The organism is Flavobacterium sp. (genome assembly GCF_044361015.1).
Classification (GTDB): domain Bacteria; phylum Bacteroidota; class Bacteroidia; order Flavobacteriales; family Flavobacteriaceae; genus Flavobacterium.
Window position 1 is genome coordinate 1 of record NZ_JBIKJL010000010.1, and the last position, 53,199, is coordinate 53,199.

47 protein-coding genes and 2 tRNA genes are annotated in these 53,199 nt (G+C 35.8%); 22 read left to right on the forward strand and 27 right to left on the reverse strand.

Features of this window, described 5'->3' with window-relative positions:
- The coding region (locus ACIQ2Z_RS04550) for a type I restriction-modification enzyme R subunit C-terminal domain-containing protein (RefSeq protein WP_396182977.1) at positions 1-1,592 on the forward strand (1,592 nt) is incomplete at its 5' end.
- Positions 1,593-1,832: 240 nt separating this feature from the next.
- On the opposite strand, the gene ACIQ2Z_RS04555 is transcribed toward ACIQ2Z_RS04550, so the two are convergent.
- Positions 1,833-1,905 (reverse strand) — tRNA-Phe (locus ACIQ2Z_RS04555).
- A 100-nt stretch (positions 1,906-2,005) separates the two neighbouring features.
- On the opposite strand from ACIQ2Z_RS04555, the gene ACIQ2Z_RS04560 reads away from it, so the two are divergent.
- The 7 genes from ACIQ2Z_RS04560 to ACIQ2Z_RS04590 all read left to right on the forward strand — a co-directional run bounded on the left by ACIQ2Z_RS04560 (position 2,006) and on the right by ACIQ2Z_RS04590 (position 9,720).
- A complete protein-coding gene (locus ACIQ2Z_RS04560) occupies positions 2,006-2,740 on the forward strand; it encodes a type III pantothenate kinase (protein ID WP_396182978.1) in 735 nt (244 codons plus the stop codon).
- Between the two features lie 22 nt (positions 2,741-2,762).
- Entirely contained in the window at positions 2,763-3,986 is a 1,224-nt protein-coding gene (locus tag ACIQ2Z_RS04565; protein WP_396182979.1) for a hypothetical protein, read from the forward strand.
- Between the two features lie 19 nt (positions 3,987-4,005).
- Positions 4,006-5,364, forward strand: a complete 1,359-nt coding sequence (locus tag ACIQ2Z_RS04570; RefSeq protein ID WP_396182980.1) for a tetratricopeptide repeat protein — start codon at positions 4,006-4,008, stop codon at positions 5,362-5,364.
- 4 nt (positions 5,365-5,368) lie between these two features.
- Positions 5,369-5,923: an LPS export ABC transporter periplasmic protein LptC gene (lptC, locus tag ACIQ2Z_RS04575; protein WP_396182981.1), complete on the forward strand. Its 555-nt coding sequence runs from the start codon at positions 5,369-5,371 to the stop codon at positions 5,921-5,923.
- A gap of 42 nt (positions 5,924-5,965) precedes the next feature.
- A complete protein-coding gene (locus tag ACIQ2Z_RS04580; RefSeq protein ID WP_396182982.1) occupies positions 5,966-6,157 on the forward strand; it encodes a hypothetical protein in 192 nt (63 codons plus the stop codon).
- A gap of 6 nt (positions 6,158-6,163) precedes the next feature.
- A complete protein-coding gene (locus tag ACIQ2Z_RS04585; RefSeq protein WP_396182983.1) occupies positions 6,164-7,429 on the forward strand; it encodes a hemolysin family protein in 1,266 nt (421 codons plus the stop codon).
- Positions 7,430-7,617: 188 nt separating this feature from the next.
- Entirely contained in the window at positions 7,618-9,720 is a 2,103-nt protein-coding gene (locus ACIQ2Z_RS04590) for a peptidylprolyl isomerase (RefSeq protein WP_396182984.1), read from the forward strand.
- A 70-nt stretch (positions 9,721-9,790) separates the two neighbouring features.
- On the opposite strand, the gene ACIQ2Z_RS04595 is transcribed toward ACIQ2Z_RS04590, so the two are convergent.
- From ACIQ2Z_RS04595 to ACIQ2Z_RS04620, 6 genes are all read right to left on the reverse strand, one after another.
- On the reverse strand, positions 9,791-10,033 hold the full coding sequence (locus ACIQ2Z_RS04595) for a transposase (protein WP_396182985.1): 243 nt from the start codon (positions 10,031-10,033) through the stop codon (positions 9,791-9,793).
- A gap of 6 nt (positions 10,034-10,039) precedes the next feature.
- Complete coding sequence (locus tag ACIQ2Z_RS04600; protein ID WP_396183021.1) at positions 10,040-10,678, reverse strand: IS3 family transposase; 639 nt, start codon at positions 10,676-10,678, stop codon at positions 10,040-10,042.
- Positions 10,624-10,884, reverse strand: coding sequence for a hypothetical protein (locus ACIQ2Z_RS04605; protein WP_396182986.1), 261 nt, complete (start codon positions 10,882-10,884; stop codon positions 10,624-10,626). Before ACIQ2Z_RS04605 ends, ACIQ2Z_RS04600 begins: the two co-directional genes overlap by 55 nt.
- A gap of 75 nt (positions 10,885-10,959) precedes the next feature.
- Positions 10,960-11,142 (reverse strand): helix-turn-helix domain-containing protein, encoded by a 183-nt coding sequence (locus ACIQ2Z_RS04610; protein WP_396182987.1) that lies wholly within the window; start codon positions 11,140-11,142, stop codon positions 10,960-10,962.
- Positions 11,143-11,193: 51 nt separating this feature from the next.
- Positions 11,194-13,104, reverse strand: coding sequence for a S9 family peptidase (locus ACIQ2Z_RS04615; protein ID WP_396182988.1), 1,911 nt, complete (start codon positions 13,102-13,104; stop codon positions 11,194-11,196).
- A gap of 91 nt (positions 13,105-13,195) precedes the next feature.
- Positions 13,196-16,399, reverse strand: a complete 3,204-nt coding sequence (locus ACIQ2Z_RS04620; RefSeq protein ID WP_396182989.1) for a reprolysin-like metallopeptidase — start codon at positions 16,397-16,399, stop codon at positions 13,196-13,198.
- Between the two features lie 241 nt (positions 16,400-16,640).
- On the opposite strand from ACIQ2Z_RS04620, the gene ACIQ2Z_RS04625 reads away from it, so the two are divergent.
- Complete coding sequence (locus ACIQ2Z_RS04625; protein ID WP_396182990.1) at positions 16,641-17,759, forward strand: NAD(P)/FAD-dependent oxidoreductase; 1,119 nt, start codon at positions 16,641-16,643, stop codon at positions 17,757-17,759.
- A 2-nt stretch (positions 17,760-17,761) separates the two neighbouring features.
- Entirely contained in the window at positions 17,762-18,442 is a 681-nt protein-coding gene (mtgA, locus tag ACIQ2Z_RS04630; RefSeq protein WP_396182991.1) for a monofunctional biosynthetic peptidoglycan transglycosylase, read from the forward strand.
- A 39-nt stretch (positions 18,443-18,481) separates the two neighbouring features.
- Here mtgA and ACIQ2Z_RS04635 read toward each other — a convergent pair whose 3' ends face one another.
- From ACIQ2Z_RS04635 to ACIQ2Z_RS04675, 9 genes are all read right to left on the reverse strand, one after another.
- Entirely contained in the window at positions 18,482-20,542 is a 2,061-nt protein-coding gene (locus ACIQ2Z_RS04635) for a prolyl oligopeptidase family protein (protein ID WP_396183022.1), read from the reverse strand.
- Between the two features lie 93 nt (positions 20,543-20,635).
- Positions 20,636-21,010 (reverse strand): DoxX family membrane protein, encoded by a 375-nt coding sequence (locus ACIQ2Z_RS04640; RefSeq protein WP_396182992.1) that lies wholly within the window; start codon positions 21,008-21,010, stop codon positions 20,636-20,638.
- Between the two features lie 143 nt (positions 21,011-21,153).
- Positions 21,154-21,708 carry a type 1 periplasmic binding fold superfamily protein gene (locus tag ACIQ2Z_RS04645; protein ID WP_396182993.1) on the reverse strand — a complete coding sequence of 185 codons (555 nt, stop codon included), beginning with the start codon at positions 21,706-21,708 and terminating at the stop codon, positions 21,154-21,156.
- Between the two features lie 10 nt (positions 21,709-21,718).
- Positions 21,719-24,100 carry a TonB-dependent receptor gene (locus ACIQ2Z_RS04650; protein ID WP_396182994.1) on the reverse strand — a complete coding sequence of 794 codons (2,382 nt, stop codon included), beginning with the start codon at positions 24,098-24,100 and terminating at the stop codon, positions 21,719-21,721.
- Between the two features lie 76 nt (positions 24,101-24,176).
- Positions 24,177-24,515, reverse strand: coding sequence for a hypothetical protein (locus ACIQ2Z_RS04655; RefSeq protein WP_396182995.1), 339 nt, complete (start codon positions 24,513-24,515; stop codon positions 24,177-24,179).
- A 60-nt stretch (positions 24,516-24,575) separates the two neighbouring features.
- Positions 24,576-25,565, reverse strand: coding sequence for an aspartate-semialdehyde dehydrogenase (locus ACIQ2Z_RS04660; protein ID WP_396182996.1), 990 nt, complete (start codon positions 25,563-25,565; stop codon positions 24,576-24,578).
- A 246-nt stretch (positions 25,566-25,811) separates the two neighbouring features.
- Entirely contained in the window at positions 25,812-26,180 is a 369-nt protein-coding gene (mscL, locus tag ACIQ2Z_RS04665) for a large conductance mechanosensitive channel protein MscL (protein WP_396182997.1), read from the reverse strand.
- Between the two features lie 68 nt (positions 26,181-26,248).
- Complete coding sequence (locus tag ACIQ2Z_RS04670) at positions 26,249-28,720, reverse strand: bifunctional UDP-N-acetylmuramoyl-tripeptide:D-alanyl-D-alanine ligase/alanine racemase (RefSeq protein ID WP_396182998.1); 2,472 nt, start codon at positions 28,718-28,720, stop codon at positions 26,249-26,251.
- A gap of 3 nt (positions 28,721-28,723) precedes the next feature.
- Positions 28,724-29,344 (reverse strand): thymidine kinase, encoded by a 621-nt coding sequence (locus tag ACIQ2Z_RS04675; RefSeq protein ID WP_396182999.1) that lies wholly within the window; start codon positions 29,342-29,344, stop codon positions 28,724-28,726.
- A gap of 102 nt (positions 29,345-29,446) precedes the next feature.
- Here ACIQ2Z_RS04675 and ACIQ2Z_RS04680 point away from each other — a divergent pair, with 102 nt between their 5' ends.
- Both ACIQ2Z_RS04680 and rsmI read left to right on the forward strand, forming a co-directional pair.
- On the forward strand, positions 29,447-30,391 hold the full coding sequence (locus ACIQ2Z_RS04680) for a hypothetical protein (RefSeq protein ID WP_396183000.1): 945 nt from the start codon (positions 29,447-29,449) through the stop codon (positions 30,389-30,391).
- Complete coding sequence (gene rsmI / locus ACIQ2Z_RS04685; RefSeq protein ID WP_396183001.1) at positions 30,392-31,069, forward strand: 16S rRNA (cytidine(1402)-2'-O)-methyltransferase; 678 nt, start codon at positions 30,392-30,394, stop codon at positions 31,067-31,069.
- A 57-nt stretch (positions 31,070-31,126) separates the two neighbouring features.
- Here rsmI and ACIQ2Z_RS04690 read toward each other — a convergent pair whose 3' ends face one another.
- Together ACIQ2Z_RS04690 and ACIQ2Z_RS04695 are read right to left on the reverse strand one after the other, a co-directional pair.
- The gene (locus ACIQ2Z_RS04690) at positions 31,127-32,416 is read right to left on the reverse strand and encodes a type II toxin-antitoxin system HipA family toxin (protein ID WP_396183002.1); all 1,290 of its coding nucleotides are present in this window, start codon (positions 32,414-32,416) and stop codon (positions 31,127-31,129) included.
- A gap of 2 nt (positions 32,417-32,418) precedes the next feature.
- Positions 32,419-32,742, reverse strand: coding sequence for a helix-turn-helix domain-containing protein (locus ACIQ2Z_RS04695; RefSeq protein WP_396183003.1), 324 nt, complete (start codon positions 32,740-32,742; stop codon positions 32,419-32,421).
- Between the two features lie 173 nt (positions 32,743-32,915).
- Here ACIQ2Z_RS04695 and recJ point away from each other — a divergent pair, with 173 nt between their 5' ends.
- Positions 32,916-34,604, forward strand: a complete 1,689-nt coding sequence (gene recJ / locus ACIQ2Z_RS04700) for a single-stranded-DNA-specific exonuclease RecJ (protein WP_396183004.1) — start codon at positions 32,916-32,918, stop codon at positions 34,602-34,604.
- Here the strand turns inward: recJ and ACIQ2Z_RS04705 are convergent, their stop codons facing one another.
- The 3 genes from ACIQ2Z_RS04705 to ACIQ2Z_RS04715 are packed head-to-tail and all read right to left on the reverse strand — an operon-like array spanning position 34,605 to position 36,068.
- A complete protein-coding gene (locus ACIQ2Z_RS04705; protein WP_396183005.1) occupies positions 34,605-35,360 on the reverse strand; it encodes a UDP-2,3-diacylglucosamine diphosphatase in 756 nt (251 codons plus the stop codon).
- Between the two features lie 48 nt (positions 35,361-35,408).
- Positions 35,409-35,861 carry a 6-pyruvoyl trahydropterin synthase family protein gene (locus tag ACIQ2Z_RS04710; protein WP_396183006.1) on the reverse strand — a complete coding sequence of 151 codons (453 nt, stop codon included), beginning with the start codon at positions 35,859-35,861 and terminating at the stop codon, positions 35,409-35,411.
- 33 nt (positions 35,862-35,894) lie between these two features.
- Positions 35,895-36,068 carry a hypothetical protein gene (locus ACIQ2Z_RS04715; RefSeq protein ID WP_396183007.1) on the reverse strand — a complete coding sequence of 58 codons (174 nt, stop codon included), beginning with the start codon at positions 36,066-36,068 and terminating at the stop codon, positions 35,895-35,897.
- Positions 36,069-36,312: 244 nt separating this feature from the next.
- Here ACIQ2Z_RS04715 and ACIQ2Z_RS04720 point away from each other — a divergent pair, with 244 nt between their 5' ends.
- From ACIQ2Z_RS04720 to ACIQ2Z_RS04740, 5 genes are all read left to right on the forward strand, one after another.
- On the forward strand, positions 36,313-39,135 hold the full coding sequence (locus ACIQ2Z_RS04720; protein WP_396183008.1) for a TonB-dependent receptor: 2,823 nt from the start codon (positions 36,313-36,315) through the stop codon (positions 39,133-39,135).
- Positions 39,136-39,208: 73 nt separating this feature from the next.
- Entirely contained in the window at positions 39,209-40,195 is a 987-nt protein-coding gene (locus ACIQ2Z_RS04725) for a purple acid phosphatase family protein (RefSeq protein ID WP_396183009.1), read from the forward strand.
- Between the two features lie 2 nt (positions 40,196-40,197).
- A complete protein-coding gene (locus tag ACIQ2Z_RS04730) occupies positions 40,198-41,250 on the forward strand; it encodes a phytase (RefSeq protein ID WP_396183010.1) in 1,053 nt (350 codons plus the stop codon).
- A 148-nt stretch (positions 41,251-41,398) separates the two neighbouring features.
- Positions 41,399-41,472 (forward strand) — tRNA-Ala (locus tag ACIQ2Z_RS04735).
- Positions 41,473-41,719: 247 nt separating this feature from the next.
- Positions 41,720-42,181, forward strand: coding sequence for a hypothetical protein (locus ACIQ2Z_RS04740; protein ID WP_396183011.1), 462 nt, complete (start codon positions 41,720-41,722; stop codon positions 42,179-42,181).
- Positions 42,182-42,279: 98 nt separating this feature from the next.
- Here the strand turns inward: ACIQ2Z_RS04740 and ACIQ2Z_RS04745 are convergent, their stop codons facing one another.
- The 5 genes from ACIQ2Z_RS04745 to ACIQ2Z_RS04765 all read right to left on the reverse strand — a co-directional run bounded on the left by ACIQ2Z_RS04745 (position 42,280) and on the right by ACIQ2Z_RS04765 (position 49,071).
- Positions 42,280-42,813 carry a hypothetical protein gene (locus ACIQ2Z_RS04745; protein ID WP_396183012.1) on the reverse strand — a complete coding sequence of 178 codons (534 nt, stop codon included), beginning with the start codon at positions 42,811-42,813 and terminating at the stop codon, positions 42,280-42,282.
- A gap of 71 nt (positions 42,814-42,884) precedes the next feature.
- The gene (locus tag ACIQ2Z_RS04750; RefSeq protein WP_396183013.1) at positions 42,885-46,292 is read right to left on the reverse strand and encodes a hypothetical protein; all 3,408 of its coding nucleotides are present in this window, start codon (positions 46,290-46,292) and stop codon (positions 42,885-42,887) included.
- 223 nt (positions 46,293-46,515) lie between these two features.
- A complete protein-coding gene (locus ACIQ2Z_RS04755; protein WP_396183014.1) occupies positions 46,516-47,103 on the reverse strand; it encodes a fasciclin domain-containing protein in 588 nt (195 codons plus the stop codon).
- A gap of 201 nt (positions 47,104-47,304) precedes the next feature.
- Complete coding sequence (locus ACIQ2Z_RS04760; protein ID WP_396183015.1) at positions 47,305-48,558, reverse strand: aspartate kinase; 1,254 nt, start codon at positions 48,556-48,558, stop codon at positions 47,305-47,307.
- A gap of 39 nt (positions 48,559-48,597) precedes the next feature.
- Entirely contained in the window at positions 48,598-49,071 is a 474-nt protein-coding gene (locus ACIQ2Z_RS04765) for a GNAT family N-acetyltransferase (protein WP_396183016.1), read from the reverse strand.
- A gap of 113 nt (positions 49,072-49,184) precedes the next feature.
- On the opposite strand from ACIQ2Z_RS04765, the gene fbp reads away from it, so the two are divergent.
- Positions 49,185-50,192 (forward strand): class 1 fructose-bisphosphatase, encoded by a 1,008-nt coding sequence (gene fbp / locus ACIQ2Z_RS04770; protein WP_396183017.1) that lies wholly within the window; start codon positions 49,185-49,187, stop codon positions 50,190-50,192.
- Between the two features lie 42 nt (positions 50,193-50,234).
- Here the strand turns inward: fbp and ACIQ2Z_RS04775 are convergent, their stop codons facing one another.
- Entirely contained in the window at positions 50,235-50,666 is a 432-nt protein-coding gene (locus tag ACIQ2Z_RS04775; protein ID WP_396183018.1) for a TerB family tellurite resistance protein, read from the reverse strand.
- Positions 50,667-50,840: 174 nt separating this feature from the next.
- On the opposite strand from ACIQ2Z_RS04775, the gene ACIQ2Z_RS04780 reads away from it, so the two are divergent.
- The 3 genes from ACIQ2Z_RS04780 to ACIQ2Z_RS04790 all read left to right on the forward strand — a co-directional run.
- Entirely contained in the window at positions 50,841-51,434 is a 594-nt protein-coding gene (locus tag ACIQ2Z_RS04780; protein WP_396183019.1) for a HupE/UreJ family protein, read from the forward strand.
- Positions 51,435-51,458: 24 nt separating this feature from the next.
- Complete coding sequence (locus ACIQ2Z_RS04785; protein ID WP_290857939.1) at positions 51,459-51,887, forward strand: dCMP deaminase family protein; 429 nt, start codon at positions 51,459-51,461, stop codon at positions 51,885-51,887.
- 30 nt (positions 51,888-51,917) lie between these two features.
- The coding region (locus tag ACIQ2Z_RS04790; RefSeq protein WP_396183020.1) for a S41 family peptidase at positions 51,918-53,199 on the forward strand (1,282 nt) is incomplete at its 3' end.

Below are 53,199 nucleotides of genomic sequence, written 5' to 3' on the forward strand. Positions count from 1 at the left end.
ACTTAGAGAAACTAAAGTACCTATCAAAAAATGAAATAGCCAAATCGCAGGGTTATCTTAAGGCGGTGGGTGAGCTTGTCGAACCCACCTACAATTTCGGACAATACCCAAAAGACTATTTTGATTTTATCATCATTGATGAGTGTCATCGTGGAGGAGCAAATGATGAAGGAAACTGGAGAGGAATTTTAGACTATTTTGCACCTGCGGTACAATTAGGTTTAACTGCTACACCTAAACGAAAAGATAATGTGGACACCTACAAATACTTTGGCGAACCAGTTTACATTTATTCTCTTAAAGAAGGTATTAATGATGGCTTTTTAACACCTTTTAAGGTAAAACGAATAAAGACAACATTAGATGATTACATCTTCACCAGTGACGATCAGATCATTGAAGGAGAAGTAGAAGAAGGCAAACTTTACAAGGAACCCGATTTCAATAAAATCATTGAGATTAAAGCAAGAGAAGCCAATCGGGTGCAAATTTTTATGAATGATGCCAATCAAAAAGAAAAGGCAATTATTTTTTGTGCGACGCAAGACCATGCAGCAGCAGTCCGTGATTTAGTGAACCAAAATAAAAAAAGTACCGACACCAATTATTGCGTTCGAGTAACAGCAAATGATGGGGAAATTGGTGAAAAGTTTTTACGGGATTTTCAAGATAATGAATTAACCATACCAACCATTCTAACCACATCCCAAAAACTATCAACGGGAGTTGATGCACGTAATATTAGAAACATCGTTTTAATGCGACCTGTTAACTCAATGATAGAGTTTAAGCAGATTGTGGGCAGAGGAACGCGAATGTTTGATGGTAAAGACTTTTTTACCATTTATGATTTTGTGGATGCCTATCATCATTTTGCAGACCCTGAATGGGATGGGGAACCGTTGGAACCTGAAACAACTACCGGAGTAAATGAACCAAAACCACCACAACTCGAAAGAGAGCCTAAAGCAGAAGAAGGTGGTGAAGCAAAAGAGAAACGCAAAAAAATAAAAATCAAATTGCGTGATGGTAAAGAGCGGGAAATCCAACACATGATGTCAACTTCATTTTGGAATGCTGATGGCAAACCTGTTTCCGCAGAAGAATTTTTAAATAGCCTTTTTGGGGAATTACCAAAACTATTTACCAGTGAGAATGAATTGCGAACCATCTGGAGTAATCCAACCACAAGAAAAGTATTATTAGAAAAATTGGATGAAGCAGGATTTGGAAAAGAAGAACTTTACACCCTCCAAAAACTTATTGATGCCGAGAAAAGCGATTTATTTGATGTACTGGAATATGTTTTTAATAGTGATATAAAGCCAATGACACGAGAGGAAAGAGTTAGAGCAGCAGAAGCCACTATTTTCGCCATTCTAAACGAACAACAAAAAGAGTTCATTGAATTTGTTTTAAGAAAATATGTTGAAACCGGAGTAGAAGAACTCGACCAAGACAAACTACCAATTTTGCTAACCAACAAATACCAATCACTAGAAGACGCAAAAGAAATCTTAGGAGATGTAAAAAATATCAGCTCATTATTCATTGACTTCCAAAAGCATTTGTACTTAGAAAAAGTTTCCTAGATTTCAATCCGGTTGAATAATAAAATTTGAGAGTAGAGTATTGTTGAGGTGTTTACGCTCTTTAGTAATAAAATTGGTTAGAAATCGAAAAAGGAATAACTAAACTTGTTAGCAAACAAAATGTAGTAGAATTAGATAGGATTTGAAGAAAATAATCCCATTAACGTACAACAATCGTACAAGTTACAAATAAAAAACCCGTAACTTCTTGTTTATCAAGCATGTTACGGATTTTTAAAGTGGTACCTCCAGGGATCGAACCAGGGACACATGGATTTTCAGTCCATTGCTCTACCATCTGAGCTAAGGTACCGTTGCTAATGCGGGTGCAAATATAGTGCGATTTTTATTTTATCCAAAACAATTATAAAAAAAAATCTATTCGTATCTTCGCCTTTTTAAAATCTATCGGAATGCTTTTAGCTATTGATGTTGGAAATACTAGGATTAAAGGTGCTGTTTATGAGAGAAATACACTTATTAATCAATTTGTATTTTCAAGTTTAGAAGTTAAAAATACTATTAAAAATATTTTAGAAAATAATCCAAAAATCACTGATTTAATTGTTTCTTCGGTTGGAAATGAAAATAGTATTGCTTTTAATTCGTTCTCAGAAATGATTTCTATTCATTTTGTTTCTCACCAGGATATTTTTCCGTTTCAAAATAAATATGCAACACCAACTACATTAGGAATTGATAGAATGATACTAGCAACAGGAGCTACTTTGCTTTTTCCCAAAAAAAATAAATTAGTTATTGATGCAGGAACTTGTGTTACGTATGATTTTATAGATGATGAAAACAGGTATTGGGGCGGAGCTATTTCTCCCGGACTTCGATTGAGATACAAATCATTGCATCAATTCACTTCAAAATTGCCATTATTAACCCTAGAAGAGCCTCTAAATTTTATTGGAAATTCCACAAATCAATCCATTCATTCAGGTGTTGTAAATGGATTAATTCATGAAATAGATGGGTTTATCCGGCAGTATAAAAACAAAAATGAAAACTTTACCATAATTTTAACGGGAGGAGATGCTGAATTTTTGGCAAAAAGATTAAAAAATACCATATTTGCCAATTCAAATTTTCTGTTAGAAAGTTTAAACCAATTTTTTCAATACAAAATCAACAATGATTAAAAAAATTCTTATAATTTTTTGCTTGATATTTTCATTTTTTTCTAATGCTCAAAATGCATCATCCTCACCCTATTCTTTTTACGGAATTGGAGATTTAGTGTTTAAAGGAAATGTTGAAATAAGGTCTATGGGTGGAATAAATATGATAAACGATTCTATTCATATTAATATCAATAATTCAGCGAGTTTGCCTGATATTATGTTCACAACATTTACAATTGGGAGTAATTTTAATTATACAAAATTTAAAACCGAGAGTCAATCAGAAACAGCTAATCGTACTTCAATAGATTATATCGCTTTGGCAGTTCCAATTTCAAAAAAATTTGGTGCCGCTTTTGCTGTTATGCCTTTTACTTCTGTTGGGTATAAAATTCAAAACATTTATACAGATGTTTCAATTCCAAGTATACGTTATACGGGTACTGGAGGAACGAATAAAGTTTATGGAGGTGTTGGTTATAAGATTAATAATAACTTCAGAATTGGAGCAGATATGAATTTTAATTTTGGAAATATTACTACCAACAATATTAGTTTTGTGTCGGATATTCAATACGGAACCAGAGAATTGAATACAAGTGAAATTACCGGATTCAATTTTAATACCAGTTTGATGTATAATAAATTGATAAATAAGAAAACTACTATTTTTGGAAGTTTGATTTATTCTCCTGAAAGCACTTTATCTTTGTCAAATGAAAGAAAGATAGCAGTAGTACAGTTTTCAGAATCCTTTGGAGAAGTAGTGATTAATGAAGAAGATGTTCCTGTTAATGATGCTAAAGTAAAATACCCTTCCAAAATTGCAATTGGATTTGGTATTGGAGAAGTCAGGAAATGGTCTGTTGGAGCTGAATTATCATTTATACAAGCCAGTAACTTCGGAAATAGGTTTGACGATATAGACGATGTTTCCTATGAAAATGTTACTAAATATAATTTTGGAGGTTACTATATGCCGGATTATAGTTCCTTTTCCAGTTATTTCAAGAGAATAACTTATAGAGGGGGTTTTAATTATCAAAACACAGGATTAATTATCAATAATGAGTCGATTAATAATTTTGGCATAACTTTTGGATTAGGCCTACCACTTGGAGGGTCGTTCTCCAATGTAAACGTTGGTTTTGAATTTGGTAAGCGTGGAACAACAAATTCAGGACTAATACAAGAAAATTATTCAAACTTAAGTGTAAGTTTTTCATTGAATGACAAATGGTTTATTAAAAGAAAATATGACTAAAAGAGAAATTTTTAATATTATGAAAACTAAAGTAATTATTTTATTTGCCTTTACACTTGTAACGTTTAATGGCTTTGCCCAAAGTGCTGCAAACTGTGCAGAAAAACTATCAATTTTTGCTGAAATGGCAAAAACAAAAAACTATGGTGAAGAAACCTATAAACAACTTCAAGAGTTAAGAAAAGATTGCCCTTCCTTTGATAAAGCTATATATATTTATGGTGAAAGAACTATCAATTTCAGAATTGACAACGCTAAAACACCGGCAGATAAAGAAAAGGAAGTACGTGATTTTATTAAATTACAAGAGGAATTTAAAACTAATTTTCCGGCTAAAGCATTAGGAATTGAAGTTAAAAAAGCAATGGTACTTTTTGAAAACAACAGTGGTACTTCCGATGAAGTTTACCAACTTTTAGACACAGCTTTCAAAAATGATAAAGATAATTTCAGTAATCCAAAAGCATTATATGTTTACTTTGAAATTTATGTAAATGATTTTGAAGCAAATAAAAACGGAATTAAATTACAAGATGTTTTCACTAAGTATGACCAAATTTCAGATAAGATTGATGAAGAAGAAAAAGTAGTTTCTGATGCACTGGATGTTTTACTGCAAAAAGAAGAAAGTGGAACAGAATTAACAGATAAAGAGAAAATAGCAAAAAAAAATCATCAAATTAATTTAGATGCTTTCGAAACTATTCATTCCAGTATGGATGCTAAGATTGCCCAATTAGCAACTTGTGAACGTTTAATACCATTCTTAGGAGCAAGTTTTGATGAGAATAAAGGAGATGCCGAATGGTTAAAAAGAGCAGCAGACCGTTTAGATAAAAAAGGATGTTCTTCTGACCCGTTGTTTTCAAAAATATCGGATGCATTACATTCTTTAAATCCAACGGCTGAATCTGCTTATAATTTAGGAGTGTCTTTCTATACAAAAAAGAACACAACAAAAGCATTAGAATATTTTAATCAGTCAGCTGAATTGCAAAAAGACAATACTAAAAAAGCAAATGTTTATTATACAATTGCCAGAAGTATTTATGGAACCGGAAATAAAGTTCAAGCCAGAGCTTATGCTGAAAAAGCGTTAGCGGCAAAACCATCCTTTGGAGAAGCTCATGTTTATATTGCTCTATTGTATGCGAATAGTGCGAATGACTGTGGAAATGATCCATTTGAAAAAAGAGCAATTTATTGGTTAGCAGCTCAAACGGCGAGAAAAGCAGGAACAACATCCGGAAATGAAGCGGCTTCCTCTTACGATAAATTAGCTCCTTCTAAACAAGAAATTTTTAACTCAGGAAGAGCAGGTCAAAGTATCTGTTTCAAATGTTGGGTTGGTAAATGTGTTACAGTTCCAAATTTGTAATTAAATGCTTTGCATAAAAAAAATAATAAATTTCAGTGTCACAGTATTTGCTGTGACATTGTTTTTTGCGTGTGAAAGTAATTTTAAAGAAATTCAGAAAATTAATATTTCTGAATTTATGGCTTCTGGAGAAGCGGATTCAGTGAATTTAAAATATACCGATTCCGGTAGAATCAAAGCCATTTTGATCAGTCCGAAAATGTTTGATTACGGTACTGTTCAATACCCGTTTACGGAGTTCCCAAAAGGAATTGAAGTAATACTTTTTGATGAAAGGGGCAAAAAAAACTTCATCAATGCTGATTACGCAATCACTTTTAAGGGCACCGATATTATAGATTTACAAGGAAATGTGAAAATGACTTCTGATGGCGGGCAATTTTTAGATACAGAACAGTTGTATTACGACCAAAAAAATGAATGGTTTTTTACGGAAAAAAAGTTTAAATTTACAGATCCTAATAAAGGACTTTCAACAGGTGAAGGTCTAGATTTTAGTAAAGATTTCAAACGAATTAATTTCCAAAAAGTGTATGGTTTGATAAATAATGCAGAGTAAATCAAATTCAAAAACCTTTAACCTAATACCTTTCATTAAATTATGACTTACCTTAAATACATACAATACTTTTATCTTTTTGCAGCAGGATTTTTTATTTACCAAGGATTTATAAATTTAAATTCTGAAGAAGAAAGTCCGTGGATGATGTTCTTTTTTGCGGCCATGGCTATTTTTATGTTTTTTTTCAGACGAAAGTTTATGAAGAAAATGAATAACCAAGATAAAAAGTAATTCTAGATGGAAGTCAGTATCATCATTATCTGTTTACTGCTTTCAGCATTCTTTTCCGGGATGGAAATTGCCTTTGTTTCCTCCAATAAAGTTTATTTGGGGATCGAAAAACTACAAGAGGGTTTTGTTGCTAAGATTTTGACTAAAATTACTGAGAAACCATCCATGTTTATTGCGTCCATGTTAGTGGGGAATAATATCGCACTGGTTGTTTATGGATTTATGATGGGTGATTTAATTATCAAATTATTGTTTACGGATTATTTACAAATTCATAATTTGCCTTTTCAGATATTGATGATTCAAACCTTGATTTCAACAGCTGTAATTCTTATCACAGCAGAGTTTTTACCGAAAGTATTTTTCCAAATTTACGCTAATAATTGCATGAAAATTTTTGTTGTTCCAGCCTATTTTTTCTATCAATTGTTATATTTTATTTCCGCATTCACTATCTGGATTTCAGATTTTGTTTTGAAAAAAGTATTTAAAACACAAGGAGATGAAACACAATTGTTTTTTAGTAAAGTAGAACTTGGAAATTTTATTTCAGAACAAATGAATTCTGTTGAAGACCACGAATCGGTCGATTCTGAAATTTTAATGTTTCAAAATGCATTAGAATTTTCCGCTGTAAAAGCTAGAGATATAATGATTCCTAGAACTGAAATTGCAGCAGTAGAAATTCATGATTCCGTTAGTGAAATAAAACAATTATTTATAGAAACAGGTTATTCTAAAATTTTAGTATTCCAATCTTCTTTAGATGATATCATTGGATATGTGCATTCTTTTGAACTTTTCAGAAAACCAAAAACAATAAAATCAGTAATGATTTCTGTTGAGTTTATACCTGAAACGATGTTTATCAAAGATGTACTTGATTTGCTTACCAAAAAAAGAAAAAGCGTTGCCATTGTACTCGACGAATATGGCGGAACATCCGGAATGATTACAGTTGAAGATATTGTCGAAGAACTTTTTGGAGAAATTGAAGATGAACATGACAAGGATGAAACACTGGTTGAGGAGCAAATAAACGAGAGGCAATTCCGTTTTTCAACACGTTTGGATGTAGAATATATCAATGAAACCTATAAATTAAATATTCCTGAAGAAGATTCCTATTCTACCTTAGGAGGTTTTATTATAAATCATACCAAAGAATTTCCTTCTAAAGGAGAAAAAATTTCGGTCCAAAATTTTCATTTTGTAATTGAAGATGCTTCGAATAGAAAAATTGAATTAGTGACTTTGACAATTACGAATTAAAGCATTACTGCTCATACTATCCCTATATTTAGGTATACATTTTCTTAGTATTAAAACCAATCAAATTTTATTTAAGTTGGAATAGAGCGTGACATGCAAAAATTAAACAAATTATCTCGATTTCTTTATAATTATTTCATAGATAATTGTATTTTCGCAAACTGAAATAAAAATAAAACATAAATAAAATGGCGATTTTAGGAAAAATTAGACAACGTTCATTTATTCTAATTGTGATTATTGCTTTGGCATTATTCTCTTTTGTATTGGCTGACGTAATTCAAAGTGGTGGCTTTGCTCAAACTTCAACAAATGTTGGTAGTATTAATGGAAAGGATATTGCTTTCGAAGAATTCCGTTTTAAGGTGGGTAACACTGAAAAAGGCGGTCAAGGAATGTCTACCATTCAAGCAGTAAACCGTGTTTGGGATCAAGAAGTAAATGTTGCTCTTTTAACAGAAGAATTAGAGAAATTAGGTATTAGAATAAGTGAAAAACACTTAATTGAAACCTTGAAAACCGATCCAAATTTTGGTCAAAATCCTAGTTTTCAAAATGAATTGAAACAGTTTGATATCAATAAATACAGAGAGTATATCAAAGCAAGTTCTAATCCACAAGAAGTGGAATATTTTGAATCTACTGAAAAGAATGCCAATATTAATTCAAAATATCAAATTTACAGCTCCTTAGTAAAAGGTGGATTTTTCACAACTCAAAACGATGCTAAATTTAAATATAACTTGCAAAATAATAAAGTTACGTTTGATTTTGTAGCGGTTCCCTTTTCTTCAATTAAAGACAGTGATGTAAAAGTTACTGATGAAGAAATAATCGAATATATGAAAAAGAACGAGAAAAAATATAAAGCAGAAGAAACAAGAGAGATTGAATATGTTGTAATTGAAGACAAACCTTCCGATGCTGATAAAACTGAAATTAAAAATAATGTAGCTACTTTATTGAATTCTAAAGTGATTTACAATAGCGAAACATCTACTAACGATACTATTGCTGGTTTTTCAAATACAAAAAATGTAATTGAATTTGTTAATGCAAATTCTGATTTCCCATATGATTCAACGTATGTAGGTAAATCAGATTTACCCGCTGAACATTCTGAGCAAATTTTTAATTTACCGGAAGGACAAATTTATGGTCCTTATGTATATGGTGAATATTATGCCTTAAGCCGTTCTATGGGTAGAAAAGCTGGAGCAAAAGCTAGAGCAAGTCATATTTTAATCAGTTTTACCGGATCAAGAGCCCAACCAAAAGAAGACAGAACAAAAGAACAAGCTAAAGTAAAAGCAGAAGAGTTATTAGGCCAAATTAATGCAAACCCGGATTCTTTTACCATGTTGGCATTTACAGCCTCTGAAGATCAAGGTTCTGCTCAAAAAGGTGGTGATTTAGATTTCTTTGGCCCTGGTCAAATGGTACCTGCATTTAACGATTTCGTGTTCAATAATCCAATTGGAAAAGTTGGTTTAGTAGAAACAGAGTTTGGTTATCATATAATTAAGGTGACGGATAAACAAGATGCAATCCGTTTAGCAACAATTGCTCAAAAAATTGAAGCTTCTGAAAAAACAGCTGAAGTTGCCTATACTAATGCCGTTAAATTTGAATTAGCAGCATCCGAAAAATCATTTGAAGTAGCAGTTAAAGAAGCAAAACTTACTGTTGTTCCCCCTGTACGCGTAAAAGCGTTAGATGAGACATTAGGTCAAATGGGAGCTCAAAGACAAGTAATTCGTTGGGCTTTTGAAAGTGATACTGAAGTGAACGACGTAAAAAGATTTGAAATTGCTAAAGTGGGGCATTTAATTGCAAAACTTAAAAAAGTAAATGAAGAGGGTTTATTGAATATTGAAGATGCTCGCCTTCAGGTGGAACCAATATTGAAAAATAAAAAGAAAGCTGAAAAAATAATGGCAAAAATGAAAGGAACTACCTTAGAAGTTATGGCAACAGCAAATGCTGTTCAGGTTCAAAACGCTGCTGATGTAACGTTAGAGAATCCTGTAGTGGCTACTTTAGGTTATGAACCAAAAGTTGTTGGTTTTGCCTTTTCAACTCCTGCAAACAAGCTTTCAGCTCCAATTGAAGGAAATTCAAGTGTTTTTGTTGTTAAAACAACTAAACTAACAAATGCATTGCCAACTCAAGATTATTCCGCTCAACTCAATGCGTTAAAATCTCAAAATGCATCGGGTGTGAATCGTGTATTCTCAGCCTTAAAAGATAAAGCAGAAATTAAAGACAATAGATTCCAGTTTAATTATTAATTCAAACTATATGTTTAAAAAAAATCCTAACCTTTATAGACTGCACCCAAAAGTTTAGACAAATTTATAATTAATTTTGATAGTATTGAGCTCGATATTTTATTGGGCTCATTTTGTTTAAATTTGATTTAATTCTTTCGTTGTTGCAATAATTAATGTACTTATCAATTTCTTGTTTTAATTGTTCTATTGATTTAAATTTTTGAATGTAGAACATCTCAGATTTTAATATCCCAAAGAAGTTTTCAATAATGGAGTTGTCTAAACAATTTCCTTTTCTTGACATGCTTTGTATGATTCCTTTTTCTTTCAATAAGTACTAGTATCTTTTCATTTGATATTGCCAACCTTGATTAGAATGAAGCATTAAACTTGTGTTGTTTGGTATTTTCCTAAATGCTTTTTTAAGCATCACAACTACTTGATTAAACACTGGTCGTTCTGTTAGTTCGTAACTCATTATTTCTTGGTTAAACAGGTCAATTATAGGTGATAAATACAATTTATTTCCGGACACATTAAACTCAGTTATATCGGTTGCCCATTTTTGATTTGGAGCTGTTGCTTTAAAATTTCTTTCCAATATATTTGGAGCTATTTTACCATTTTCGCCTCTATAAGATTTATATTTTTTCACTCTAATAATGCTTTTTAATCTCAGTAATTTCATTAATCTAAGTACTGTTTTATGATTGATAATTATTGCTCTATTTTGGAGTTCATCTGTTATTCTTCTGTAGCCATAGCGACCTTTGTGTCTTTGATAAATGGCTTTAATTAACTCTTTAATTTCTTTATATTTATCAGGTAATTTATTCTGCTTCTGATGATAATAAAAGCTACTGCGTGCCATATTTGTTAGATCTAGAAGTAATTCTAAATCAAATTTATGCCTTAATTCGGTTATGGCTTGGGATTTCTCCTGGCTTGAGTTAAGGCTTGTAACTTTTTTAGCAATTCATTCTCACAACGAAGTCTTTCATTCTCTTTTAATAGCTCTTCCTCTCTTGTTAAAGGTTTGTCTGATTTGCGTTTTTTACGTTTATAATCACTCATAGAAATTGGTCTGCCTTTAGGTTTTGGTCGTAATCCGTCAATAATAAAGTTAGTAAAATCTTTTTTCCATTTAACAACAATAGCTACATCAGAGATATTAAAACGCAAAAAACTTGCTCGTAAGGAAAGTGATTCTTTCTTGATGGTTTTGAGAACAAGTAATTTAAAATCGATAGAATAACTTTAGTTTATCCTTGGTAATAATTCAACTTGTCCATAAGTCTTGTAGAAGCCAACCCATTTACGAATATTCGATTCGTTTAGACCTCTTAATTTTGAAACATATCCAATTGAATGATGTTTCTTCAAAACTAGTTCTACACATTCTAACTTAAATGCATAGTCATACTTTACTTTTCTTTCCATAAAAAATGCCCCAAATAGTGTATAACTTTTTGGGGCATGTTTATTATTTTTCTACAACGTTTCTTTCAACCAGCCAAAAAATTCTCGTTGCCAAACCAGTGCATTTTGTGGTTTAAGTACCCAATGATTTTCTTCAGGGAACAACATAAATCGGCTTTTTATTCCAAGTAATTGAGCTACTTGAAAAGCCTCTTGTCCTTGCCCAATGGGTACACGATAATCTTTGCCTCCCTGAATGATTAAAATAGGTGTGTCCCATTTTGAAACTAAATTAATTGGATTGAATTGCGTATAGGTTTTTTGAGCAGCAGCATTATCTTTTTCCCAATAAGGGCCGCCATTATCCCAATCTGTAAAAAAAACTTCTTCGGTGGTGCCGTACATACTTTCTAAATTAAATACACCACAATGTGAAATAAACGTTTTAAATCGTTTGTTGTGTATGCCGGCTAAATAGAACACCGAATAACCACCATAACTTGCTCCAACGGCTCCTAAACGCGTTTTATCCACATAATTCTCTTTCGCAACGTCATCAATAGCTGCTAAATAATCATCCATCACTTGTCCGCCCCAATCTTTACTGATTTGTTCATTCCAAGAAACCCCATGACCCGGCATTCCTCTTCGGTTCGGAGCCACTATGACATATCCTTGCGAAGCCATCAATGAAAAATTCCATCGAAACGAATAACTTTGTGTCAACGCACTTTGCGGACCACCTTGGCAATACAATAAGGTGGGGTATTTTTTTGTTTTGTCAAAATTAGGTGGAAGAATCACCCAAACTAACATTTTTTTACCGTCGGTTGTGGTTACATATCGCTTTTCATAAGTAGGTAAAGACAATTTAGCATAGGCTTTGTCATTTACTTCGGTTAATTTTAACCATGTATTTTTCTTTAAATCATAGGAATAAATTTCTTTAGAATGATTCATGTCTGTTCGGGTTACAATGATTTTATCTCTGGTGAATCCAACCAAATCATTCACATCAAATGTACCGGTTGTAATTTGACGAACCATTACAGCTATTCGGGTTAAGCCGGGAAAGTTAACTTCAAATAATTGTTTTGTACCATCCACAGCAGCGGTAAAATAGATTTTTTTACTATCCGGACTCCATTTAAAACCATCAACTGTTCCATCCCAATTGGCAGTTAAGTTCATGTCCATTCCTTTAAATCGAACAATGATATCATTTTTATCAGCTTCATAACCATCACGTTTCATTTGCAACCAGGTCAAATCACCGTTAGGGGAAAAGATGGGATTTGTATCGTATCCTAAATTAGATTCAGTTAGATTTTTGGTTGTTTTGTTTTCTAAATTATACTCATATAAATCAGTATTTGTCGATGTGGCATAGGCAGTTCCAGATTTCTTTTTACAAACATAAATGATGCTTTTCCCATCGGGCGACCAAGTGAAATCTTCGTCACCACCAAATGGCTTTTGGGGAGAATCATAAGGCTCTCCTTTCATGATGTCAATGGTAACAGATTTGTCATTCCCATTTGCATCGGCATAAAAAACATGATTATGATTTCCATCATTCCAAGTATCCCAATGGCGATAATCTAATCCGTTATAGACTTGAACATTTGATTTTTCAAGTTCAGGATAGAGGTCTTTACCCAATATTTTTTCATGTTTAACTTCTTTGTTGGAAAGCAAATATTTTCCGTCGGGAGAAAGGTTTTTATCTATCAAAAGTTCTTTAGTTTCAGAAATTTCGGTTGAAAAGCCGCCATTCACAGAAATGCTGTAAAATTTAGAATCAGATTTATTTTCCTCTAACGAAGGTACAGAAACTTTGTAAATCACATTTTTCCCATCTTTAGAAATGCCTAAAGCAGAAACTCTTCCAAGTTTCCAAAGTAATTCAGGACTTAAAATTTGTTGTGCTGAAACTGCTGATGCTCCCATTAAAAAAGCGAGGATTAAAATTATTTTTTTCATTGTATTTGATTTTCAAAGTATAAAAGTAACTATTTTTTTTCCATAAAAAAAGCCACCTCAACGAGATGGCTTAGATTTATAAATGAATTACTTATTGTTTGATAAACCTTTTCACAGCAGAAGTTTCATTGTTTGACACTTCTAATAAATAGGTTCCAGAAGCAAGATTTGAAACTAAAACTGTTTTGTTTTCAATTTTTCCCTGAGCAATCACTTGACCCAATAAATTCAAGATTTTAAAAGTTGTAAATTGCGTTTCAGCATAAATATGAACTAAATCTCCTTTTATTGGATTTGGATATAATGTAAATGACTCTTTAGAAACAGGTTCTAAAACAATTTCCTGTTCTCCTCTCGCAGTAGTAACTATGTTTACCGTATAATCTTCAACTTCACCAAATGAGAACGTTTCACAGGCTGCTGGAGAAGCATTATATTTCATGGAAACTCTCATTCTTGTTTGACCTAAAAGAGCGGATGTTGGAACAGTTAAACTTCTTGCGATTGGAGTTGCTGTTGTTCTGGTTACATTAACCACTTGCTCTCCACTATCAAGAAAATCCCCATCTCTATTCCAATCAATCCAAACGCGATATCCTTCTCGAAATGCAGTACTAGTCCATGCGGGTGTAATAGTAATGGTATTACTAGTTCCTCTCACTAAATTAGTTGATAAATTAGTAAAGTTACCGTATCCGCCGTTGTTTCCGGATAAATTATTAATAGTACCCAATTGTACTCTATTGATAAACTCATCCGCTGTACTATTTCCTCTTGAAGTACAATACGTAACAGTATTGGCTAGTGCAGTTACGCTTACAGTATTGCTATTAACAGAACTATTTCCTGAAGCATCTTTTGCTCTAACATTAAAAGTGTAAGTTGTAGAAGCTGTTAAACCCGTTACAGAAAATGTAGTAGCTGTGGTTGTAGAACCAATTAATACAGCGTTTCTATATACATCATAACCTGCTACACCCACATTGTCAGTAGCACCAGACCAAGATAAATTAGTAGAAGTTTGTGTAGTCCCAGAAGCTGATAAAGTTGGCGCTGTTGGCGCTGTTGTATCAGGAGCAGGAGCATCAGATGTTGTTACTGAAACGGTATTGCTATTGGCAGAGACATTTCCGGCAGCATCTTTAGCACGAACAAAGAAAGAATAACTAGTTGATGCAGTTAAACCTGTTGCAGTGTAAGTTGTTCCTGTTACAGAAGCTAAAAGAGCACCATCTCTGTACACATCATATCCTGTAACACCAATATTATCTGTTGAAGCAGTCCATGATAAATTTGTGGATGTTTGTGTTGTTCCAGAAACGGTTAAATTCGTTGGTAATGTTGGTGCAGTAGTATCAGCTATAGCTGTTGTCAACGTAAAATTAGCGTTAGAAACATCAAAGAAAATGTGATTATTTCCTTTTACCATGATGCGACAAGTTGAGCTAGTAACGTTTGGCATTGTTACCGCTTGTGACCCATCATTTGGTGTAGCAGTTAATAAGGTTGACCAAGTATTTCCAGCGTCTGTTGAAATTAAAACATCAACATTGGCACAATTTACATTGTTAGCAGTTGTTCCGGCTACATTCCATGTTATAGCTTGAGAACTTCCACCCGCATAGGAAACCGCTGTGTTTGGTGAAGTTACCGTAAATGGACCTGCAGTAGCATTAACAGAAACGATCATATCATCACTATTGTTAGCAGAACCACCCGCTCTGTTGTCACGAACAGTTAATCTGAAATTCATTGTTCTTGCAACAGAAGGAAGAGCTTCTACAGTTATTTCTGAACCTGCTGTAGTAATAGCACCAGCTAATATAGATTGCATTCTTGGGAAATAACGTACCTGCGAAGTGCTTGAATTGTATGATCTGAAAGTAGGTCCTGTAGTTCTGGTTGCACTTGCAGCAGAACTTGACCCCGTTGCAGTTGAAGCAGCATTGTCAAATTGTTCCCAATTAAAAGTTAACACATCTCCATTTGCATCAGTTCCTGCCCCGGTTAGCATAAATGGAGTACTTTTAGGGATAGTATAATCTAAACCGGCATTAGCTGTTGGTACTGTATTTCCGGTCGCAGTATTGGTTTGACAGGTTTTGTTTTTTACATTATTCGTTACTTGTTGAATACTGAAAGCATGAAAATAAACATCAGAATTTGGTTGAACATCCTGATTGGTAATTCCGGCATAGCCCATAATGGTTGAACCTGAACCCGGCTCCATATTGGCACCCGTTCCTTCATTATTAAATGAAAAAGTATGATTGGCTCCAAATTGATGACCCATTTCGTGAGCTACATAATCGATATCAAATAAATCTCCAGTTGGAACGGTTGCTGCTGTAAAAGCACTACCCTTTGAGCCATTTACACATACACACCCAATACAACCTGCATTTCCATTGTTAGAAGCTCTTACAAATAAGTGGCCAATATCATAATTAGCTTCACCAATTACAGAAGTTAAGGTGCTTTGAACTTGACTATTATAACTTGTTGTATATGGATCTGTGGAAGCATTAGTATAGATAACCAAATCAGTATTGGCAATTAAAATCATCCTTACGGCAAAGTCTTTCTCAAAAACACCATTTACACGAGTCATAGTTGCATTGATTGCCGCTAATGCTTGTGCTTTTGTGCCACCAAAATAAGCCGTATATTCACCTGTTGTAGAAACAGCTAATCGAAATGTTCGCAATGTGCTATCATCAGCATTTGGACGTAAAGTAGAGGGGTCGATCTGATCTGCTACCGTATCAATTACACCACATTCAAACGGAGAAAAGTATTTTGCTTTATCCGCTTTTTTGTAAACGGAATACGTTATTAAATCTTCTGTTAAAGGCTCAATAAAAACCGCAGCTTTTCCTGAATTCAACTGCATAGATTGAAAACCTAACGGAGAAATACTAAAATAAACTGTTGAGGTTGGATTATCTATCCCAACACCGATGTAGGATTTAATTTCGGGATAATTAGCTGCCAATTCTGGTGCCAAAATTGAGTTTTCATACACCGTGAATCGTTCCATAGTTCCCTCTGCATTGGGAAAAGAAATTACTTTACCGCTCTTAGTTTGGGAAAATCGATTTGGAGTTGTGGAAAGAAACGTTTTCATACCTTCCACATCTAATTCAAAAACATTGTTTTGTGGAACTCCTGCCTTGCTTTCTAAAAGGGTGGCATTACTATTTAAAGCCGAGGTTTTCCAGAAATTGCTTTTCTCTTGTGCATTGGAAAAGCATACACTTGCCAAAAGTGCAATGGTGAGTAATTTGAGCTTCATAAATCTTGGTTGATTAGTTAATATGTAGCCAAAAGTAAAATTATTTTTATGCCTTTAACGGATGATTCTACTAATTTATTAACAATTTTAAAATTTTATGTTTTAAACATTGTCATATTAACAACACATTTGTTAAAATTTAGTTTTTACAATGGGGGTATAATTAATAAACAACATGTCTTTTGGAAAATATTTTCTAACAAAAAAATAAAAAGTACATTTATGAAAAATTTTCAAACAGATGCAATTAAGTTTTTGGGAACTTAAAAATTGGTTTACAAATGTAGATTTCACTATTGTTGGTAGTGGAATTGTCGGGTTGCATTGTGCTCTTGAATTGCGAGAAAAATTTCCTTCTGCTAAAATTTTGGTGCTTGAAAAAGGTGTACTTCCGCAAGGTGCGAGTACAAAAAATGCCGGATTTGCGTGTTTTGGATCGGTTTCTGAAATCTTAGATGATTTGAATTCGCACACGGAAGAAGAAGTGTTGAAATTGGTTCAAAAAAGATGGGAAGGATTGCAATTACTTCGCAAACGAATTGGCGATGAGGCTTTAGATTTAAAGCCGTACGGCGGATATGAATTGTTTTTAAAGGAAGATGAATCTACGTATGAAGAATGTTTACAAAAGCTTCCGTTTATCAACGAACTTCTAAAACCGTTGCTTAAGAATGACGTTTTTTCGAAAGAAATTGATCGATTTGCCTTTCAGGGAATTCAGGAATATGTACTTTTTAATCCGTATGAAGCTCAAATTGATACCGGAAATATGATGCAAAAGCTTTTGAAAATGGCTACGAATCAGAATATTCTCATTCTAAATCAACAAACGGTTACTTCCTATATTGAAAAAAATAATGAGGTCGAAGTTGCTTTAAGCGATTTTTCTTTTCAAACCAAAAAATTGTTTTTTGCTACCAATGGTTTTGCCAATGAATTAACCAATGGCGAAGTAAAACCCGCGAGAGCACAAGTTTTGATTACTAAACCTATTCCGAATTTAGACATTAAAGGAACGTTTCATTTGGATAAAGGCTATTATTATTTTAGAAATTTTGAAAATAGAATTTTATTAGGTGGCGGAAGAAATTTAGATTTTGAGGGAGAAACCACAACAGAATTAGCTCAAACAGAAATTATTCAGAATAAGTTGGAGCAATTGCTAAAAGAAGTAATTTTGCCCAATCAATCGTTTGAAATTGAACATCGCTGGAGCGGAATTATGGGCGTTGGAAATCATAAAAACCCAGTCGTAAAACAACTTAGTGAAAATGTTTTTTGCGGTGTTCGCTTGGGCGGAATGGGCGTGGCGATTGGTAGTTTAGTTGGAAAAGAATTAGCAGACTTAATTAGGCAGTAATTATGATAAAAAAAATACTCCGTTTTCTTTGGAAAGCAGCCTTATGGTTTTTTGGAATTTCTATTTTTATGGTTATTCTCTACAAATTTGTTCCTGTACCGTTCACACCTTTAATGGGAATTAGAGCCATCGAACAAAAAAAGGAAGGTAAAGAAATGATTTGTAGCCACGATTGGATTCCAATTGAAGAGATTTCACCTAATCTTCAAAAAGCGGTAATTGCCAGCGAAGATGCTAATTTTTTAACCCACAACGGCTTTGATTTTAAAGCGATTGAAAAAGCAATGGAAGCCAACAAAAAAGGCAAGAAATTGCGTGGCGGAAGCACTATTTCGCAACAAACCGCCAAAAATGTTTTCCTATGGCAAGGAAGAAGTTATTTACGAAAAGGATTAGAAGCCTATTTTACGTTACTAATCGAACTCATTTGGGGAAAAGAACGAATCATGGAAGTTTATCTCAATAGTATAGAAATGGGTAACGGCGTTTACGGAGCACAAGAAGCTTCGCGTGTTTGGTATGGAAAAGATGCTAAGAATTTGACTCCACGAGAAGCTGCCGGAATTGCGGCAATCTTACCTAATCCGAGAAAATTTAAAGCTTCAAATTCATCTAATTATATCAATAGAAGAAAAGGATTTATTGTGCGGCAGATGAGTTATTTGGGGAAGATTGAGTATTAAAAAATAAGTTTTTTATAAAATAGATTAATGTTGATTAAACTATATTTTCTTAATCCCCATATTAAACAACGTAAATGCTTGAATATCGGCGTTTTCCTCAATGGTTTTAGAAATTGGTTTTCCTGCTCCGTGTCCGGCATTTACATCAATTCGTATCAAAACTGGGTTTTCTCCGGCCTGTTTGTCTTGCAATTCGGTAGCAAATTTAAAACTATGAGCCGGTACAACTCTATCATCGTGGTCACCAGTTGTGACTAAAGTTGCCGGATATTTTGTTCCTTTTTTCACGTTGTGAACCGGTGAATAATTCTTTAAATAGTCAAACATCTCTTTGCTGTCATTGGCTGTTCCATAATCGTAAGCCCAACCTGCTCCGGCTGTAAAAGTATGGTAACGTAACATATCTAACACACCAACTGCTGGCAAAGCTACTTTGGCTAAATCAGGCCGTTGTGTCATTACTGCACCCACTAATAAACCACCGTTTGAACCACCGCGAATTGCTAAATAATCTGATGAAGTGTATTTTTGAGCAATCAAATATTCACCAGCTGCAATAAAATCATCAAAAACATTTTGTTTGTTCATTTGCGTTCCGGCATCGTGCCATTTTTTTCCATATTCACCACCACCACGTAAATTGGCTACAGCATAAATTCCTCCATTTTCCATCCAAACCACATTGGCAACACTGAAACTTGGCGTTAAACTAATATTAAAACCACCGTAACCATATAATACAGTTGGATTTTTACCATCTAATTTCAATCCCTTTTTATGTGTAATAATCATCGGGATTTTTGTTCCATCTTTGGAAGTATAAAACACTTGTTTACTTTCGTAATCGGCAGAATTGAAATCTACTTTTGGTTTTTGATATTCTTTTGATGATCCCGTTTTTGGGTCATACGAATAAATTGTTCCGGGAGTAATGTAATTTGAAAAGGAAAAATACAATTCTTTATCGGTCTTTTTCCCTCCGAAACCTCCAGCAGAACCAACTCCCGGTAATTTCACTTCACGAATTGCTTTTCCTTCATAATCATATTGAACCACTTGTGAGATAGCATCTTTCATATAATTTGCAAAAATATAACCGCCTCCGGTTGAAGGAGATAACACATAATCGGTTTGCGGAATAAAATCTTTCCAGTTTTCCGGTTTTGCGTTTTTAGCATCAACAGTCACCATTTTTTGATTGGGTGCATTCAGATTGGTAACGATATATAACTTTGAACCTACATTATCAATAATGTAATTGTTGCTGTTGAAATTATCAACAATCGTTTCTAATTTACTATTTGGATTACTTAAATCTTTTAGGTATAATTCGTTTCCGGTGGTAGAATTAGCAGCTGTTACTATCAAAAATTGCTGATCTTCGGTCACACCACCACTTACATATCTTCTCTTTTCGTTTAAGCCAAAAATCACTTTGTCTTCTTTTTGAGAAGTTCCTAATTTATGGTAATATAATTTGTGTTGATCAGTTTTGGCAGAAAGTTCACTTCCTTCCGGTTTGTCATAACTGGAATAAAAGAAACCATCATTTCCCATCCAAGAAATTCCGCTGAACTTGACATCAACAAGCGGTTGTTCCAATACTTTCTTTGAAACGGCATCCATGATAATGATTTTGTTCCAATCGCTACCGGCTTCAGAAGTGGAGTATGTAACAAGCGAACCATCTTTTGAGAATTCTAAATTAGCCAATGAAGTCGTTCCGTCCGCCGCAAATGTATTTGGATCTAGGAAAACCTCTTCTTTTCCGGCTTTGTCTTTTCGATATAAAACCGATTGATTTTGCAAACCGTTATTTTTGTAGAAATAGGTATAATCACCTTCTTTAAAAGGTGCAGAAATACGTTCGTAATTCCACAGTTTCTCTAATCGCTCTTTGATTTGATTTCGATAAGGAATTTGAGAAAGGTAACCAAAAGTAACTTCGTTTTGGGCTTTTACCCACGCACCTGTTTCTGCTGAACGGTCGTCTTCCAACCATCTGTAAGGATCATTTACTTCCGAACCAAAGTAAGTGTCTTTTACGTCGCCTTTTTTTGTTTCGGGATATTTAATAGGAGAATTTGTTTGTGCATTCATACTAATTACACAAACAATTGCCAATGCTGAAATAGATTTTTTCATTTGAAAATTGATTGATATTGACAAATATAATCAACTCAAATGTTAATTTTAGTTAAATAGAGGTCTGTATTTTGGCCAAAGCTTATACATCAAAATACCATTTAATACAGTTACTAGAAGTGCTCCGCTAATTCCCGGAATGTCTAAAAACAAATGAAACAACAAAATATTCGCCGAAATCGGAACTAAAACAACCAAGGCAAAAGCCACCCATTTATTCAACAGTAGCAGAAGTCCAATCAAAATCTCAATCACACCAACCACTTGTAGAACATAACCGGTTGAAGCTAACGAATTAATAAAATTGGCCGCATTTTCCGGTAATTCAGGAGCCGGAATAAAAGTTAGAAATTTGTTAAGTCCGAAAACAACAAGGATTGCTCCAAGCAGGATTCGCATCAGTTTGGTAAATTGTGAATTCATAAGCTGTCGTATTTTTTGGTTAGAAAATTTAATAAAATAACTAAGTTAGTAAAAAATACTTTATAAAATTCACAAAATGAAATAAAAAAACCAAACCCTAGCGTTTGTAGGGTTTGGTTGGAAAAGATAATTTTTAAATAAATTTAGATTATAACGATAGGAAAAGAAACCTCAACATCGGTTGAACCACCGGCATTACTAATGTTGCCATCTGAAACACCATCGGCATTTTTGTTTGGTAAATGTCTTAGAGTAATTGTGATTATTCCAGTTCCAGGATTTGCTCCTGTTGCAAATGTAAATTCTAATCCAAGTGGATTTCCTTCAGTATCAAAATCCGAATAGGTAAAGTTTCCTAAACTGTTTGGAATTTGATAAAACACTTGGTGTTCCAAATCTTTCTCTTCAATTTCTTCAGTGATATTTTCAGCAGGATTTACCAACTCATTCAAAAACTGAACAGAACCGGAATAATTGGTTGAAGCGGCAAAATTTCCACTTACGGTAATTATCGGTGCATTTGGGCCATCGCCATCAGCATCTCGTGAAGTTAATGTGATGGTTTCTCCGCCACCCACAAATGTTGCGGTTAACGTTGTTATTAATTCTTCTTCCACCACCGGAGAATCGTCGTTGCTGCACGAATTGAAAGTGAAGATTGCTGTTAAGGCCAAAGCCATGATTTTTAAATTTTTCATTTTTGTGTTTTTAATAATTAATTTTTAATTGTAATTGTATGTTTCTACCCATTTCATCAACAAAAAAACGTTGGCGATTTAAGTAGTCACGGTAGTCTGTGTTTAACATATTTTGAACGGATAAAGCGATGGTGGTATCCAATATTTTGAAGGCCTTGAACTTCATTTCCGAATAAAAATGGAACAATTGATACGCTTTTGGCGGTGTGCTGATGTCAACGATAACGGGAACAAATTCGCCATCTACAATGATATCGGTTTCAAAATTAAAGTCAGGATATCGATGCTGACGAAAAACCGATTCGGATTGAAGTTCTAAAAGCAATCCATTCCATCCTTCCTTTTTGTATTGAATGGACGTTGAAATCGTCATCGGCGGCATATCAATCAACGGCTGACTTTCAGATAAATCTTCGCCATTGACATAGGCAAACGAAAATTTGTGTTGCCAATTCGAATGGATGTTCCATTGCGAATGAAAATCAAGTCCAAACAATCGAGCATTGGTTTGTTGAAACTCCCAAACGGGAAAAGCTCCGCGAATCGTGGTCTCAAAACCAATGGGTCGCAAATATATAAAATTGGAAATGTAATGTAAAAACGGATTGATTTCCATTGAAAAGGACTTTCCATTTTTCGATAAAGAAGAAGAAAATTTAAGTGATTCTTCTTTTTTCAAACGTAAATCACCCAACTCAATTTGACCGGTAGAATGATGTAACCCATCGGAGAAAAATTCAGACGGATTTGGATTTCTGTTGGATAAACTAATGTTGTTTAACCATTTCCAGTCCTGCTGAAAATCTTTTCGAACACCTAAACTCGCAGAAATGTTGTGAAAGGTAAATTGCGGCTTAGTTCGCCATTGGTTGGCAGTTTCGTCAACAATAATATCTGCAAAATCATCTTGATAACCTCGTTCTTCCCAACGTGATTTCAAATAATCTTTTGAAGCTTCGATAGTTGAAAAATCATAGCGAACTCCTCCATCAACAATTAAATCTTCATTGATTTCATACGTTCCGATACCATAAAAACCTGCATCAAATCGAACATAAGTTGGAATTAAAGGTCTCACGCCGGTTCTTGGATTGGCAAAATTGTTTTGAAATAATCCGCTAATTCCGGTTTTTAAAGTAAATTGATTCCACTCTTTTTTATAGTCCGATTGAAGAGAATGTGTGGTCAATTCTAAATCCAAAGCGGCTTTGTTCGCGTCCTCACCCAACCTCAAATCAAGTTCATTTCGGTTGTTAAATTGAAGCGAATAAAAAGTAGAAATCGAACTGCTTTCATCCAATTTTTGCAAATAATTCAACTTGAATAAATGATGTTGAATCACTTGTTTTGGATGTTGAATCGAATACGTAAAATCATTAATTATATACGGAATTTGGTTGTTAATGGAGTTATACAAATCGGTTACATTTCCAATGTGCGAAGCACTCAAAATACCAATCTTAGCATTGTATAAACTGTAGAAAGCAGAAAGTCCATAGTTTTCTTTCACATACGAAACATCACCTGAAAAATTCAGTTCTCGGTTTCCGGAATTGGATAAAACGTAATCCGGAGATTCCCTATCACCAAAATAAGTGAACGTTCCCAACGCATTCCATCGCCAACCTGCTGAATTTCCTTTGTGAATACTCGAACTTATCGTTCCGCCACGACCATTGGATGAACCGCTGACAATCGTTCTGCCAAACAAGGTGTCTTGCTTCACACTGGTTGACTCGATAATTACCATTCCGCCAACAGCATCACCACTGTATTGCAAGCCCGAAGCTCCTTTAACAACTGAAATTTTTCCGGCAGCGTTTAAATCAAAATTCGGAGCATGTTCCGTTCCCCATTGTTGATCTTCCAGCCGAACTTGATTGGAAAAAATGGGCACTCGACTACTGTGCAAACCGTTAATCACCGGCTTGACAATGGTCGTACCTGTTCGTAAAAGCGAAACGCCGGGGACTTCCTTCAACGCATCTGCCAACGTTTTGGAACTATTTCGCTCGATTGACGCTTTTGAAATGCGTTGTTCCGATAAACTACTGCTGACTTTGGCTGTTTTTTGTTTGACGGTAACCGATTCTAATTTCGTTTCGGATGGTTTCAATTGCACATTCAATACCACATCTTGGGTTATATCCACCAACGTGTCGCAGGTGGTATAACCCAAATAGGAAATATACACCCGCAATTCGCCTTTAGGCAAACCATTGATTTCGAATTCGCCAATGGGATTACTGACGGTATTAAAATATTGAGTATGAATGTGACTTCCGGTTAACGGTTGGTTTTTTTCGTTCGTGATTTTTCCACTTAACGTGAATTGACCATAGCTCGAAAATCCAAACATCAACAAGAAGAAAAGGATAAAAAAGTATCGCATTTTTCTGGTTCAAAATATAAAACACATGAAGTCATAACTATTTTGTAGCAAATGACTGTTTTTTGTTTCTAAGATTTTAAACGGTTTGCGGCGGTCCGCGATGTGAAAAAAGGGAACCTGAAAAGGTAGAAATAATGGCTTGTTCCTTAATTAAATAGGGAACAGGTTTAATCGGTAAATCAAATCGATACGTTAGTACCTCCGGTTGGGTGTAAAACCAAAAATGAAAATCACAGATGGAACAGCTCTCTTCCGAATGTTGATGCGAAAAACCTTCGTGCGAATGATGACAGACTTCGGTTTCCTCAACATCATCAGCCACTAAATACTGATAGCTATGCAATGACTGAAACAGTATTGTGAACAACACTGCCGACATTAAATAGAGGTTGACTATAGCTATTTTTTTCTTCATCAACAGCAAAGATAGCAAAAAAGCCCCTGAAAAGGAGCTTAAATTACTTTTAATCTTTTGTTAAACTAGTTTGTTAGCTACCAAATACTCTGCAATTTGAATGGTATTGGTTGCCGCTCCTTTGCGTAAATTATCAGAAACAATCCACATGTTTAGGGTGTTGGGCTGACTTTCATCACGGCGAATTCGGCCAACAAAAACATCATCTTTGCCTTGTGCATAAATAGGCATCGGATAGGTTTTAGTGTCCAAATTATCCTGAACGGAAACGCCGGCAGTGTTGTGCAAAATCGAACGAACTTCATTAACATCAAAATCATTTGAAAACTCTACATTCACCGCTTCACTGTGTCCGCCAACAACCGGAATTCTGATGGCGGTTGCGGTCACGGCAATGCTTCTGTCGCCCATAATTTTTTGCGTTTCGCGAACCAATTTCATTTCTTCTTTGGTGTAGCCGTTGTCTTCAAACACATCACATTGCGGAATGGCATTTCGGTGAATTGGGTACGGATACGCCATTTCGCCTTTCACACCGGCATATTCATTTTCCAATTGTTGAACCGCTTTCACACCCGTTCCGGTAATGGATTGATACGTAGAAACGATGACACGCTTGATGTTGTATTTTTTATGCAATGGTGCCAAAACCATTACCATTTGAATGGTGGAACAGTTTGGATTGGCGATGATTTTATCTGCTGCAGTTAATTCGGAAGCATTGATTTCCGGAACCACTAATTTTTTAGTAGGATCCATTCGCCAAGCAGATGAATTGTCGATTACTGTTGTTCCAACTGCTGCAAATTTTGGTGCCCATTCCAACGACGTTTCTCCACCGGCTGAAAACAAAGCAATATCAGCTTTCCTATCCACAGCGGTTTGTAACCCCACTACTTTATAGGTCTTTCCTTTAAATTCTATTTCTTTTCCAACAGATTTTTCGGAAGCCACAGGAATTAATTCCGTCACTGGAAAATTCCTTTCGGCTAAAACGTTAAGCATCACTTCGCCAACCATTCCGGTTGCGCCAACAACAGCAACTTTCATATTTTTATTTATTTATTTTTGAAGTACAAAAGTATGTAGAAAAAAGAGAATAGAATATAGAAAAAAGAAGGAAATGCAGATAGGTTCTAACTAGCCCCGATAAGAGCGGTATCCTTTTTTGAAAAAAAAGATATAGCGGATAGCGGGAGGATACTTCCTGATCAAACGGATGCCGTGTGCTCCAAATATAAAAAAAAGACCCTGAAACGAGTTCAGGGTTAAATTAGAATATGCTATGTAGTGGTATTATTTTTTTAATAAATCTCTAATTTGAGTAAGCAATTCTTCTTGAGTTGGGCCAGCTGGAGCAGCTTCAACTGGTTTTTTCATACTATTGATAGCTTTTACCATGATGAAAATTACAAATGCAATTACCAAGAAGCCTATAGCTGCCGATAGGAATTTTCCATAAAGAATTCCTCCTCCTGTTTTTAAATCGGCTAGGTTTTCAACTTGTGCCGCTTTTAGGGCTGGATCTAGTAAAGCTGGAGTAATAACATCTGACACTAATGAATCAACAATAGCGCCAAATGCAGCTCCAATAATAACTCCAACTGCCAAATCCATGGCATTACCTTTTGCAATAAAGTCTTTAAATTCTGAAATCATTCCCATTTTTGTTTTGTTTTATTTGTTAATAGAGCACTAAAATAATAAAATTTTAAATAATTCAAAAAAAAAAATTATTCTCTAAAAAAAACGCGTTTTACCCGTTGCGAAATACTCGTCAAAATTTCATACGGAATTGTGTTTAGTTGCTTTGCCATAAAATTAACCGTTGGATTTTCACCAAAAATGATAACAATATTTCCTTCTTTGCAATCAATGCCAGTTATATTAACCATAAGCATATCCATGCATATACTTCCTATAATTTTGGCGGGGGTATTATTTATTAATACGTAACCAACACCGTGTCCCCAAGCTCTACTAATGCCATCTGCATACCCAATGGGGATAGTAGCTATTTTGGTTGTTTCAGTAGCTATAAATCTTCTGCCATATCCTACACTTTCGTCTTTTTCAATAGTTCGGATTTGTGAGATTACTGACTTTAAAGTGCCTACAATTTCGAGTTCTTTTTGTTCTTCCGCATCATTAGAAATTCCATACAATCCTATTCCTAGTCGCACCATATCGTATTGCGCTTCAGGATAATTGGTAATGCCTGAGGTGTTTAAAATATGACGGATTAGCTTTGCTCCGTTCGCCGTTTGCTCGGGTGGGTTTATCTTTAATTCGGTTTGTAGTTGTGTTGACAATTTTTCAAACAAAGCAATTTGGGATTTTGAAAAGGCATCGTGTTTCAAATCGTCACTGGTTGCCATGTGTGATAAAATGCTTTTGATTTGAACATTATTATTTCCTTTAAGAATTTGAATTAACTCTGGTAAGTGTTCTTCTTCAAATCCCAACCGATGCATTCCGGTATCGATTTTGATATGAATAGGGAAGTGTTTAAGTTTCTTTTGTTCGGCAATTTTTAAAAATGCTTTTAGTCCTTTTATCGAATATATTTCGGGTTCTAATTGATGTTGAATTAGGGCAGAAAAGCTGGTGCTTTCTGGATTTAAAACCATTATTGGAACTGTAATTCCAGCACTTTTTAAAGAAATTCCTTCATCGGCAAAAGCCACACCCAAATAATCCACTTTGTGATGTTCGAGTAACTTCGCTATTTCAAATCCACCATTACCATAGCCAAAAGCTTTGACCATGACCATCATTTTGGTTTTTGGCGCTAGTTTTGATTTGTAAAAATTGAGATTATGGCTAATAGCGTTGAGGTTAATTTCCAAAACTGTTTCATGTGTTTTTTCTTCTAGCAAGGATACGATTTCTTCAAAGTGAAAATTACGCGCCCCTTTAATGAGTATGGTTTCGTTTTCAAAATTCAAGTTCTCAAAAGAAGTAGTAAAATCATTTATATTCTTGAATGCTAAACAATTTATGAACTTGTTTTTAAACTGCGAAATTGTTTCACCAATGCCAATAACTCGATTAATTTTATTGGAAATAATTAATTGTGAAACCTGTGAATATAATTCTTCATTATTCAATCCGCTTTGAAAAATATCGGATAAAATAACAGTTTTCTTTTTATGTTGTTTTTGATTTTCTAAAAAGTCTAAAGCAATTTTAAACGATTGAAAATCAGAACTGTAGCTGTCATCAATAATTGTAGTATTGTTGATTCCATTTTTAACTTTCAAACGCATTTCTACTGGGTACAATTGCGCCATTCGAGTTTGAATGACTTTTTGGTTGTATCCAAAATAAAGCATCACCATCATACAATGAATAGCATTTTCAATCGAAGCTTGGTCATGAAAAGGAATGGTAATTGTGAAAGTATCTTCTTGATACGTTACATACAATATGGTCAATTCATCGGTGTTTTTTTTAGTAATATAAACATCCGCACTTTTATCGTCTGAACACCAACTGAAGGTATTAATTTTTGGGTTTATAAAAGCAATTATGCTCTTATTTTTGTTTAAAATCAGCACTTTTACTGAAATGAAAAGTTTTAGTTTTTCTTTTATTTTTTCGGCTAGACTCGAAAACCCCTCGTCGTGAGCCGAACCAATGTTTGATAAAATTCCTATGGTAGGTTGAATGATTTTTTGCAGTTTTTCCATTTCATTGGTAGTGGAAATTCCGGCTTCAAATATTCCTAAATTATGTTTTTCTTTAATGCCTAAAATAGAAAGTGGCACACCCACTTGAGAATTGTAACTTTTTGGACTGCGGATAATATTATAATCGGGACTTAACAAGAAATTCAACCACTCTTTGATAATGGTTTTTCCGTTGCTACCTGTAATTCCAATTATTGGGAAATCAAATAAACTGCGGTAATAAGAGGCAAATTTTTGAAGTGCGGTTAACGTATTCTCAACAAGTAAAAAATTGACATCTTGAACGGGTTCAACTTTTTCGGAGACAATAAAATTTCGAACCCCTTTTTCAATCAACTCAGCAATATAATGATGTCCGTTGTTATTGGGACCAACCAAACAAAAAAACAAAGTCTGTTGGTTATTTTGCAGGGAGCGACTGTCGAGGGATACGTTTTCAATACTATTTTCAGAATGACTGCCTGAAAAGGCGGCATCGAGCAATGTAATAATATCTTTTATAACAAGGTTCACCGGTTAGGATTTAGGTTTGTTTGTGTTTTCCGTTTTGTGTTCCGCTTGTTCGCGAAGGGCATGATAATAGGCTGCTCTGCTTAAAGGTTCATATTCTTCCGTTTCACCCAACATGACTAATTTATCATTATCGGCTTTTCGAAAACTGTAATTGGCTAAATTCCCGGTGCGGGTGCATACGGCGTGAACTTTGGTGACATATTCTGCTGTTGCCATTAAAGCGGGCATTGGCCCAAACGGATTTCCTTTAAAATCCATGTCTAAACCGGCCACAATTACGCGAATTCCTGAATTGGCCAAATCATTGCAAATGGTCACTATTTCATCATCAAAAAACTGAGCTTCGTCAATGCCAACTACATCACAACTTTGGGCCAAAATACGAATATTGGCAGCCGCCGGAACTGGAGTCGAACGAATTTCATTGGCATCATGCGAAACCACCATCTCATCGTGATAACGCGTATCGATGGCAGGCTTAAAAATCTCCACTTTTTGTTTGGCAAATTGAGCTCTTTTCAGTCTTCGAATAAGCTCTTCGGTCTTTCCCGAGAACATCGATCCGCAGATGACTTCAATCCAACCAAATTGTTCTTTATGATTTACAGTATTTTCAAGAAACATTTTCTACTTTTCTAGCGGTGAACAACATATTTTTATGTTATTTTGTATCAGTAACAAATTTATAAAATTCTAAACGCTATACTCAATATAATTTTAAAAGTTATGAAGAAAAAGTTAGAAGCCGATTTAATCAGCATTGCCCACCGAATTTTAAAATTAAAAGGCAAAGAAGATGTAATACAATTACATCAGGAAGCTCAAAAATTATATGAAAAACTAGCCATTCTTAGTTTTTATGAAGAAAATTTTAATGTATTGAAAGAAGAAATTTCTGCCGAAGAATTGGAAGAAAAATTAAATACAGTAGCCGTTGCCCAACCTATTGTGGAGATGGAAGTAGTTACGGTTGAGCCAACGCTTGTTCAAGAAACTCTAATTGAAGAAACAGTGCAAGAAGAGCCCCTAGCAGAAGTAACGGCTGTTGAGGAAGTAGTTTCGGAAACTGTGGAAGAATTAACCGAAGAAGAAATTGTTCCTGAACCTGAAATAGTAGCAGCAACGGAAGAGGTGTTGGAAGAAGAAAGTAAAACAGAAACAATAGAACCTCTTTTCAATCCTATTTTTGAATTATCAATAGAGGTGGAGGATGAGAAAACAGCTCCAAAATTAGAGCAAAAACAAATTTTGTTCGAAGACTTATTGGGCTCAGATTATAAAGAACCGGATTTTGTAAAAGTAAACGACGTTCCGAAAGAAGTGGAAAGAGCTTCTGAAATGGCCTTTGAAAAAACGGAAGAAACTTTTGTGCCTGAAATAAAAGCAGAAGTTTTTGCGGCTAAAATCGAGCAAAAAATTGCATCGTTAAACGATACTTTAATCAAAGGCATTAACATTGGACTAAATGACCGAATTGCTTTTGTAAAACATTTATTTGCGGGAAGTAACGAGGATTTTAACCGCGTGGTTTCTCAAATCAGTACCTATGATTCACTTGAAGAAGCACAAAGTTTTTTGGAGGATATGGTAAAACCTGACTATAATTATTGGGAAGGAAAAGAAGATTATGCCACTCGTTTTATGAATTTGATAGAGAAAAAATTTGCCTAAATGTCCAAACTGTACATCGTTCCCACACCCATCGGAAACCTGGAAGATATGACTTTTAGAGCCATTAAAGTGCTCAAAGAAGTAGATTGTATCTTGGCAGAAGACACCCGAAACAGCGGGAAATTATTGAAGCATTTTGAAATTGTTACGCACATGCAAAGCCACCACATGCACAACGAGCACAAAACGGTGGAAGGACTGATTAAGCGGTTACAATCCGGAGAAACGATTGCTTTGATTTCCGATGCCGGAACACCTGCCATTTCCGATCCGGGTTTTTTGTTGACTAGGGCTTGTGTCGAAAACAACATCGAAGTAGAATGTTTGCCCGGAGCAACGGCTTTTGTGCCGGCTTTAGTGAATAGCGGATTGCCTAATGATAAGTTTGTGTTTGAAGGGTTTCTTCCTGATAAAAAAGGTAGACAAACCCGTTTTTTGGCTTTAGCCGACGAAGTCAGAACGATGATTTTTTATGTGTCTCCGCATAAATTAACAAAAACACTCGCTGAATTTGTAAACTATTTTGGGGCAGATAGACCGGTTTCGGTGTCCAGAGAATTGTCTAAACTTCATGAAGAAACCGTTCGCGGTACAGCCACAGAAGTCCTAAAACACTTTGAAAATAAACCCGCTAAAGGAGAAATTGTAGTGGTGGTAGGCGGCAAATCAATCAAATAAAAATATAACTTTTTTGATACAATAAGCTCAAAAAACAATTATAATGAAACAATTAAGTTACATTAAGAGGTTAAACAATCCCTTGATTTCTGCTTGTTGCTCGGAATTAATAAAAGCAGCATCTGCAAATTCTCCCCATCTTACAATAGCCTCTCGGCATTCCTGAATAAGTAGAGTCGGTTTTTTAAGATGTACATTTTTTGCAACAGTCAAAACATCGGTTAAGTTGAGATCATCTTTTTTTCCATTGATGGTCATTTGATGTGATTTTAACCAAAAATTGGAAGGATTATAAGCAAATGTAATATCATAAGCAGGAGAAAGTGACCATTTTCCCTCCGGATTCATGAGAAATGAGATGTTTTTGGTGTGATCATCTTGGTTTCTGGCCATGATGTTAAAAACCATTCTTCGGAACAATTCTTCCATGTCGGTATAGGGCAGTTGCATTTGCCGCATTATTTGAAAGGCTTGTTCATAGGAATAGGCACCGGGCATATTGTAATCAAAGTGAGCTAATCCACAGAGGGTTTGCGTGTGCAATTTTTGATTATTAAGGCGGTCAAACCGTTTGGTCATAAAATGGGCCCGCTGATTTTCTTTTTTTAACTGACTTTCCATCATGGGTATACCGGCCGCTTGAGCCATTAAGTAATAGGCATATTCAATGTTTCCATATCCTTTTGGATCGCCTAATTGATGATTGGTTACACCGTCAAATTTGATAAGCCAATAATCATAGCCTGCTAAACCATCAATTTGACCGGAGCGGACTTCTCCGGTGGAAGGGTTGTAGGCAACAATAGCTTTTGCTCTGGCACCGCCGGCAGAACTTCCTACTTGAAGGAGGTCAGAAAATCCGTTTTCAGATTGTAAATTTGTTTTGAAGTTGGCTCGTTGGTCCAGCACTTCTCGGGCAAATTGCACTAAAGCTTCAATTTCCAAGGGGTTCGAAGGGGTGGCGAGTTGCCCGGATTCGGGCTCAAATTCCAAGGCTCCCATTCCGCGTTTGCCAATGTAACATAGGCGGTCAACCGGATTAAAAAGTTGGGCGGAACGACCTTGTTGAGCCAGCCATGCATCGATTACCTGATTCCCGAATTTATCCGGCAAACTATCGGCTAATAAACCAGGTAATCCTTTAAAGGTTTCATAGTTCAAAAAGGGAAAAGAATACACCCGACGACCTTTTCGGGCATCTTCAATAGGTAACATAAGGGGGGATAAATCAAATGGAAGTTTGACAAAGTCTTTATCAAACTCAAAAAAACCAACATTTTTTGATTCATCCCAAAGGATAGCACCTACCCGATGATTCCATATTTTTATAGCTGCTAGGGTATTCATGGTTATTTGGAAGGAGAGGCTTTTTTACGGTATTTTGCTCGTTCTTCCATTACTTTCATCGGACTGATTTCAGGCTCTTCATTCAAGTAGTTGAAGAGGTCTAATTTACCTAAAGCCCGCATGAGCTGCACCATGGTTAACAAATTAATGGCTTGACCGGTTTCCATACGGCTGATGGTTATTCGACTTAAACCACATCGTTCTGCCAGCTCTTCTTGGGAAAGATTCTGGTTTAAACGCATTTGTTTCAAACTGGCACATAGTGTCTTTACTACTACAGCATCAGTCATCGCATACCATTTTTTATTGTAACTAGTTTGATACATAAAATTCAATTTAACAGAATAATGAAACATTTAATATACAAATTTACTTCTTTTTTTCGAATTTAACCCCCTCTCTCCCAATTTTTTCTCTCCTCAAAGTAATGGTATTAAACGAAAACACATTAAATTTGTTTCTATCATGAAATACTAACCGCCATTCAAAATTTTATACTATGCGTTGGACATTAAAAACAAAACCGGAGGCTCACCTAGTTTCATCCTTAGCCGCTCAGCTAAAGGTGGACGAGCGTATTGCTACGTTGTTGATTCAAAGAGGAATTTCTACCTACGAGCAGACACGTCAATTTTTCAAACCTATTTTAGCGGATTTACACAATCCATACTTGATGAAAGATATGGACAAAGCGGTCAATCGAATTGAAACAGCGATGGCAAACCAAGAGAATATTTTGGTTTTCGGCGATTATGATGTCGACGGCACTACGGCGGTTTCTTTAGTTTCGGCTTATTTAAGAAGCTATTATCCGAATGTGGCAACCTACATTCCTGATCGATACGACGAAGGCTATGGCATTTCTTTCAAAGGAATTGACTTTGCAGACGACAATGGGTTCTCGCTCATCATTGCTCTCGATTGCGGAATCAAATCAATCGACCATGTGGAATATGCCAACGAAAGAAACATTGACTTTATCATTTGCGACCACCACCGACCGGGAGATAATTTGCCCAAAGCCATTGCCGTTTTAGACCCTAAAAGAGACGATTGTTCCTATCCCTACGACGAATTATGTGGGTGCGGAGTGGGTTTCAAACTCATTCAGGCTTTAGCTCAAAACAGAGGCCAATCCATAGATGACTTACTGCCGTATTTGGATTTGGTAGCTACAGCCATTGCTGCTGATATCGTTCCCATGACGGGTGAAAACCGAATTTTAGCCAAATTTGGATTGGAAGTCATTAACAAAAACCCCAGACCCGGCATAAAAGCCTTGATTCAAAACCTTAAGAAAAAAACACTGACCATAACCGATGTGGTGTTTATCATCGCTCCCAGAATTAATGCCGCCGGAAGAATTAAACACGGCAACCATGCGGTAGAATTATTAACCGAATTCAACCTGGAGCAAGCCGAACAATTTGCGGCCGAAATTGAAGGATATAACATAGACCGAAAAGAATTGGACAAACAAATAACAGTGGAAGCCCTCGCTCAAATTGAAGAAAATCAGGAAAAAGAGAAGTTTACAACGGTTGTCTATCACGAAAAGTGGCACAAAGGTGTTATCGGAATTGTGGCTTCCCGTTTAACTGAAACCTATTACAGACCAACCTTGGTTTTTACCAAAAGCGGTGATAAACTTGCTGCCTCAGCCCGTTCCGTGAAAGATTTTGACATTTACAATGCCTTGGAAAAATGTGCTGAACATTTAGAACAGTTTGGCGGACACATGTATGCCGCCGGAATGACCTTGAAAGAAGAAAATTATGCGGCTTTCAAAGAGGCTTTTGAAAAAGTAGTGCAGGAATCCATTCATCCGGATTTATTGATTCCGGAAATTTCGATTGATGCTGAAATTGAATTGAAAGAAATTAACCCAAAACTCATCCGACTTTTAAACCAATTTGAACCGTTTGGCCCCGAAAACATGACGCCCGTTTTCCTGACAAAAAAGGTCTTCGATACCGGTTACGGAAAAACCATCGGGCAAAATGACGAGCATTTGAAATTATTTGTCAAGCAAAATAATTCGGAAGGATATGGTGTAATTGGTTTTGGGTTGGGAAACAAATTGGAACGAACCAAAGATAAAACCCCGTTTGATTTAGTCTATTGTATTGATGAAAACGAATTCAATGGAAATGTAACGGTTCAATTGCGAGCGAAAGACTTAGCTTAACTAGTCAAACTTTTTCAACTCAAATTTTTCCCCGTCAAAAACTCCATAGGTAAAATAACCAATCCAATCGCCTAAATTTACGTAAGTGGAATTTTCACCTATCTCTAATTGCAAAGGCAAATGACGATGACCAAAGACAAAGTAATCATAATGCTTTTGGGTGAGTTTTCGTTTGGTATATTGCACCAACCACTCGTTTTCTTCGCCTAAAAATTTCACATCTTCGGCACCGGAAATTAATTTGTTTTTGACAGAAAGATATTGAGCTAGTTTAACACCAAGATCGGGATGTAACCAACGGAAAAGCCATTTCGAAAACGGATGAACAAACACTTTTTTCATGCGTTTGTAACCTTTGTCACCCGGTCCTTTTCCATCGCCGTGACCAATTAAAAACGTTTTGCCGTCAAAAGTATAGGCTTGATTATCATGAAAAACGGGAATGTTTAATTCTTTTTCAAAATAATCTGTCATCCATAAATCATGATTGCCTACAAAGAAATAAATCGGAATACCGCGGTCACTCAGTTCGGCAAGTTTCCCTAAAACCCGAACAAATCCTTTTGGCACCACCGTTTTATATTCAAACCAAAAATCAAACAAATCACCCAATAAAAACAAAGCCGTTGCGTCGTGCTTGATCTCATCAAGCCAAGCCACAAATTTTTGCTCCCGCGGAAAACTCTGTTCTGGCGTTTGAGCTCCAAAATGTTGGTCGGAAGCGAAATATAGTTTAGTGGGTTTAACCGTTGTCATATTCTTTTTATCTGGTTGAAACAAGTCGCAATGTAACTTTTAAAAGGGTTATGTATTATCCGAGGCATACCATTCCGCAAAGGAACTCTCGGTTTCCTGCAATTTTAACGAATGGAGTTCAACATCGTGGGGCAATCGGCTTGTAATTCTTGCTGCAAAATCAATCACCATGTTTTCACTCGTAGGCTGATAGTCAACCAAAATCACATGATGGCCTCTGTTTTTAAGCTCATTGGCCAACTCCACATGGGGCGTATTTTGATTAAAAACAGTGGCATGGTCAAATTGATCCACGATTTCTTCTTTGACAATTTTTTTTAAATCGCCAAAATCAATCACCATTCCATATTTCACGTTGGTTGCATCTTCAATAGGCGTTCCGATAACCGTAACCGACAATTTATAACTGTGACCATGCACATTTTTACACTTCCCATCGTAGCCGTAAAGTGCATGACCGGTTTCAAAGCTAAACTGTTTGGTAATTCGTATTGTTGCCATTGGAAATTAATTTAGGTGCAAAGGTATGAATTGCTACTGATTTTTGCCTCTTTTTTTGGCAGCGTAATACATCCAATAAGCAATACCAATCAAAAGCACAAAAGGAATAAAAGAACCGATGATTACCCCAATTTGATAACCTTCATCCGGTGAGTTTTTGAGTTTTTCTTCGATAGATGGTTGAAGTATAAGGAACAATAATTTCATGAAACAGTTTATTTACATTGAGTTGTTTTAAAGTTAAAAAAGAACGGATTTCCGTTAACATATACTTAACTTTTGCAAGTATAAAAGTATAAAATAAAAGCAAAATTCCTCGCATAAATTTACAATTTATTCAACAAATTAGAAATAATTTAATGTAGAGATTGGACATGTTAATTGTAGATTAACGTTCATTTTTCTTTTTCCAAATAGTTTTGCAAGAACTAATATTAACAGAAAATTAACGATGAAAAAATTACTATTAATTGCTTTTATCACCTTGTGTACTGCTGTAACTTCAGCTCAAGGAACAGGAGTTATTACAGGAAAAGTAACCGAAAGTGAGCAAGGTTTTTCACTTCCAGGAGCTACCGTAAAACTAAATGCGGGCAACAGGTATGCAATATCTAATCAAAACGGTGTGTTTGAATTTTTGAATGTTCCGATGGGAACTTTTGAAATAGAGATTACGTACATAGGCTATCAACCACAAAAACAAACGGTGACTGTTGAATCGTCAAAAAATGTTTCAATCAATTTTGTTTTGGTTCCAGGAAACGATGAGTTGACTGAAGTTGTTATTATCGGTGACCGTTTAAGAGGGCAGGCCAAGGCAATCAACCAACAAAAAACCAACAAAAACATTACCAACGTAATCTCTTCCGACCAAGTGGGTCGTTTTCCGGATGCAAATATTGGCGACGCTCTAAAAAGAGTACCGGGTATTACCATGCAAAACGACCAAGGAGAGGCCCGAAATATTATTGTTAGAGGTATTGCACCTGCTTTAAACTCGGTAACCTTAAACGGGGATCGTATCCCTTCGGCTGAGGGAGATAACAGAAATGTTCAGATGGACTTGATTCCTGCGGATATGATTTCAACAATTGAAGTAAACAAAACGCTTACTTCAGATATGGATGCAGATGCTATTGGAGGTTCAGTTAACTTAATTACTCGTGCAACACCCAACGGACCTAGAGTCTCTGCTACACTTGCAGGAGGTTATAGCCCAATTCGAGATAAAGGGAATTACACTGCCGGTTTTGTTTTAGGAAACCGATTTTTGGATAAGAAATTAGGAGTTGTTTTTAGTGCCTCTTACAATAACAATAATTTTGGATCTGATAATGTGGAAGGCGTTTGGGTTGAGGGAGAGAAAAATCAGGTATACATGGAAGAATATGACGTGCGAAAATACGATGTACAAAGGGTTCGTAACTCATTTGCACTTGCAACAGATTACAAGTTCAATGAAAACAACTCCATTTATGTAAATGCAATGTATAATTTTAGAGATGATTATGAAAATCGTTACCGAACGAGATTCCGCGGTATTGACCCCGTTTATGATGCAAACGACGACATCATTGGTTTTGAAGGCGATGTAAGAAGACAAACTAAAGGGGGAATCGCAGACAATAAAGATGCTCGTTTAGAACGTCAAGTAGTACAAAATTATGCGATGGGTGGCGAACACCTATTGAGTTCAAAACTGGATATGGATTGGGCAGTAAATTATGCACAAGCAAGTGAAGATAGACCCGGTGAAAGATATATTGAATACCAAAATAGAGGATTAGACATTAACCAAGATTTATCAGATACCAGATTTCCGCTACTTACTTCGCCTGACGCTGACGTAGCAGAAGATTTTGAGTTTAGAACGTTATCTGAAAATGATAACTATACAGAAGAATCTGAACTAGGATTAAAATTAAATTTTAGATTGCCTTTTTCTGTTATCGCTGACCAAAAAGGGCGTATACGTTTTGGAGGACGTGCCAGAATTAAAGACAAAAGTAGAGACAATACCTTTTTTGAATATGAACCAATTACTGAGTTCGGAAATTTAAATGCAATTCCAACAAGCTTCTATGGCGGTGAAGACTGGCAAGCAGGATCACAGTATGTGCCTGGAACATTCGCAAGCAATTCATTTTTAGGTGGTTTAGATTTGAATAATGCAGCATTATTTGATAAAGAGGATATTCCGAGCGAATATTTAGCATTGAACTACAAAGCAAAAGAAGATATTTATGCAACCTATATTCGTTGGGATCAGGATTTTAATGCTAACTTATCTATGATTGTTGGAGTACGTGTTGAAAATACATATATCAATTATTCAGCCAATTATGTGGAAGATGAAGAAGATTTGGTTGGTGAAGTAAACAATACAAATTCCTATACAAATGTGTTGCCAAGTTTGGCATTCAAATACAATGGAAAAAATAATTGGGTATACAGAGCAGCATTTACTACTTCTTTGGCAAGACCTAATTATTATGACTTAGCTCCATTTATTAGTGTAATTCCAGACGATGATTCTGAAATCGTAGCCGGAAACCCAAATTTAAAAGCTACGTATGCCTATAACTTTGACTTAATGGTTGAAAAATACTATAAATCAGTAGGTCTTTTGTCGGGTGGCGTTTTTTATAAAAACTTAAACGATTTTATTTATACCTACCGTGATAATCAATACACCAATGTTGAATTTGCTACTGATTTTCCGGGTCAACCGAATCCAATACCTGAAATAAACCCAGGTAATTGGGGATTAACACAACAAAGAAATGGCGAAAGTGTTGACGTATATGGATTTGAAGTTTCCCTTCAAAGACAATTAGATTTTATTCCCGGTACATTCTTTAAAGGATTAGGGGTTTATTTAAATTATACATTTACCGAGTCAGATGCCAAAGGAATTACAAATTCTGATGGTGAAGAAAGAACTGATGTGCCACTTCCGGGGACTGCTCCACACATGTTTAATGGTTCGTTATCTTGGGAAAATAAAAGGTTCTCCGCCCGAATCTCCTTAAATTATGCCGCTGATTATTTAGATGAATTGGGTGGTGATGCGTTTGATGATCGATACTATGATGAACAGTTGTTCTTAGATGCCAATGCATCCTATAAAATTACCGACAAAATACGTATTTTCGCTGAAGCAAATAACTTGACCAACCAACCGTTGCGTTATTATCAAGGAATTGCCTCAAGAACAATGCAAATGGAATATTACCAAGCACGTTATAATTTTGGTTTAAAATTCGATTTGTAAAATTAATTTAGCAATTTAAAATGTTTGATGGGGTCTGTAAAACCCTGTCAAACATTTTTTAATTTTTTATTCTATGAAAAAGAAATTATTCATCGTTATATTTTTTTTATGGGTGCAAGTGACATTGGCTCAAGACTATTTAAAAGAAGAAAAATCGGGCTACAAAGGCGGCTTTATCCCCGAATTAAAGCTAGTAGAGGAAAGTCTGAACTTTTTGGTATTGGGTGATTTCGGCAGAAATGGCGAGTACCACCAAAAAGACGTAGCCGTGCAAATGTCGAAAGCAGCCGCCACAATCGATTCTGAATTTGTCATTTCTGTTGGGGATAATTTCTATCCCAATGGGGTTCAAAGTACGCAAGACCCGCACTGGGGAGCTTCCTTTGAAGATATTTATTTCAACCACAACCTGCAAACCGATTGGTATGTAGCTTTGGGCAATCATGATTACAATGGTAATATTCAAGCCCAAATTGATTATTCAAAAATCAGTAGACGTTGGAACATGCCCGCCACTTACTTTAAAGAAACCGTAGAATTGGAAGACGGAAGCAAAGCATTGCTGGTGTTTATCGATACCAATCCGTTTATAAAAAGTTACCACTCCAAAGGCGATGAAATGGAAGAGAATGTCAAAACACAAGACACCCTCGCTCAAAAAAAGTGGTTGATAGAAACCTTGCAAACAACCGACGCCTCTATCAAATGGAAAATAGTTGTAGGTCATCATCCAATGTATTCCGGTGGTAAGCGAAAAACGAGTCAGGATACCAAAGATATTGAAACGGTTTTTGCACCTATTTTCGACCAATACAAAGTAGATGCTTATTTGTGCGGACACGAACATGATTTGCAAGTAATCAAACCTAAAGGACGTTATACCATGCAATTTTTATCCGGTGCCGGTTGCGAAGTTCGTCCTACAGGAACCAGAGAAGGAACGCTTTTTGCCTTGTCGGAACCGGGTTTTATGACCTTTAGTCTCACACCAAAGTTGATGCTGGTGCAACTGGTCAATGCCCAAGGAAAAATTGTTTATACCCAAGAATTAAAAAAATAACGATGAAAAAAGTATATATACTTGCACTAACTTCAGGATTACTAACATTTTCTTGCAGCGATAAATTAGCTCCGCTAAAAAAAGACGCCATCGCTCCAACAGTGGTCACGCAACCACTACCGCATGATACCGATGATCCCGCTATTTGGATTCATCCCACCGATGCAACCAAAAGTGTAATTATTGGAACGGATAAGGACACGGATGGCGGTTTGTATATGTACGATTTAAAAGGAACTATTCTTAAGAAATCCATTGTTTTACAAAGACCGAACAATGTCGATATTGCCTACGGTTTAAAAGTAGGAGAGTCAACCATCGATATCGCAGTAACCACCGAACGCGAAACCAATAAAATCAGAGTGTTCGCAATGCCCAATTTGGAACCGATTGACAACGGTGGAATACCTGTTTTTGAAGGTGAAACCGAAAGAGACCCGATGGGAATTGCGTTGTATACGCGACCTTCCGACGGTGCTGTTTTTGCAATTGTGGGCCGAAAGTTCGGACCATCGGGAACGTACTTATGGCAATACGAATTAAACGCCGGCGTAAATGGAACCGTGTCGGCTACTTTGGTTCGAAAATTTGGAAACTTTAGCGGTAAAAAAGAAATTGAAGCGATTGCGGTGGACAATGAATTTGGTTTTGTTTATTGTTCAGACGAACAAGTTGGAATCCGTAAATACTTTGCCGATCCGGCTAAAAATGTCAATACCGAGTTAGTAATTTTTGGTCAAAAAGACTTCAAATCCGACCATGAAGGAATTGCTATTTACAAAAGTTCGCCAAACACCGGCTATATTTTAGTCTCCAACCAACAAGCCAATACTTTTGTGGTTTTTGCTAGAGAAGGTACCAACGGCAATCCAAACCAACACCTAAAATTGGCTGAAGTATCAACTTCCACGATTGAATGCGATGGTTCCGATGCCACTGCCATAAATCTCGGACCGCAATTCCCCAAGGGAATGCTTGTAGCCATGAGCAACGGAATGACATTTCATTACTACAATTGGGAAGTCATTCAAAAAATAATAAATGGCAAACAGTAAGAAATAAAAAAACTAATTGTAACCAGTACTTCACTACTTGCAGTTTGACTTTTGAAATTTGGAATTTGGAATTTGGAATTTCTATTTTGGAATTTCGATTTTAGAATTTGGATTTTCTACTTTATTTCCCTTATATTTGCCACCGCTTGGGGATGTAGCTCAGTTGGCTAGAGCGTTTGGCTGGCAGCCAAAAGGTCGTGGGTTCGAGCCCCATCTTCTCCACTTATAACCTCGTAAAGTCTTTATTTACGGGGTTTTGTGTTTTTAGAGGCAAAACTAAGGGTATTTTTATTGATAAATTAAAGCCCGTTAAGCTAAGAGTTCACAACAATTATTTAATAAAAACTCCCCAATTTTTATAATTATTGGTATTGCGAAACTAGTATACTAAATCCATTCCTAATTCGTTAAATTAAAATAGCATTTAGTTCTTTATTCATCATTCACAAAACCTTAAAATTGAAATATAATGAAAGTACAGATTATTTTCCTATTGCTTTTTATTCATCTGAGTTGTTTTAGTCAAATCAAAGTTGAGCAGAGAGATCCGTTGTATCAACATGATTATGAATCAGAACTTATACAGGAAAACAGTTCCATCATCATTTCAAAATACAAATCTTCTACCATCAATGAAATTAGTTTGGTTTTAAAAACAGAAGCAAAGAGATGTCCGGATGGTTATGGTATCGAACTAACTCTTTCAGATGGAGAAGTTTTGAAATTTGATAATTTGGAAGTCAATTGTTCAGCTTTGGAAGCAAGAAAATTTAATTTAATGGGAAGCATTATCTTAACCCCGGAATTGTATAAAAAATTATCCGAAAGTGAAATTACTGAATTTAGGTTAGGCAACCAGAAAGTTACGGTTGTCTACAAAGAAAAAGAAGAAAATCTAAAAGGGTTATTTAAATTTTCAGAAAGTTTTTAAACAATATTTTACATTTATTTTCAAAAAAAAACTCAGTGAAAATGGCTTTCACAGAGTTTTTTATAATTATTTAGAAACTAATTAGTAGAATAATTTTATTACTCATCCGGCAACGGATCACCTACTTTGATATCACAGCGGTGATGAGGTTGTCCATGAGCCGGGTTGTTCTTTGGCTTGGGTGTGTTGGCATCAGCCGTGGCAGTAGTAGCCGGTTTAGGTTGTGGGGTTGAGGCAGGAGTGGCATTCATCGTAGGAGCAGGAGCAGGTGCCGGTTGTGTACTCTGCACCGTTTTAAAGAACGATTTTGGAGCCTCTGCAGGAGTTGGAGCCGCAGGAGCAGGAGCAGGAGCAGGTGCCGGTCCGGATCCGTCTAATGGTGCACCAACAGCAATATCACAACGGTGAAAAGGTTGTCCGTGAGCCGGGTTTAATTTTGGAGCTTCTCCCTTAGAACCCGCAGCAGCAGTAGTAGCGGGTGTCTCAGGGGTCGTGGTTTCAGCAGCAGCATCCGGAACAGAAACTTCTGTTGGCACAGCCGGTGTTTCAGCAGGAGCTTCTTCTGAATTTTTACAGGAACTTAAAAAGAAAGTACTTCCTGCCAATAGCAATAAAAAAGAGGTTGATTTCATAGCATTGATTGATTTCTATTTTCAAATATAATAATAAAAAACAAAGAGAGGCTTTATTTTAACAAGTTGTACTAAAAATAAGCCCGCAACTGCACATTGCCCGTGTGAATCGTATCACTGGTTTCACTCTTTCGCCCTTGATAATTCACATTGACGTCTAAAAAACGGGTCAAATTCTTTTGAATCAACAACCGCCAAGTTTGGTTTCTCCCGGGTTGCAATCCTTCCAACATTTGAAAACCCACAGCCGATAATTCATCTCCCACATAATCATTGGCGTAAAAAGAGACTTCTCCATTCAGCGTAAATTGTTTTTCACCGGCATAGGTAAAAGAAGTGCCAAACCGATTTTGACGCAAGGTTTCCAATTCTCCCATCTGATTTTCTTTGTTTTGGTAGTCATAAAACAAATCCAAACTGGCATTTTTAGTGAATAAATAGCTTACACGGGGAGCAAACTGATAACCAAAAATCTCAAAATCACGGTTGAGGTAATTTTCTGATTCCGACAGGGAATTGATCGTTTTGGCGTTGACTAAAAACAGCCAACTCTTTTGTAACAAATGGGTATATTGCAACTGATGGGATTGATTAATCGTCTTTTGAAAACCCACCGAAAGCAGATTCTGCGACTTACTTTTCACAAAGGTATAGGTAACAGAATGGTTTTGTTTCCCCCGATTATAGGACAAATTGTTCATGAAACTGTTGTTCAGCCCCAATAAATCAGTTTCATCCTGCTGAAAAGGATTCAAATTGAATTCCCCCGAAGCACGGTCCGTTTTCCGATCTACTAAAAACGTAGTCTGGTTATAAAAATAAGAAAGGAACTTTTTAAAACCCGTTTGGTTTTGCCATTGCAAGGGATTCAAGGTCAAGGCTTGTGAAAATTTAATTTGATGCGTATTCACAAACACCTGATTGGGCAAATACACCCGCACATATTTTGCCTGATCGGGAAAAGGAGCCACTTCAAACTCAGCCAGCTCCTGAATGCCGTTATTGTTATAATCATTCCAAGTATACACGCCTTGTCCGGGGTCTACTTCTATATAGGTAAACTCCTGTTGGGCTAACGTTCCCGAAGAAGTTTCATAAACAGTAGTCAATTGAAGCAATTGGATAAAAAACCTGTCGTTATACAAGATGCGGGAATTTAACGAAGGCGAATCATCCAGGGTTTCATCCTCAAACTGTAAATTGCGGTAGTTGACAAAAACAGATAAATCACTTTTCGCTGTTTGCAACAAACGGGAGTTTAAATAGTAGGAATGAGAACGGTTCACCCGTTGCACAAAGCCATTTTGCAAACTGTCATTCACCCGATGCAAATAACCCACTTCCACAAATACTTTTGTTGAATCACCCCGCCCAATGAAACTGCCAAACTCAGAAAACCGTTGACTGAGGGCAGAAAGTGATTGGGTAGCCTTAATTTTTTCTTCATTGTCTTCCGTCCGAAAACTACCGCCTGCCCAATTTTTGTTCCAATGGTATTTCACCCGACTATCACTGCGGGCAAACGAAGTGGTGGAATAGGTGCCGTCACTTTTCAAGAAACTGCTGTTGTTTTGAAAGAGCCATTTTTTATAGGAATACCGAGCGTCAAACACATGCCGTGACCCTGAATAACTATCGGAGAAATCCAGCTTTTCAAATTGGTACTTCGCAAAGTCGTTTTCAGGAGCATTAAAATGTAACCCGGAAACCAACAAACTTTGATTGCCCGTGGTACTGGTCAAGTTCCAATCACGGTCAAATTCAATGGTAAAAAGCCGTTCTATGGTTCGGAACTCCTGTTGGATAAATTGGTAATTGGCAAAAGCATCCAAGGTCCATTGCTTTGTAAACAAACGTTGTTTGCCGTTAAACCGACCTGCAACACCTTGATTATTGGCATCATCGATACCCGAATACAAATTCAGGTCATTGTTGCTCAACCCTAACTCAAAATCGACCATGGTTTTTTCGGAAGGATTGTATTTTCCCATCACGGTGGCAATCTGAATCTTAACCGGAGCTATTAATCGAATAATCGGTTCATAATTTCCTTGGGGTACGCCGGCAATAGGTTCCACATAGGCATAAATCCTTCCCACAGCCTGATTGTTAGCCAAGATATAATTCCCTTGATTATTCCCAACGAGTGAAAACCGTACATTGTATAATTCTTCTAACGGATCATTTGAAAATTGATAAACATCCACCCCGGAAATAAGTACTTTTCGATACAATATTTTATTTACAGAAAAGCTGTCTAAATAGGCCGATGGAGCAACCATTTTAGATTGATCGTCTCCGGCTTCCTTTAAGATTTCCACTTGTTCCGTAGAAAGATTTTGTTGTAAAGGTTGGTTCTTTACGTCATTTTCAGAATACAGAAACCCACCGATACTCCATTTTTCACGCTCATGCAGTACTCCGCCGTAAGCAACAAAACGAGTAAAATTGCGGTCGGAAAATTGGTATTCAATAGAAATTCGCATTTCAGAAGTAATAGGAAAAAGGGAAGTAAATGTCACTTCACCGGCATTGTAATCAATCGTATACTGATTGTTTTCACCGCGTTGCAATAAAAGGCCGTTCACAAAAACACGTTCCGAACCGGAAATAACCAACACGTAGGATTCGCCGTTGTTGCCTTTTAATTTATAGGGTCCCTGATTGCCTTCCAAACCCGTAAAGGCACTTTTGGCATATTGCCCCCGAACCAACGCCCCGGAAGCAAATACGGAAGTTTTGTTTCCTTCATTGCCAAAATGGAATTGTGTTGAGATACCTTGCACTTTCTTGTTGAAATTCAGAAACCTTGATTGCCTGTTTTCTAAGAATAAATCACCGGCACGAATGTTCCATTTATCAGAAAACAATTCGATAAAAATCTGGTCAAATTCATCCAGTTTTTGCGAATAACCGCCTTCCTGTAACGGAATGTTGCTGTCTTGAATAGAAGCCCGTAAACCCACTTTATCAGACAATTTCCCCGAGATTTGGAGGTCTAAATTAGAATTAACCACAGCATTTTGATTGCTCCCTATGGTCACCCCACGGGTGATGCTTCCGGAAGTGGTGAGCCCGTCAAATGGTTTGAAATTGTTGATGCGATCATTGGAAAGTGAATACAATTGACCGTTTCCGCGGGCATTTGGAACTACTTTGCTGTTGTCGTAAATGCTATAGGTTTTGGTTAAATAGTCGGGAAATGTCAAGTAGCGGACCGTTAAGGTATCGTTGGATTGGAATTTTTTTTTAAAAACTATTGTTCCTTTTTGATAATTGATGTTGTAAAAAGTTGTGTCAATCGAATTGCCATTTCCGTCTAAAACTTTGAAGAATTGCTTGTTAATACTAACTTTTTCAAGCGAAATTGTATCCGTTGAAACGGTGATTTTTTTCTTTTTATATGGTGTTTCGCTTTCCTGAGCCCACAACCCGGAAACCATCAAAAAGAACATCCCTAAAAAGCCATTTTTCAACATAATTATACAAACTCTAAAAATTCAAAAGTAGTATTTTTGAGAGTCAAAATATGGGTTCTTTCAATTAACTTGAAACCTACTAAAAATAATTGTAAATTTTCTTTTATCCTGTTCATTACCCTATCACAAAAAACTAAGTGATTTGGATTACCTCATTTTAAAACAAAAAAAAGAGCTGTTTAATAACAAAACAGCTCATTTAATGAAAAAATAATAACCTTTATTATTTTGGCATTACCACAGTATCAATGGCATGAATTACACCATTTGAAGCGGCAACATCTGCAAGTACAACCTTTGATTTTCCACCATTTGCGTCCGTTAACACCACATTACCGTCTACTAAACTCAACGTAACTTTTCCACCTTGTACGGTAGCAACTTCGAATTTACCTTTGTTTGTGTTTATAGCTTCAATTACTTGAGCAGCTTCAAGTTTTCCTGCTACAACGTGGTACGTTAAAACAGCCGTTAATTTGTCTTTGCTCTCTGGCTTTAATAATGTTTCTAACGTTCCAGCAGGAAGTTTTTCAAAAGCAGCATTGGTTGGTGCAAATACAGTGAAAGGACCTTCACCACTCAAAGTTTCTACCAATTCTGCCGCTCCAACAGCCGTTACTAATGTACTGAAATCAGCATTTCCAGCGGCAACACCTACAATGTTTGGTGTTTCAACAACTTCAACAGCTTCTTCTACAGCTTCTTCTACAGTTTCAACAACTTCAACAGCTTCTTCTTTTTTAGCTTCACCACAAGAAGCACCAAACATTCCAACAAGAGATAAGATAGTTAATGATTTAATTAATTTCATTTTGTTTTTTTTAAAAATTAGAGTATAAAGATAGCGCTTTATAATGTTTGTTTAATTTATTTAACAAAAAATTAAACAAAGTTTATCAGCGACAGTAATAGGTTATTGGAGTTCGCTACTTATTATGAAAAATTATCTAGATACATCCCCAACTCGTTGTTGTAACAAAAGAGGTGAAAACCCAAAATGTGAAACCAAGACCTACTCCAGCGTCACCACCTGTAATGTATCTCTACTAATCTGCTTCACTAAAACCGTTTTATTTGCCTCCACCATTTGTGCGGCTTTTTCAGTAAAATGACGAATGGTGTAGAGCGATACATTTTCATTATATGACACTTTAAATTTTTTGGAAAGTATCGTTTTTAACTCGGGGAAATGACCAAATTTATCCTCTATACAAACAGAAAAACTAATGGCGGTATTCTGAATCAAACTGACTTTAATTTTATAGTGATGAAACAAGGCAAAAATTTCGCTGATGTTTTCCTCCATAATAAAGGAGAAATCAATAGTCGAAAGTGAAATCAACAGCTGGTTTTTCTTCACAATAAAACAAGAAGTATGCGGTTCTAAATCAGCTCCTTTTGAAACTTTTGTTCCCGATAACAGCGGATTCACAAATGACTTAACAAACAGTGGAATTTCTTTGCGTTGCAAGGGTTGCAATGTTTTGGGATGAATCACTGTTGCTCCGTAAAAGGCTAGCTCTATCGCTTCCCGATAAGAAATTTGGTTGAGCAAAATGGCATTTTCAAAATAACGGGGATCGGCATTCAACACACCGGGAACGTCTTTCCAAATGGTCACACTTTCGGCATTTAAACAATAGGCAAATATGGCCGCAGTATAATCCGAACCTTCCCGTCCTAGTGTTGTTGTAAAGTTGTTTTCATCGGAACCTAAAAACCCCTGTGTTATATTCAGAGCTTTTTTCTTTACCCCTTTTGAAATCAGCTTTTGCGTTTGTTCCCAATCCACTAAAGCATCACGGTAAGTTGCATCGGTTTTAATGAACTGACGCACATCAATCCAATTGTTTTTTAAGCCACTGTAATTAAAAAAATGACTCACGATGGTAGTCGAAACCAATTCACCATAACTCACAACTTGGTCATAGACAAAGTTATAATTGGGCGATTTATTATGACTTAAAAAATAATCCAAATCTTCAAAATGCGAATTGATGGCTTTAAAAACAGGATGCTTGTCGTCTTCAAAAAGTTCCAGCAATATCTGATTGTGATATTTTCGAACCTCTTGAACAGAAGCATTCAAGGCTTCTGATTTGTCGAAATAATTTTTAATCACAACTTCTAATGCATTGGTAGTTTTTCCCATTGCGGAAATGACTAACAAGACATCTTCATAGCCTACTTTTTCTAAAACAGACAATACGTTTTTTACACCTTCGGCGTCCTTAATGGAAGCTCCACCAAATTTGAATATTTTCATGCGTTAGCAGTTAAATTAATTTCTTTATTTCAATTATCGTTATTTATCATTCAAAAATCGCTTAATTCCTTCTTCATCCATATGGGCCACACGCCAATCAGTCAATACTTTTGCTCCTGACTTTTCGTAAAACTGAATGGCCGGTAAATTCCAATCCAATACATTCCATTCGATTCGTCGGACACAGTCTTTTTTACCTTGTTCAATAATTGCAGTATATAAAGCCAATCCTGCACCTGAACCACGGTGATTTTCTTTTACAATCAAATCTTCTAAATGAATGGTTTTGCCTTTCCAGGTTGAATAGCGATAATAATACAAAGCCATTCCAATAATTTCACCCTTTAACTCTGCTACATACGAATAAAATAAAGGCTTTTCACCGAAACCATCCCGAACCAAATCATCCACCGTAACAACTACAACATAAGGTTCTTTTTCAAAAATAGCCAATTCTTTTATTAATTCGAGCACTGAAGGCATTTCGTTGGGTGTTCCTTTTCGGATAATCATCACATAAAATATTTCAACAAAAATACAATTCTAAATTCATTTTAAACTAATTATCATTCGTATCACAAAAATTTAGATATTTGTGCCACAAATACAACTACAACGTTTTCGTAATGGAAAAAAGAAACACAACCCTCGGTGAATTTATCATCGAAAAACAAGAAGAATTTCAGTACTCAACCGGAGAGCTATCCAGAATCATTAATTCCATCCGTTTGGCGGCAAAAGTGGTTAACTACAAGGTAAATAAAGCCGGATTAGTTGACATCGTAGGAGCTGCCGGGGAACAAAATATTCAAGGGGAAGACCAGCAAAAATTGGATGTTTATGCCAATGAAGTATTTATTCAAACCCTTATTAATCGCGAAATTGTATGCGGAATTGCTTCGGAAGAAAATGATGATTTTATCACGGTGGCCGGAAGCGACAACGGTCATAACAACAAATATGTAGTGTTAATGGATCCGTTAGATGGCTCTTCAAATATTGATGTAAACGTTTCACTGGGAACTATATTTTCTGTTTTCCGACGCAAAACACCAATGGGTACTCCTGTAACCATAGAAGATTTTCTTCAACCGGGAATCAACCAAGTTGCCGCAGGTTATGTGATTTATGGAACGTCAACTATGTTGGTTTACACCACCGGACATGGCGTAAATGGATTTACACTAAACCCGGCCATCGGTACATTTTATCTTTCACATCCGAATATGAAATATGCTGAAACAGGGACAATTTATTCGATAAACGAAGGCAATTATGTTCATTTTCCACAAGGGGTGAAAGATTATATTAAATACTGTCAGTTGGAAGAAGAAGACAGACCTTACACCTCGAGATACATCGGAAGTTTAGTCTCAGATTTTCATCGAAATATGATAAAAGGCGGAATCTATATTTACCCAACCAGTTCAAAAGCACCCAATGGGAAATTACGTTTGTTATACGAATGTAATCCCATGGCTTTTTTGGCAGAACAATCCGGTGGCAGAGCCTCAGACGGTTATAATCGCATTATGGAAATTCAACCTTCTGAATTACACCAACGTGTTCCCTTCTTTTGTGGAAGCCTAAAAATGGTGGAGAAAGCAGAAGAGTTTATGGAAAAGTATAAATAAAAAAGATAGAACAAAAAAGCCCCGAATTTCAGAGCTTTTTCTTTATTTATTCATGTGTTGCATTTCAAAAATAAAGGTATCTAAGTCAACGTTGTGAACTAAAAGGGCGAGAGCCTTGTCAACTATATAGGTTACATTTACCGGAGTAAAACCCAAATACAAAGCATACCGAGTCAAAATATCTTTTTGTCGTGGCCCTAAAATATGATCAGCATAAACCATTCGACCTAAATCATACAATCGTTCTAAACGTTGAATATATAAATACGGTGGATCAACTGGATATTTTGTCGGATTTTCAAGGATTTCCTGGTATTCCTCCGGAGAGATATCCAACTTTAACGCAATACGGTCTAAGAATTTCTTTTCATCATCCGTAAGGACGTTGTCAGAAAGTGCAATTTTAACAAAAGAGGAGAAATAACCTTTATTTCTTTCTTTAAAACCGCTATCAAATAAATCTGAAAATGACATAATTTTTGTGTTTATCTATACTACAAAGATAATTCTATTTTCAAATTATTCCGCCTATTTGTTTAAAATATTTAGCGGAAAAGTACACCTTAAACATCAATTTTGAAGTTTTTGTGAGAAGCGTTTCAAAATATATTGTAAGTTTGAATTCCCTAAATTTTAAATTAATATACGATGTCTGAATTTTGGTTGTATTTTGAGATTGGACTCAAACATGTGTTGGATTGGAATGGTTATGACCATGTTTTGTTTCTAATAGCCTTAACGGTTCCTTATGCCTTTAAAGATTGGAAAAGAGTGTTGATTTTGGTTTCGCTTTTTACACTCGGACATACTTTGGCATTGCTACTTTCCGTTTATGGAGTGGTTGTGATTAAAGCTAATTTAGTTGAGTTTCTCATTCCGATTACTATATTGATAGTGGCTTTATTTGACTTATTCACGGCAGGAAAATCCGGAAAAAAAGAAAGCATCACTTTTGTTGCATTTATAACTACCTTCTTCGGAATTATTCATGGGCTTGGCTTTTCGAATTATTTCAAAACTATTTTACCGGGAAATAGTTCGGAAAAATTACTGCCTTTACTGGAGTTTGCGTTAGGAATTGAAGCAGCTCAGCTTATTGTTGTTTTTATTGTTTTACTTTTGTCCTATGTTTCTCAAACAGCTTTTCGTTTTTCAAAACGGGATTGGACCTTGGTGATGTCATCTTTTGTGATAGGAGTTGTGTTGCCAATGATTATTAATAGTGAAATTTGGAATAGATAAATTCCTAACAACAGTTGTTAAAAAATGAATAAAAAGAAATTAAATAAATACGACAAGGCCTACCTTCGCATTGCGAAAGAATGGAGTAGATTGTCTTATTGCAAACGCAAACAAGTAGGAGCCATCATTGTGAGAGATAGAATGATTATTTCAGATGGATATAATGGAACTCCTTCTGGATTTGAAAACTGTTGTGAAGAGGAAAGCGGAACAACAAAATGGTATGTTTTACACGCTGAAGCCAATGCCATTTTAAAAGTGGCCGGTTCTACTCAATCTTGTGAAGGTGCAACACTCTATATTACATTGTCGCCCTGCAAGGAATGCAGTAAACTGATACATCAATCCGGAATAAAAAGGGTGGTTTATCATGAAGGATACAAAGACGACAGCGGATTACAGTTTTTATTAAAAGCCGGCGTTGAAGTAGAATTAATAACAGATTTAGAATAACTATTTTTTCCGTTAGCCGGAAAATAAACTGTGAAAATAAAAAAAATATATTGGCCAATTGTTTTCTTTTCTGCCATTGCATTAGGTGTTGTGATTGGAGGAAAACTCAATTATTTTTCAAATAAAACGACTTTCACTTCTGGAAATTATAAAAGTAAACTGAACAAACTAATCGATTTTATTGAACGGGATTACGTTGACCAAGTCGATACCGACAGTATAGTAGATTTAACGGTTAATGGCATTCTTGAAAAACTTGACCCTCATTCTGTCTATATTACCAAAAATGAATCAAACCTAGTATCAGAATCCATGCGGGGTGATTTTGTTGGAATTGGGGTTAATTTCTACATGTACAAAGACACCATTACAGTAATTAAACCCTTAAACGGTGGACCCTCTGAAAAAGCCGGTATCAAATCAGGAGACCGTATTTTATTTGCCGACAATTACAAACTTTTTGGAAAAAAACTGCCTAATGATTCTTTATATTCTAAATTAAAAGGAGAAATTGGTTCAGAAGTTACCTTGACAGTTTATCGAAAAAGTGAAAATAAAAAGCTTACCGTAAAACTAAAACGAGATGTCATTCCTATTAAAAGCGTAGATGTTTCCTTGATGATAATCCCAACAACGGGTTATATCAAAATTAATCGTTTTGCCGAATCTACTTTTCAGGAATATAGAAAAGGAATAATAAAACTTAAAAAACAAGGAGCAAAAACTATTGTTTTAGATGTTCGTGACAATGGTGGAGGCTATTTAGATCAGGCAGTTCAAATTGCCGATGATTTTTTAGTGGAGAATGCACCTATTGTTTCGACCAAAAATAAAAAAGGAAGGGTTGATAAAACAAAAGCAACCAATAATGGCCTTTTTGAAAATGGAAAAGTCATCATTTTAATAAATGAAAACTCCGCTTCAGCCTCAGAGATTTTAGCAGGAGCCATTCAGGATAATGACCGCGGATTAATTGTAGGTAGGCGCTCTTTTGGAAAAGGATTAGTACAACGCGAAATGTCTCTAGGCGATGGTTCTGCGGTGCGATTAACTGTTGCCCGATATTACACCCCTTCCGGACGTTCAATCCAAAAACCTTATGTTGAAGGAAATGAAGATTATTTCAACGAGTTTGAAAAACGTTTTTATAATGGTGAGTTTTATGAAAAAGACAGTATTAAAGTAGCCGACAGCTTAAAATATAAAACACTCAAAGGGAGAACAGTTTATGGTGGCGGCGGAATTATTCCGGATATTTTTGTGCCTTTACAAGGAAAGCACGGTGATGAAGCCTTGGAAATGTTAATGCAAT

Excerpts from the sequence above, each read along its gene's own strand:
- ACIQ2Z_RS04560 (WP_396182978.1), top strand. The coding sequence starts at position 2,006 with ATGCTTTTAGCTATTGATGTTGGAAATACTAGGATTAAAGGTGCTGTT.
- ACIQ2Z_RS04570 (WP_396182980.1), top strand. The coding sequence starts at position 4,006 with ATGAAAACTAAAGTAATTATTTTATTTGCCTTTACACTTGTAACGTTT.
- lptC (WP_396182981.1), top strand. The coding sequence starts at position 5,369 with ATGCTTTGCATAAAAAAAATAATAAATTTCAGTGTCACAGTATTTGCT.
- ACIQ2Z_RS04580 (WP_396182982.1), top strand. The coding sequence starts at position 5,966 with ATGACTTACCTTAAATACATACAATACTTTTATCTTTTTGCAGCAGGA.
- ACIQ2Z_RS04585 (WP_396182983.1), top strand. The coding sequence starts at position 6,164 with ATGGAAGTCAGTATCATCATTATCTGTTTACTGCTTTCAGCATTCTTT.
- ACIQ2Z_RS04590 (WP_396182984.1), top strand. The coding sequence starts at position 7,618 with ATGGCGATTTTAGGAAAAATTAGACAACGTTCATTTATTCTAATTGTG.
- ACIQ2Z_RS04610 (WP_396182987.1), bottom strand. The coding sequence starts at position 11,142 with ATGGAAAGAAAAGTAAAGTATGACTATGCATTTAAGTTAGAATGTGTA.
- ACIQ2Z_RS04615 (WP_396182988.1), bottom strand. The coding sequence starts at position 13,104 with ATGAAAAAAATAATTTTAATCCTCGCTTTTTTAATGGGAGCATCAGCA.
- ACIQ2Z_RS04620 (WP_396182989.1), bottom strand. The coding sequence starts at position 16,399 with ATGAAGCTCAAATTACTCACCATTGCACTTTTGGCAAGTGTATGCTTT.
- ACIQ2Z_RS04625 (WP_396182990.1), top strand. The coding sequence starts at position 16,641 with ATGCAATTAAGTTTTTGGGAACTTAAAAATTGGTTTACAAATGTAGAT.
- mtgA (WP_396182991.1), top strand. The coding sequence starts at position 17,762 with ATGATAAAAAAAATACTCCGTTTTCTTTGGAAAGCAGCCTTATGGTTT.
- ACIQ2Z_RS04635 (WP_396183022.1), bottom strand. The coding sequence starts at position 20,542 with ATGAATGCACAAACAAATTCTCCTATTAAATATCCCGAAACAAAAAAA.
- ACIQ2Z_RS04640 (WP_396182992.1), bottom strand. The coding sequence starts at position 21,010 with ATGAATTCACAATTTACCAAACTGATGCGAATCCTGCTTGGAGCAATC.
- ACIQ2Z_RS04645 (WP_396182993.1), bottom strand. The coding sequence starts at position 21,708 with ATGAAAAATTTAAAAATCATGGCTTTGGCCTTAACAGCAATCTTCACT.
- ACIQ2Z_RS04650 (WP_396182994.1), bottom strand. The coding sequence starts at position 24,100 with ATGCGATACTTTTTTATCCTTTTCTTCTTGTTGATGTTTGGATTTTCG.
- ACIQ2Z_RS04655 (WP_396182995.1), bottom strand. The coding sequence starts at position 24,515 with ATGAAGAAAAAAATAGCTATAGTCAACCTCTATTTAATGTCGGCAGTG.
- ACIQ2Z_RS04660 (WP_396182996.1), bottom strand. The coding sequence starts at position 25,565 with ATGAAAGTTGCTGTTGTTGGCGCAACCGGAATGGTTGGCGAAGTGATG.
- mscL (WP_396182997.1), bottom strand. The coding sequence starts at position 26,180 with ATGGGAATGATTTCAGAATTTAAAGACTTTATTGCAAAAGGTAATGCC.
- ACIQ2Z_RS04675 (WP_396182999.1), bottom strand. The coding sequence starts at position 29,344 with ATGTTTCTTGAAAATACTGTAAATCATAAAGAACAATTTGGTTGGATT.
- ACIQ2Z_RS04680 (WP_396183000.1), top strand. The coding sequence starts at position 29,447 with ATGAAGAAAAAGTTAGAAGCCGATTTAATCAGCATTGCCCACCGAATT.
- rsmI (WP_396183001.1), top strand. The coding sequence starts at position 30,392 with ATGTCCAAACTGTACATCGTTCCCACACCCATCGGAAACCTGGAAGAT.
- ACIQ2Z_RS04690 (WP_396183002.1), bottom strand. The coding sequence starts at position 32,416 with ATGAATACCCTAGCAGCTATAAAAATATGGAATCATCGGGTAGGTGCT.
- ACIQ2Z_RS04695 (WP_396183003.1), bottom strand. The coding sequence starts at position 32,742 with ATGTATCAAACTAGTTACAATAAAAAATGGTATGCGATGACTGATGCT.
- recJ (WP_396183004.1), top strand. The coding sequence starts at position 32,916 with ATGCGTTGGACATTAAAAACAAAACCGGAGGCTCACCTAGTTTCATCC.
- ACIQ2Z_RS04705 (WP_396183005.1), bottom strand. The coding sequence starts at position 35,360 with ATGACAACGGTTAAACCCACTAAACTATATTTCGCTTCCGACCAACAT.
- ACIQ2Z_RS04710 (WP_396183006.1), bottom strand. The coding sequence starts at position 35,861 with ATGGCAACAATACGAATTACCAAACAGTTTAGCTTTGAAACCGGTCAT.
- ACIQ2Z_RS04715 (WP_396183007.1), bottom strand. The coding sequence starts at position 36,068 with ATGAAATTATTGTTCCTTATACTTCAACCATCTATCGAAGAAAAACTC.
- ACIQ2Z_RS04720 (WP_396183008.1), top strand. The coding sequence starts at position 36,313 with ATGAAAAAATTACTATTAATTGCTTTTATCACCTTGTGTACTGCTGTA.
- ACIQ2Z_RS04725 (WP_396183009.1), top strand. The coding sequence starts at position 39,209 with ATGAAAAAGAAATTATTCATCGTTATATTTTTTTTATGGGTGCAAGTG.
- ACIQ2Z_RS04730 (WP_396183010.1), top strand. The coding sequence starts at position 40,198 with ATGAAAAAAGTATATATACTTGCACTAACTTCAGGATTACTAACATTT.
- ACIQ2Z_RS04740 (WP_396183011.1), top strand. The coding sequence starts at position 41,720 with ATGAAAGTACAGATTATTTTCCTATTGCTTTTTATTCATCTGAGTTGT.
- ACIQ2Z_RS04745 (WP_396183012.1), bottom strand. The coding sequence starts at position 42,813 with ATGAAATCAACCTCTTTTTTATTGCTATTGGCAGGAAGTACTTTCTTT.
- ACIQ2Z_RS04750 (WP_396183013.1), bottom strand. The coding sequence starts at position 46,292 with ATGTTGAAAAATGGCTTTTTAGGGATGTTCTTTTTGATGGTTTCCGGG.
- ACIQ2Z_RS04755 (WP_396183014.1), bottom strand. The coding sequence starts at position 47,103 with ATGAAATTAATTAAATCATTAACTATCTTATCTCTTGTTGGAATGTTT.
- ACIQ2Z_RS04760 (WP_396183015.1), bottom strand. The coding sequence starts at position 48,558 with ATGAAAATATTCAAATTTGGTGGAGCTTCCATTAAGGACGCCGAAGGT.
- ACIQ2Z_RS04765 (WP_396183016.1), bottom strand. The coding sequence starts at position 49,071 with ATGATTATCCGAAAAGGAACACCCAACGAAATGCCTTCAGTGCTCGAA.
- fbp (WP_396183017.1), top strand. The coding sequence starts at position 49,185 with ATGGAAAAAAGAAACACAACCCTCGGTGAATTTATCATCGAAAAACAA.
- ACIQ2Z_RS04775 (WP_396183018.1), bottom strand. The coding sequence starts at position 50,666 with ATGTCATTTTCAGATTTATTTGATAGCGGTTTTAAAGAAAGAAATAAA.
- ACIQ2Z_RS04780 (WP_396183019.1), top strand. The coding sequence starts at position 50,841 with ATGTCTGAATTTTGGTTGTATTTTGAGATTGGACTCAAACATGTGTTG.
- ACIQ2Z_RS04785 (WP_290857939.1), top strand. The coding sequence starts at position 51,459 with ATGAATAAAAAGAAATTAAATAAATACGACAAGGCCTACCTTCGCATT.